Below are 57,671 nucleotides of genomic sequence, written 5' to 3'. Positions count from 1 at the left end.
CGAGGACGTTGGCGATGCGCAGCAACTCGACCAGCCGTGAGACCTCCTGCGCGGAATCAGCGATGCCCGCGCGCAGCTCGGGGCGGAGCTCAGTGGACAGGCGCTGCCGCACGTCCTCGGTCAGCGGTGACATCCGCAGATCCGGCAGCCCGGCCCCGTGTCCGCTCCGAACAGCTTCGGTGAGGACCACGGCTGCCAGTGGTGCGGTCGTGGTGACCGGCAATTTGCCGCTCAGTGCCGTGAAGAGGCTGGTCAGCGCGGCTGTTTCAGCCGGCGTCCGGTCCGACACGGGCCCGCTCAGCGCGTCGACGAGCTGACGCAACCGCTCCTCGTCCAGCGTGTCCGCGCAACCGTACGCCCACTCAGCTGCTGCCGCACGAACCTGCGGCAGCTGGACGACCCGGGAACACAGCCCGAGGACCGCGAGGGGACCTGCGGCGAAGTGCTCCCCGGGCAGCGCCGCTGCCTCCTTGAACAGCTCCGGGGCCTTACCCAGCCAGACCTGGGCAGCGATCTCGGCCCACGCATCGGTCACCGGCGCCGTGGGCCCTCGGCCTGTGCAGTCGTGCACGCGATATCGGTCGTCAAACCCGGCGAGGCCCGCCCCGTCTTCCGGCAGCACCCCGATGATCTGCTGCCGGGCCAGTTGCGGTCGCCGCGTGTACGTCGTGAAGGTCAGCTGGTGGTCGAACTCGCGCGGCAGCACTGCCCCCGCCAGTGCGATCCACCGGGCCACGTCCGCGCTGTCCCGCTCGACGACGACAATCTGCGGTGCGGCCGGATCCTCGCTCAGCCTGCGCAGATCGGCGAAGAAGCCCGCGAGCCACGGCGCGCGCGAGGCAGCGAACCCGATGAGGCCGTCCCGATCGAAGAACCCCGATGGGGCGAGCGATTCCAGCGGAGTCGGCACGCCGCCGTCCGGCGTGCGGTCGGCCCAGTGCGGGGAGTCCCAAGCGGTGATGGGAAGTGCATCGCCAGGCAGACCCACACGTGCGGGCAGATACACGGCATGGGCGTGGAAGTTGCCCCATCGGCCGCTGTAGTCGGTGCCCGTGTACACCGTACGGGCGAGGAGCCGGCTGCGATCGGAGAGCAGGCTGTAACTGAGGGCTCGGGGAAAACACGCGAGCTCGGCGTCCGTGGGGCGTGGCGGGGCGTCGCGCGGCGGTTCGTACCCGATGAGCTGCTCGGCTTCTCTGAGTAGTGACCGGGGAACGTCGGGGGTGACCGCGGTGAACCGGAAGCCGGAGCCGTCGGGGCCCGGTGGGGCCGAGGTGTAGTGCAGCTGCGCCAGGCTCATGAGCGGGCCCCTTTCCCTGCATGCTTTCCGGGCCTTTGCATGGGAATGAGGCCACGCAGCCCGAGAAGCCACAGGAGCGGATCCTCGGCGCGCAGCGGCTGCGGCCCCGACTTGGGGGCGTCGGCCGGGGCGTGTGAGGGTGGTGGCGCCCCGAGCGCTGACACTCCGAAGAGCGACAGCTTCGCGAAGTCACGTTCGAGCTGCCGGTACAGCGCACCGGAATCCCAGCCGTCCATCAGGGAACGCATCTCCTCGTGCACGGCCAACCGACCCTCCTCGTCGAAAGACGCTCCTTGGTGTGGTGCGTTCCGCAGGAGGGGCGAGTGCGGGCCGAGCAGGGGCCGCAGCGCGTCGGTCTTGGTGACGGCGACGGCAATCGGGGTGGAGACCTGGCCGCGCGATCCACCGCGGCCGTGTGCGCGCAGCTGGGCGGCGAGGTCCGCGGCTATCTGCTGGGGAGGCGTTTCGACGGCGGGCAGTGGCGGGCCGTCGCCGGGCGGCAACCGATCTCGTACGGAGCCGAGCTGGAGCGGGTCGACAAGGAGGATGACGCCATCGGCGGCACCGAGGTAGTGGGTATAACGGTCCATGGCTTCGGCGCTCTTCAGGTCCTCACCCGCGGCGTCGAAGAACACCAGCGCGGTGTGCCGGCTTCCTTCGCCCAGCCGCCCGCGGCGGGGCAGGCTCAGCCGGTACAGCAGAGGGTCGTTGAAACCCATGGCGGCCGGCCTGGTGGCATCGGGCAGACGCAATCGGTCGTACAGGTCCTCGGCCAACTCGCGGTCGCGGCGCTGGGTGTCGCTGCCCATCGCGGCGAGTGAGGCGCCGTAGGCGCGCCCCACCCGATTGCGCAGCTCATTGACCAGCACTGAGACGTAGGTGCTCTTGCCGGAGGCCTTGGCGCCGACCAGCGCGATGATGCGGCTGTCCTGGTCGCAGTAGTCGCTGGGAAGGTCGTTGTGACATCGGCGGCAGACGCGTACAGGAGTGGGCACCCCGCATCCGGGGCAGGCCGCTCGTGGACCCCCGCCGCGCAGGCCGGCGAGCCCGCGCGGAGCCGTGAAGACCGGGCCGCGCATGCGGAGCGCGGGCGGCACACTGGGTCCCATGAACTCTGCCCAGATGTCGTCGCGTTCGGCTTCACAGGGCTGGCCGCCGCGCACGCCGGCGGCTTTCATCAGACAGCGGTACGGCAGCTGCCTGGCCGCGGCGCGGTCGAAACAGTAGGGGCAGATCACGGTCGTCAATGTCAGCGCACCACCAGGGTTGTGGGGGACGGTTCTTCGAGGCGTATGGAGGCGGCTCGGCCGCCGAGGAGGAAGCCCCGCAGGGCGTACGGAGTGCGGCAGGCACCGGCGGCGATCTCGCGCTCGATCGTGCCGGCGCGGTGCAGTTCCTCACCGCTCAGCCGCAGCACTGTGGTGCCGTCGGCGGGGTGGCGCGGCCGGACCGGGCACCGTGCGTCGTCGTTTCGGGCGACGAGGACGAACTCCGGCAGATCCGTGGCGGGTTGGCCGGGCGGGGATGACAGCGTGACGCGGACAGTGGAGGGCTTCCTGCGCAATGGACGGCGAGCGCTTGAACGGACGCAGTAGGCGATGGCGATGTCCGCCGGCAGTACTGCCTCGGCACAGGCGGGCGAAACGACGGTCGCGTTCGCCGTGCGGGCGGTGGGTATCGCGCGGATGTGCGCCTCGGTCGGCCCAACCGGGATGTGCAGACCTTCGCGCAGGAATACGGTGCGGGTCACCCGGTGCTCGTCACAGTGATCGTCCTGCTCCCGCACCACGGTCACCTGTCGGACGTTCTTGGGCCACTCGAAGAATACCCGGGCGAGACCTTCGCCTATCCGCTCCACCGTCAGAGCGGTGGCCGGTGCGGGCGCCTCGACGCGGACGCCCGGTCCGGCCACGGCACGCTCGCCGAGGACCGCGACGGCGGTGACCCGGGCGATGGTGCCGGGTGGTGGTACGAGGCCCGCAGACGCCTGTTTCCAGGGGAGCGACGCAGGCAGTTTCGAGAGCGGTCCCGGCAGCTCCGTACCCGGCGCCGGTGCGTCGCCGGGCCACTCGACCAGGCGCACGTCGGCGCCCTCGCCGCCGGTCCAGGAGAACCGTACGCATCCGGCCTGGGCCATGGCGGTGAGTTGGAGCACCGGTGACGGCCAGGGATGGACGGTAACGCGGGCCCTGACACCGGGTGACTTGACCTCGCTACCGTCGACGGTGAGGTAGCGGCAGCTGACGCGTAGGTGGTGCTCACCGGTCCGCAGACCGTGCGCGGTGAAACCGCAGTGTGGGGCGTCCACCTCACTCGTACGGCCATCAGGTCCCGTGAGTTCCACACTCACACCGACGGCTTTGGGCGGCTGTGCCCAGGTGGCCTCGACGCGTGCCCTACCGTCTGCTGTTCGGAGGCCGGACACTTCCGGCGCGACGAGCAGCGCCCTCGACACGAGAGGAGGGCCGGCGATCACCCCATCACCCAGCGGGAACACCGCATAACGGACCTCATGGCCGACTGGAGGCTGATGGTCCAGCGCAGCGCCGTCCTCCGTCTGCCCGTTGATCTCGGTCAGGGACGCGGGACGCTGCTCGGTGCCGCGGGTGAGCCTGATGATCCGCCAGGACACGTGGCCCGTGTCTACAGGCCAGGCCAACGTCACTGATTCCGCGGTGAGATCGACACTCAAACCGCTGGGGCTGCCCCCGGCAGGGCGGCTCGTGTGGATGAGCCCTCGGATCGCGCGGGGGCAGTCGCCCGCGAGCCGGATGGCGTGCAGATAGCGGTCTCCCGCAGCTTCTGCCTCACCCTCACGCTCGAACTGACGCGCACTGTCGAGGACTGCGTCCGTTTCACGGACGCGGGCGGCGATGCACGCCAACCGGCGCTCCAGGTACGGGTCCTGGCCGCCGTCGGTCGGTAGCTCAGCCGCCAGCCGGGCGGCTCGGCGCAGCCGACCCCGCTCCCACGCGTCCTCAAGATCCTCGGCGGCCGTCCGCTGCCGCGGATCCAGGCGGAGCCGAACGCGGGCCGCATGGACCAGCGCCGCCGCCTCTCCCGGATCGATGCCGAGAGAGACCGCCGTGGCCGTCCGCCCACCCTGCGGGTGGTGCTGCAAAATCTCGATCAACTGATAGAGCAGTACCTGGCGCAAAGCCATCGGATTTCGGCCGTGCAGCTCCGCTAATCGCCGCAGAAGCACTTCCGCCCCGGCGCGGTCCGCTTGTAGGCGTCGCAGTTCCTCGGTGTCGACACGTCGCCAGCTGCGCGCCGCGCGCCGCACATACACCCCGTCGAGCACGCGCAGACTTCCGCCGTGAGGAATGAGCACCTCGCCGAAGTGCCGCAATCCCAGGGTGCGCTGATGTACGACCAGTTCCTGATAGCGAGGCACGAGCGGGGACAGCGGCAGTCCCGACAGTGCCGCAGGCAGCCCGAGCCGATGCCCGAACTCCAACCCCACCATGTGCCCCCGTGACCCCCGTGCCAACTTGAAGGGTCCATCCCAGCAGATCTTCGGGCGGGGTGAGAGCTTTTTCGCCACACTCGGCCCCACGGATCGGTGTCCTGCGGCTGGCCGTCCTTCTACGATCCATCAACTCGATCTCGCTGCGGCTGCTTCCGGACGAGGGGTGAGGGGCGGGACGGAGCGGCCTGCGCCCCTCAAAGAGGCCGGTCTGGCGGTACGGGGCGGTCCTGCACCGGGCCGGCCGCTGTAGGTGTGCCGCTCACCGGCAGGTGATAAGTGGGCCACCCCAGTCGGCGTGATCGGAGTTGTTCCCGTTGCCTCCGTCAGTGACCACGAGCCGCAGCTCGCTGCCGCCGGTGAGGTCCGCGGTGAGACGCTTCGCGGGTTGGCCGACCGTCATCAGCCCGCTGTCGGCGACCTTCGTGCCGTCCCGATAGATCTGGAAGACCACCGAGCCGTTCGCGCCCACCTCGTCGTCGATCCCCACGTCCACGCCGAGGGCGGAGCAGGTGCCGCCGAGGTGATAGGTGATCTCGCTGTTGGCGTGGGCCCCCAGACCTTCGGGGTAGCCGGCGCCCGCGATGGTGAGGGGACGTCCGTCGACGCTGCGGTTCTGCCCCACCGGCGCCCAGGCGTTCTGGCTGGAGGCCCACGGCCGGGCGCTTAGCGCTGTGGTGCGGGCGGGCCGCGGGTTGCCCTTGGGGCCCCGGGGCGCGGACGGCGAGGGCGTGGCCGACTTCGAGGGCCGGGAACTCGGTTGCTTCGACGCCTTGGTGTGACTGGCGGACGGTGTGCCCGAGGCGGAGCGGGAGGCGGTCGCCGACCTCCCGGGAGAAGCCGTCGGCGACTCGTCAGGAGTGGGAGCCGACGAGAGGCCGACCCGTCCGGGGCTGGTGCCCGAGGCGTGGTCGCGCGTCGGGCCGAGCAGCGGGCCGACGGATATGGCAACCCCGGCCACGACGGTCACGGCAACGGCGAGCATGGCGATGCGCGCCGGTGCCGGCCGGGAGCGCCGCGCCTTGCGCGGCCCGTCGGAGGGGCTCAGCCCCACGGGGCGTACGGAGGCGGAGCGTTCGCTGCCGACGGTGGACTCCTGACCGGTGTCAGCCGGATCGGATCCCTCCCCCGGATGCCGCCCGGCCAGCCAGGACGCGAAGTCATCGCGTAGTTCGGTCCTCCGGGAACCCTGGTGCCAGGCCGCGGCGACCTGCCGTACCGCCGCCATCAAGCTTCCCTGCCAGTCCGTATCGGGACCCGCTCCCGGGTCGGGGGAGTGCAGGACGCCGGAGATGGCCTCCGCCGCCAGATCCGCTGCGGCTTGGGAGGATCCGCAGAAGGCGCGTGCGTAGGCCAATACAGCGGCGTAGTACCGACGGTGGAACTCGTCGAGAGCTTCCTCGGCTAATCCGTCCGGAGCTGCCGCCCCACCCGGATCGGCCGCCGCCCGGCCACCGGTTCGGGCGGCCGCACGGATACGCACGACCAGTTCGGTATCGGACAGCTCTGTCCCGCCGAGGGGGGCGAATGGCTCTTGCATAAGTGGGCTGACTGACCCTTCAACGCTGACGATTCATAAAAATACCGCAAGGGGTACAGGGATCCGGCGGTCGGCCCGTCATGGGCGCCGATAGACGCGAAACACGGGTATTGATGCCGTGTTACTTGAGGTGCACACCACCTGTGAGACCGCCGAAGTCCCCCCGCAACCGCCGCCCCCTCAAACCATCACCACAATCCCCGTCACCACCAACCCCGCCCCGATCAGCCAGCGGCCGCTGAATTCGGTGAGTTCTTGGCCGTCGATCACGGGGCCCGGGACGAGGAGGCGGGCGGTGAACGTGGCGTTGGTGGGGTCGAGGGTGAGGTGGGCCTCCTGGAAGTCGAGCCAGCGGTGGGTGAGGGGGTACCACGCCTTGTAGACGCTCTCCTTGGCGCTGAAGATCAGGCGGTCCCAGCAGACCTCGGGCTGCGCTGCGGCCAGCCGAGCGAGCTGGGGGCGTTCCTCGGGGAGGGTGACCAGATCGACCACCCCGGGGTCGTTCACGGGGAGATGGGGCTCGGCGTCCAGGCCGATGGTGCGGACCTCCGCCGAGCGGGCCACCGCGGCGGCGCGATAGCCGTTGCAGTGCGTCATCGCGCCGACGACGCCGGCCGGCCACTGCGGCTCCCGTTTCGGGCCCGGAAGCAGGGGCGCGGGGGCGAACCCCAGCTCGGCCAGGGCGCTGCGGGCGCAGCCGCGTACGGTGCCGAACTCCTTCTGCCGCTTGGGGACGGCCTCGGCCACCAGCGCCCACTCCTCCGGGAACATCTGGGACAGCGGGGCGTCCTGGAAGGCCTCCGCGGTCACGACCGGGGGCGGCAGCAGTTTGTCGATCATGCGGGGGTCCCCGTGGTGTCGCCGGCCGCGGCCGGTACGGGGAGGATCTGGACCGGGCGGCCCGGGGCGCGGGAGCGGCGCTGCCACTCGCGCGGGTAGCCGAGCGACACCTCCTGATGCGGGACGCCGTCGCAGACCAGCAGCCGCGGGATGTGGAGATGGCCGTAGACCACGGCGGCCGCCCGGAACCGGACCGGCCAGTCGGCGGTCGCCTCCGTACCGCACCACAGCGCGAAATCCGGGTACCACAGCGGCTCGGTGGGCTCGCGCACCACCGGCCAGTGGTTGACGAGCACCGTCGGCAGGTCCTCGGGCACGGCGGCGAGCCGGGCCTCGGTGGCGGCCACCCGCGCCCGGCACCACGCCTCTCGCGTCGGATACGGGTCCGGGTGCAGGAAGTGCTCGTCGGTGCACACCACGCCGGCCTTCTCGGCCCGGGCGAGCGCCTCGTGAGTGGACGTCACCCCGGGCTGCCGGAAGCTGTAGTCGTAGAGGAGGAAGAGCGGTGCGATGACGACCGGGCCGCCGTCGCCCTCCCAGACCGGATAGGGGTCCTCGGGGGTCAGGACGCCCAACTCCCGGCAGATGCCGACCAGATGCTCATAGCGCGCCACACCGCGCAGCTGTACGGGGTCGTCGGCCGTCGTCCACAGCTCATGATTGCCGGGCACCCACACCACCTTGGCGAACCGGCTGCTGAGCAGGGCGAGCGCCCAGCGGATGTCGGAGACCCGCTCGCCGATGTCGCCGGCCACCAGCAGCCAGTCGTCGGCGGACTGCGGCTCCAGCCCCTCGACGATGTCGCGGTTCTCCTTGTAGCGGACGTGCAGATCACTGACGGCCACCAGGGCGCCGCGCCCGCCGCCCCGTGCGGGGCGTGCAGGGGGCGCGGTGGCGGGGCCGGCAGTGCCGGGCGTGGGGGTGCGGATCTCGTAAGTCACCCTCGAAGTAAAAACGGTGCCAGGGGGGAGAGTGAAGAGCGGGCGGGAAATGTAGGGGTTCGTGTCATCGGCCCGGCGGTGGGGGAGCGGGCCGGCCGCCGGTCCCGGGGGCGCCGCCACGGCGGATGCGGGTGGCCAGCCAGAGGTCGAAGCGGTCGTCGGGGTCGTCGAGGCGGCGGCCGGTGAGGTCCATGACCTTGTCCAGGCGATTGCGGACGGTGTGCCGGTGGACGCCGAGCCGCCGGCTGGTGGCGTCCCAGGCGCCGCCGGTCTCCAGCCAGGCCGCGAGCGTGGCGGCCAGCTCCTCCCCGTGGTCGGCGAGGTCGAGCGGGCCCAGGACGGTGTCGGCGTAACCGTGCAGCGTACGACGGTCGCCCAGGTCGAGCAGGAGCCGGCTGGCCTGGCTCTGCCGGGCCTGGGCGGGCTCCCCGCTCGCCCGGCTGAGGGCGAGCAGTCCGGCCGCCTGGTGCAGCGACACCCGGACAGCTTCGGGGCCGGCGGCCGGGCCGATACCGGCCGGACGGTGCGGGGCGAAGCGGGCGAGCACCTCGCGGACGTCCAGGTCCTCGCCGGCCACCGCCTCGATGACCGGGCCCGCCGCCCCGTCCACGACCCGGACCAGGCCGCCGGGCAGCGCCAGCGCCAGATCGGCGGCCATCTCCTGCGCGGCGCCCTCCGCGCTCCCCTCCTGCGACGGGTCCGGCCCCGTACGGCCTTCCGCGCCGCCCGGGGCCTCCACCACGACCCCCCGCACCCGCTCGGCGGTCAGTCCCACCGACTGCAGCACGTCCCGGGCCCGGTCGGCGGACGGGTCCTCGTCCGCCAGCAGCTCCGACAGCAGCGCCGACCTGCGGCGCCGCTCCGGCTCATCGCGCAGATGGCGGCGCTCCAGCTCCAGGGAGAGCAGGGAGACCAGGCCCGGGACGACCGACCGGGCGGCGTCGTCCAAGCGGCCGGTGAGCAGCAGCAGCCCGCGCAGCCGCCGGGCCCCCAGCGGCTGCACCTCCAGCTGCTGCCCGGCGGCCGTGCTGGCGGCGCTGCCGCGCAGCCCGTGCGCGGCGACCCGGGCGAGCAGCTCGTGCGCCTGCGCGGGCGGTGTACGGTGCGCCCGCTCGCCGGCCGCCAGCAGCCGCCCCAGCGGGTCGAGCACCGCCGCGCCCACGCCGGTGGCGGCCGTCCACTCCGCCAGCATCGGCCGCAGGCCACCGCCGGTCGCCGCGGCCGTCAGCCGCCGCTGGGTGGCGAAGGCCCGCTGCAGCAGTTCGCGCTGTTCCTGGGCCCGCGCGTCGAAGACCGCTTTGGTGACGGCGATGAACGGCACCCCGTCCGGCACCGTCAGCAGCGGCAGCCCGGCCTCCTCCGCCGCCCGCACCAGCGGCTCCGGCGCCTCCTGATACGGCAGCCCCTGCCCCAGCCCGAGCGCCAGACACGCCGCCCCGCCCTCGGCCACATCCCGGACGTACGCCCGGCACGCGGCCGGCTCCCTCGGCAGCAACAGCCCGATGGTCATGAGGAGTTCGCCGCCCTGCAGCCACTTCCCCGGCGCCGGCAGATCCGAGACCGTCGCCGCCTCGACCGTGCGGGCCAGCAGGTGCGGCGGCACGTCGTAGGTGACGGACAGATCGAGGTCGGGCCGGGCCAGGAGGTCGGAGAGATGCAGGGGCATGTACACAGTGTCCAGCACATTTGCCGGGAGTGGACGATCGGGCGAGCGGGAGGGCCGGTGAGCGCGCGTTTCCCAGGGCGCCGGACGGCCTCGGGAGCGCCTGTCGGGCCCGGTCCGCGGGGCCCGGCTCGGCAAAGAAGTGCCCGGCGCTCCGGGCCGTTATGGTCGAGAAGTGGGAGCGGGGGCTTCCTCGCTCCCCGACCCGACGAAGGGACGTGAACGCAGTATGCAGGCGGCGTTTCTGGTGGCCCCGGAGGGCACCGAAGAGGTGGAGCTGACCCAGCCCTGGCAGGCGGTGGTCGCCGCGGGCGGCGGCCCGACGCTGGTCTCCACCCACACGGGAAAGGTGCAGGCGTTTCATCACCTGGACAGGGCGGCCACCTTCCCCGTCGATCTGACGGTGGACGAGGCCACCGCGGCGGACTTCGACGGTCTGGTGCTGCCCGGCGGCGTGGCCAACCCGGATGCGCTGCGCCTGGACCCGCGGGCCGTGGCGTTCATCAAGTCGTTCTTCGACGCCGGAAAGCCGGTGGCCGCCATCTGCCATGCACCGTGGACGCTCGTCGAGGCCGATGTGGTGCGTGGCCGCACCCTGACCTCCTGGCCGAGCCTGCGGACCGACATCCGCAACGCGGGCGGCACCTGGGTCGACGAGCAGGTCAAGATCTGCAACGCCGGACCGAACACCCTGATCACCAGCCGCAGGCCCGCGGACCTGGAGGCCTTCTGCGCGGCGTTCGTCTCGGAGTTCTCGCACTAGGTCTGCGCCCGGCACTCCGCCCACTGAACGACGAACTGGCCATGAACTGACGACGAGCTGAGCGACGACCTGACGAAGAACTGAACGGCGAGCCGACAGGGCGCGCACCGGCGTAACGCGCAGCACGGTTCCCGCTGTTGCCCCGCCCCCTCGTGTCGAACGACCCCGGCCCCGCACCCCGCCACCTCCCAAGAGGCGGTGGACAATCCCGGGTGCAGAATCGGCCCTCGGCCCTGCTCACGTGCGCACATATACCGTCGGCGGGCGGGCGGTTGAGGCCGTCCGCCCGTTTTTCGGCGGCCTTATCGGCTGGAAAAAAATGGGCACGGGCCGGGGCGCGCAACGGCGGAGGGGGTCGGTTAAGTAACCCTTACCCTATTTACCTATCAAGCCTTTGTTGCGCCAATTTCACCTGTCGCCTCCTTCACCCCTTGGCTTTAATCAATCGAGGAGATTGACGCCGCCCTGTATGCGGGACCGCGTTGATTCACACGGGACGACCCGTCCCAGGTGCCCGCCCAACGGGTCGTCACATGGTCGTCACATGCCCTTCCCGCCCCCACTGGGACCTCCCATGCGTTGCGGACGGGGTCAGCCACGGCCTGCTCTGTCCATCCCTGGCAGGGCGGCACATTCGAAGGAGAAAGTTCATGGCAACCATCACCTCGTTAGTGGACACCACGACCACCACCAACCAGGGCAAACCCGGGGACACCGTCCAGATCAACGGAACCGGTATGTCCACCACCACGAGGGTGAACTTCGGTGCGGCGTCGGTCACCCCGGCAAGTGTCACCGCCACCCTGGTCACTTTCGTGGTGCCCAGTACGGCGCCGTGCTCCGGTCAGGTCTCCGTCAGCGTCACCAGCAGTGCCGGCGCCACCAGCAACGCGCTGCCGTTCTTCGTCATCGCCACGCCGACCACCACGGGGCTGAGCGTCACTTGCGTATCGGCCGCCACGGGCGGCTCGGTGACGCTGTTCGGCACCAACTTCCTCTCCGGAACACAGGTCGGGGTGGGCACCGTCGGCAACGTGGCCGTCACCCCCACCCAGTCGAGCCAGGTCACCTTCACCGCGCCGGCCAACCCGGGCCAGGTCGCTACGGTGTCGACCCAGCCGGTGACCATCACCACCGCCGGCGGAACCAGCGCCTCGGGCACCACCCTGATCGATTACTACCTCGCGCCGGCCATCACCTCGGTGCTGCCCACGTCGGGCACGGCGGGAGATCAGATCACCGTCAACGGGACCGCTTTCGTCGGCGTCGACGCGGTCACCTTCACCGACAGCACCGCCGCCACCGCTACCGTCGTCCCCACCCCGGTGAGCGGCACCCAACTCGTCGCCACCGTGCCCGGCGGGCTCGCCACCGGCGCCGGGACCATCACGGTCCACACCTGCGGCGGCAACTCCAACGCCCAGGCCTTCACCATCACCTGATCGTCGGGGACGACCGGCACCGACGGCACGACCACCACGTCGCCGCCCGTCCGCAGCGCGTGACGCGGACGGGCGGCGACGCCTCCGCCCCGGCCGACGACCGCGGGCCACGGGGCGGGACCGCCCCGGGCGGCACGAGAAGGAGAAGAGCATCATGGCCCCCGTTGTGACCGGCGTCAGCCCCAACCAAGGTGCTCCCGAAGGCAATACCGCCGTCACCATCACCGGCTCCGGCTTCACCGGCGCCACGCTGGTCAGGTTCGGCCCCACCCCCACCAACTTCGTCCTCGTCAGCGATACGCAGATCACGGCGAGGACGCCCGCAGGGACCGGCACGGTCACCGTCACCGTCACGGCACCGACCGGGACCAGCACCCAGAATGTGCTCTTCACCTACACCACCGTCGCAGCCCCCGTACTCACCACCCTCAGTCCCCCTTCGGGCCCCACCTCGGGCGGCAATGCCGTCACCCTCAATGGCATCAATCTTGCCGGCGTGACCTCGGTGAATTTCGGGGCCAACTCGGCGACCGTGTTGAGTAATACCGCTTCTCAGGTCGTGGTGATTGCCCCTGCGGGGTTGCCGTCGTCTGTCACGGTGACGGTGACGACGGTGGGTGGTACGAGTAATTCCCTTGTTTACACGTACGTTGCTGCTGCTGTTCCGGTCATCAGTGGTCTGAGTCCTGGTTCGGGTCCGGTATCGGGCGGAAATCTCGTCACGGTCAGCGGCAGCAATCTTTCCGGAGCGATCTCGGTGAAATTCGGAAACAACCCGGCGACCGTTCTCAGCAACACCGCTACGCAGATCGTCGTCAGCGCGCCCGCCGGGCCGCCGTCCGCCACCACGGTCACGGTCTCCACGGCCGGCGGCACCAGCAACCCCCTGCCGTACGTCTACGTCGCCGCGCCCACCATCAACGAGCTGTCCGCGCACCTCGGCCCGGACACCGGCGGCAACACCGTCGCCGTCTTCGGCAGCAATCTGACCCTCGCCGGCGCGGTGAGCTTCGGGGGGAATCCGGCCACCGTCCTCCATGTGGTCTCCGACAGCCAGTTGACCGTCACCGCTCCGGCCGGTGCGGGCACGGTCGTCGTCACCGTCACCACACCGGGCGGGACCAGCACGGCGGCCACCGGGAATCCGTACTACACGTATCTGGCGGCGCCCGTCCTGACCGGTCTCATCCCCTCCCATGGCCCCGATTTCGGGGGCGACGCGATCGTGCTGGGCGGCAGCAGCCTCACCTACACCGACGCGGTGACCTTCGGCGGCGTCCCGGCCTCGTTCTCGGCGATCTCCGACGCCCAGGTGGTTGCGACCTCCCCGGGCGGAGCGGCCGGCACGGTGAACGTCGTCGCGCACACCCCGGCCGGGAACAGCAACGCCCTGCCGTATGTCTACGACCCGTCCTGAGCCCCACTGCGGTGAGACGGCGGCAGGGCCCGTCTTCAGCAGGCGGGGGAAACCGGAGGCAGGGCGCCGCAATTGGCCGGGATGTTGCCGACGACCGGGCTGCCGGTCAGCGTCACCGTGCCGGCGTTGGTGAAGATGCCGCCGCCGGCGACGCTTGCGGTGTTCCCGGTGACGGTGCTGCCGGTGAGCGTCAGGGCACCGTCGGTGTAGAGGCCGCCGCCGTAGGACGCCTTGCTGCCGCTGACCGTGCTGCTGTTGAGGGTCACCGTGCCGCCGAGGTTGGCGATGCCCCCTCCCACCCCGAGGCCGGCGTCACCCCCGCTGACGGTGACGGTGGTCATGCTGAGCCGGCCGTTGGCACCCGGGACTTGAGACGGGCCGTCGACCTCGAAGATCCGGAAAGCCGGCGCGCCCGGGGCCCGGGTGATCTGGGTGAGAAAGCCGGTCATGGAGATCGCGGTGGTGATGTTCGGCAGCCCCGCCGGGTGTCCGGCGCCGCCCGAACTGTGGGCGCTGGTCAGGGTGTACGTACACAGGGCGGCGAGGGTCAGGTTGCCGCCTCCGGCAGCGTTGGCCGTGTTGATCGCATCGGCCAGCGCCGACTCACCGCACGGCACCTGGATCGGGAGCGCGGCGTGGGCGGCGGGAGCGGACAGCAAGGCCAGCGGAAGCACGGCTGTCGCCAGCAGCGATCGCACAACAAGGATGGCTCGCAAGACGTCCTCCTCGGACGGAGTTGAGCCACCTCACCAGCCGACGCCCGGGTCGGCGCCGGTTGGCGGAACCTCCGCCAGGCGACGCCGTGCTGATCGAAGCCGGGTCCGCTCACCAGTGGACCGGCTGCCGCCTCTCCCCAGCGGAGGGAGGGGCGGCCCACCTGGTAGGAGCACCAGTAACCCAGCCGAGGGGGCCCCGCACAAGGGAGGCTGACAGCCCTTCACCTTTTCAGCCGAGCGTGTGACAGGGGCGAGTGCCGCGATTCGACCGAGCCCCGATCGTGATTGCCGCGACGCTCTCCGGCCGCAGCGGCACTCCGCGGTCGCACCCGGCGCCCGTGCTACGGCCCCAGCACCACCGCCGACTCCGGGGGCAGCCGCACCACCCCGTCCGCCCCGGGGAGCCGGGCCGCGGGCCAGCCGGCCAGGGCCTGCAGCCGGGTCCCGCCCCGCGCCGCGTCGTCGACGGGGATGGCGGCCGTGGCGTCCCGCGCGAGATTGACCGCCACCCGGAGCGGGCCGCGCCGCAGCAGCAGCCAGCGGGCCTGCTCGTCGAAGCGGACGGCGGTGTGGCGCGGATCCGGATCGGTCAGCGGGGGCAGCTCATGGCGCAGCGCCAGCAGCGTGCGGTGCCAGGCCAGCAGCGCGGAATGCGGCTTCCGGGACGGCTGGGTCCAGTCCAGGACGCAGCGGTCGCGGGTCGCCGGGTCCTGCGGATCGGGCCAGTCCCCGGCCTCTCCGGCCCATTCGTGCGCCGCGAACTCGCGCCGGCGCCCGGCCCGTACCGCCTCCGCCAGCTCCGGGTCCGGGTGCGAGGTGAAGTACTGCCACGGGGTGGTCGCCCCCCACTCCTCGCCCATGAACAGCATCGGCGTGAACGGTGAGCACAGCACGAGGGTGGCGGCGCAGGCGAGCAGGCCGGGGGAGAGTCCGGCGGCCAGCCGGTCGCCGAGTGCGCGGTTGCCGACCTGGTCGTGCGTCTGCGCGTAGGCCAGCAGGCGGTACGCGGGCGTCACCCGCAGGTCGAGGGGCGCGCCGTGCGCCCGGCCGCGGAAGGCGGAATACGTCCCGTCGTGGAAGAAGCCACCGGTCAGCGTCTTGGCGAGGGCGGCGAGCGGGGCGCGCGCGAAGTCGGCGTAGTAGCCCTGGGATTCGCCGGTGAGCGCGGTGTGCAGGCTGTGGTGGAAGTCGTCGTTCCACTGGGCGTGCAGACCGTGCCCGTCGTGCTCCCGCGGCGCGGTGGTGCCCGGATCGTTGAGATCGGACTCGGCGACCAGGAACAGCGGGCGTCCCAGCTGCCCGGCCAGCCCGTCGACCGCGGCGGACAGTTGGGCCAGGAAGTGCGGGGCGTTGTCGTCGTGCAGCGCATGGATGGCGTCCAGCCGCAGTCCGTCGAGCCGGAAGTCCCGCAGCCAGGAGAGCGCGCTGCCCAGGAAGTAGCTGCGTACCTCGGCGGAGCTGGGGGCGTCGAGATTGACCGCCGCGCCCCAGGGGGTGTGATGGGTGTCGGTGAAGTACGGCCCGAACGCCGGGAGAGGGTTGCCGGACGGGCCGAGGTGGTTGAGCACCACATCGAGCAGCACCCCCAGACCGTGGCCGTGCGCGGCGTCCACGAACTGCTTGAGCCCGTCCGGCCCGCCGTAGGGCTCGTGCACCGCCCAGGGCGCGACGCCGTCGTACCCCCAGCCGTGGTGGCCGGGGAAGGGGCAGACCGGCATCAGGGAGATATGGGTGATGCCCAGGTCGGCGAGGTGGCGCAGTCGTTCGGCGGCGGCGCGGAAGGTGCCCTCGGGGGTGAAGGTGCCCAGGTGCAGCTCGTAGAGCACCGCGCCGGGCAGCGGGCGGCCGGGCCAGGGGTGCTGCCACCGGAACCGGTCGTGCTCGACGACCGCACCCGGCCCGCCGGGGCCGTCCGGCAGCCGGACGGCCCGCGGATCGGGGAGCGGCGGCCCGTCGTCGAGCCGGAAGGCGTACCGGTCGCCGTCGCGCGCCGGGGCCTCGGCGCGCCACCACCCCGCACGGCCGGGGTCGCGCTCCAGCACGACCGCCGGCTCCCCGGCCCGGTCCCCCGCCCACTGGAGAGCGACTCGTCCGGCCCTCGGCGCCCACACCTCGAACAGCACGGCCGTCCTCCTTCGTTCGCGGTCCCGACGAAGAAAGCATGCCCGCGCGCCGCCCGGCAGCCCCGTGTTGCGACACGGGCCCACCTCGCGCTCTCCCGCGTGCCGCTGTGGTGACCCGGCCCCCACCTGCACCGTCCCCGCGGCAACACCGCCTGGACAGCGGCTCGCGGTGGCCCGAGAATCGCGGTATGACTTCGCTCGAGTTCCCTGCGCGCCCGACGCGCCCGTCGGATGCGGACCGGGAACGCGCTCTTGATCTGCTGCGCGACGGCGCGGCGCAGGGACGGCTGTCCCAGGACACCTTTCTGCGGCGACTGGAACTCGTCCTCACCGCCCAGCAGCAGTCCGAACTCGATGTGGTCACCGCAGACTTGGCCGACCGCGGCAAGGTCCAGGGCACCGTCCTGCGGATGGTGGGCCGGGCCTCGGCGTTCCACATCCGGGTGCGCCGCGCCTGGCGCAGGGAGCGGCTGCCGAAGCTGCTGCTGCCCGAGCCGGGCCCGCTCCCGCTGCTCATCGGGCGGGCGCCCGGTGTGGGCCTGCGCCTCAACCACGACACGGTCTCCCGCGCGCACGCCGAACTCCGCAGCGCCGGCAAAGGCTGGCTGCTGCGCGACCTCGGTTCCACCAACGGGACCTGCGTCAACGGCCGGCGGGTGGTGGGTGAGGTGCCGGTCGGCCCCGGCGATCACATCACGTTCGGCCAGGTGGACTACGTCCTGACGGAGCGGTGAGCGGCGGCGCGGCCGGACCGCGCCGCTACCGCCCCGGCGCGCGGCCGCCCGCGACCCCTCACCCGCCCCCGCCCCGCCGCACCGGCCGGTCGCCCGACGGGTACGACATCCACACCCCTTCGCCGTGCGTCAGTCCGGGCAACCTCCGCTGGATCTCCTGGACGTGACGGGCCGGGACCGCGCCGCTGACCAGCCAGGAGTGCACGCCGCCGGAGGTCTCGGCGAGCTCGGCGCCCAGTGCCGCGAGCCGGGCGGTCACCGCGGCCAGCGCGGTCAGCGGGACCTCGGCCTCGAACGCGTGGTACGGCTCGTAGACCCGGGTGCCGGCCCGCTCCAGCGCCCGCCGCAGCACCGGGCCGGTGACCGTACGGAAGTCCCCGGCGGTGCTGACCGGGCCGATGAAGCCGGAACGGGTCAGCACCACCCGGCAGTCCGTCACCGCCAGCCCCTGCGGCCCGCACTGCAGGGTTGCCAGGGCGGTCTCCTCGATGGCCTGGTGGAAGCCGTGCGGCAGCGCGCCCAGTTCGGTCTCGTAGGTGAAGACCGGCCCCGAGCCGCGGGCGCCCGGCTCCACCCGGAGCCCGACCGTGGCCCAGGGACCGGTGTGGCCGAATCGGGCGATCTCCTGGCACGCCTCGCCGACCCCGGACGGCCGCTCCACGCACACCACCCGGCTCGGCGTGAACTCGGCCTCGATGCCGTACTCCTGGTGCAGGGTGGCCGCGAGGATCTCCTTCTGCACCTCGCCGTGCAGCAGCACCGAGGTCGCCCCGTCCGGCGCGGGGCGCGCCTGGAGCAGCGGGTCCTGGTCGGCGAGCGTCAGCAGCGCGCCGCGCAGTGCGGCGGCACGGGCCGGACGGCGGGCCCGGACCAGGGTTTCGAGGGTGGGGGAGCCGAACAGCGCCGGCCCGGCCGCGGTGTCGTCGGCCGGGCCGAGCCGGTCGCCGGTCCGGATGCCGGGCAGCCCGCGGAGCACCGCGATATTGCCCGCGGTGAGCGGCCCGGTGTCCCCGGGCGGCCGGCCGATGACCTCCAGCGAGGTGATCCGGCCGGTCACGGAGGCGGCCGCCCCGTCGGCCCCAGTCCGGTGCAGCGTGATCTGCTGCCGCGGCCGCAACTCGCCGTCGTAGAGCCGGACATGGGCCGTCCGCTCGCCGTGCGGCGGCTGGTGGACGGCGAAGACCGTCCCCCGCGGCTCGGTGCCCGTCCCGGCCGGCGCCGGCGGGAGCAGCCGGACGATGCCCTCGACGAGCGCCCCGACGCCCTGGCCGCCGAGCGCGGAGCCGAAGTACACCGGATGCAGCGAGCCGTCGGCGGTCCGGGCGGCCAGCGCCGCACGGAGCCGGTCCGCGGTCAGCGGCCCGTCCTCCTGCGCCTGCCCTCCGGGTGCCGCGCCGACCAGCTGCGCCAGGACCGACTCGTCGGCCTCGGCCACCGTTTCGGCGATCCGCGCACGGATCAGCGGGTCCTCCAGGTCGTACGGCACCGAGCCGGCCCGTGCGGTGCCGAGGCCGGTCACGGAGGTCATCGGGACGGGCACCGGCGCCAGCAGCCGCCGGATGTCCGCGAGCAGCGCCTCGTCCCGGGCGCCGGTCCGGTCGATCTTGTTGACGAACAGCAGGGTGGGCAGCCGCAGCCGCCGCAGCGTCTTCATCAGTACCCGGGTGCGGGCCTGGACGCCCTCCACTGCGGACAGCAGCAGCACGGCGCCGTCGAGGACCCCCAGGGCGCGTTCGACCTCGGCGATGAAATCGGCATGGCCGGGGGTGTCGATGAGGTTGATCCGGACCTCGCCGACGGTGAAGGAGGCGACGGCCGAGCGGATGGTGATGCCGCGCAGGCGCTCCAGCGCGCCGGTGTCCGTACAGGTGTCACCGGCGTCGACGCTGCCGAGCCGGCCGATGGCACCGGAGTCGAACAGCAGCCGCTCGGTGAGGCTGGTCTTACCCGCGTCGACGTGGGCGAGAATCCCGATGTTCAGGGTGTGCGAAGAAGGCATGGAAGGTGAAGTCCTCAAGAACTGTCGTCCGGTCGGGGCGATGAGTAGTTCCGAGGAATCCGCGCATTCCGTTGCTCCTGTTCAGGGAATTCGGTCGTACGGGGCCATGCTGCCAGCCGTGCGGGAGCCCGCAACCGAATTTCCCGGCGGCGGGGCGGAGGGCGGACCACGCCCCGAGCCCCCGCCCGACGAGGCGTCACTCCCGCACGAACAAGGCCACCGGTGACTCGGCCAGCAACTCGTTCAGCCCCACCACCGAGCCCTGCGGCAGCGTGCGGCCGGTCAGCTGCTCGCGCCAGGGGCCGCCGGGCGGGAGCCGCAGCAGGGTGTCCCACCAGCCGCCGGTCTCCACCAGTCGCAGCGACAGCCGGGTCACCACCGTCAGCACCCGCCGGCTGCGGCAGAACGCCACACAGTGCTCGGCCGCCGGGCCCTCCGCGTACACCGGGTCGTACGACGCCTCGGCGCCGAACCACTGCGGCCGGTCCCGCCGCAGGCGCAGGGCCGCAGCGGTCAGCCGGAGCTTCTCACCGGACAGATCGCGCGGTGCGGCCCCGCCGTCCAGCGCGTCGAGCAGCTCCGGCTGAAAACGGGCCGGGCGCCGGTTGTCCGGGTCGACCAGCGCCGGATGGACGAGTTCGGTGCCCTGGTAGAGGTCGGGCACGCCCGGCATGGTCAGCTGCAGCAGCGCCGCACCCAGCACATTCGCCCGGATGAACGGCGCGAGCTCCTCCGCCAGCGCGGCGAGCGGGGCGGCCGCGGGACCGCCGGGGCCGCTGCGTACGAACTCCTCGACGGCCTCCTCGTAGGCCGTGTCCGGCTCCGTCCACGAGGTGCGCAGCCCGGCCTCCCGCACCGCCTTGAGGACCGCGGGGACCACCCGGTCCGCCGCCGGTCCGTCGGCCGGTGTCCCGAGGCCGAACGCGGTCTGCCACGCCAGCCAGGACACCATCGGATCCCGCGGACCGGCACCGCCCACCAGGTCACCCCCGGCCTCGCACACCGCCCCGGGGATGGCGCCCAGGACGTCCCGCCACTGGTCCGGGCACTCCGACAGCACCGCGATCCGCGCCCGTACATCGGCGCTGCGTTTGGTGTCGTGCGTGGAGAGCACCGTGCCGGCTGCGGGCCGGTCCCGCTGCATCCGGGCGCAGTACGCGTGGAACGCCGCGGGGGTGAGCGCCGGGTCGCCGGGGTCGCCGCCGACCTCGCAGGCCGACAGCAGCACCGGATAGCGGTAGAAGGCGGTGTCCTCCACGGATTTGGCGTGCAGCGCGGAGGCGGTCTGGGCGAACCGGGCGGTGAAGTCGGCGCAGTCCGCGGTGGCGTCGTCCGGGCCGTCGGTGAGCCGGCCGAGGGCCAGCTCGTGGATCAGGTCCACCGCCCGGGCCTCTTCGGGCACCCGGAAGGCGGTGCGCGCCTGCGCGGCCGCCGGGCCCAGCAACGCCTCGTTGTGCGCGGCCTGCTCCGGCTCGGCGGCGTAGGGACGGTAGACCGGCAGCCGCACCAGCAGTTCGCGCAGGGCGTGCCGCAGCGCCCACGGTGCATGGTCGCCCGGCTCCGGCCGGCGCGCGCTGATCCGGGCCGCGGTCCGCACCAGCCGCTCGACCTCCGCGGACAGATCGTGGGTGACGACCTCGTACGCGGCCCGGCGCACCGTCTCCTCCCAGTCGCCGCCCTCGTCGGCCAGCGGGGTGACGAAGTCCCGGTAGTGGGAGAACAGCCGCCCCGAGCCCTGCGGGCAGACGAACAGCCCGTCGATGTGCCGCAGGGCGTCATAGCCCGTGGTGCCCGCGCAGGCCCAGCCCGCCGGCAGCTGCTCGTCGCCGGTGAGGATCTTCTCCACCACCGTCCAGCGGCCGCCGGTCCGCTCGTGCAGCCGCTCCAGATAGCCGCCGGGGTCCACCAGCCCGTCCGGGTGGTCGATGCGCAGCCCGTCGATGACGCCGTCGTGCAGCAGCCGCAGCACCGTGCCATGGGTGGCCTCGAAGACCTCGGGGTCCTCGGCGCGGACCCCGATCAGCTCCGAAATGGTGAAGAACCGGCGGTAGTTCAGCTCGCTGCGGGCCAGCCGCCACCAGGCGAGGCGGTACCACTGGGCGTCCAGGAGGCGGGCCGGCGGCAGCCCCTCCGTACCGGGGCGCAGCGGGAAGGTGTGCCCGTGGTAGCGCAGCACCTCGCCGTCGACGCGCAGGTGCCGGATCTCGTCGCCGAGCCGGCCGGCGAGCAGCGGCAGCAGCAGCCGGCCGCCGTGTCCCGCGTCCCAGTCGATGTCGAACCACCGGGCGTACGGGGACGCCGGGCCGTCCCGCAGCACCTGCCACAGCGGCCCGTTCAGGGACACCGGCTCCGGCACGGCCATATGGTTCGGCACGAGGTCGACGACCAGCCCGAGACCGTGCGACCGGGCCGTCGCCGCCAGCGCCCGCAGCCCCGCCTCACCGCCCAGCTCGGCCCGTACCGTCGCATGATCGACCACGTCGTAGCCGTGCGTGGACCCCGGCACCGACTCCAGCACCGGCGAGAGGTGCAGGTGGGAGACGCCGAGTGCGGCCAGATACGGCACCGCCCGCTCCGCGGCGGCGAACGGGAAGTCCGGCTGGAGCTGCAGCCGGTAGGTGGCGGTCGGCGACGGACTCGATGGCTGCGTCATGGGAACACCCGTACCCCGCTGACGGCCCGTTGTGTCATCTGCTTCCGGCATTGGTGTCGGGCGGCCCGGCGCGCCGGAGGACCCGCGGCCCCGGGCGCGCCGCCGGCCCGCGCTAGGGGCTGTCCGGCGGATCATGGCCGGGTCCGCGACTCCCCCAGCTACCGCTGGGAGGTGCCCCCAGGCACGGCGCCTCGCCGCGTTGCCGAACCGCCCGCATAGCTCCGCTATGAGGACGCTCCGGCGCCTTGCGATGCACCGCACCAGACGCCGCGGCCTATCCGACCCTGATCCGCCGGACAGCCCCTAAGCCGGCCGCTGGAGCACCAGCAGGCTCCGGCCGACGAGCGTCAGCCGGTCGCCCGCCTTGACCTTGGCGCCGCCGCCGTCCGCCACCGCCTGCGGCCGGTCGGTGTCCACGACGACCTGCCACTGCCGGCCCAGATGCTCCGGAACCATGAACTCCTGCTCCTGGTCGTCGGCGTGGAACATCAGCAGGAACGAGTCGTCGGTGACCGGCTCGCCCCGGGGGCCCGGCTCGGAGATGGAGTTGCCGTTGAGGAACACCGTCAGCGACTTGGCGTGCACCGACTGCCAGTCGCGCGGGCCCATCTCCTCGCCGTCCGCCGTGAACCACGCGATGTCGGACAGCTCGTCAGGGGTGCCCTCCATCGGATGGCCCTGGAAGAACCGCCGTCGCCGGAACACCGGATGGTCGCGCCGCAGCCACACCATCTGCCGGACGAACGCCAGCAGCGCCAGCTGCTCCGCGTCCTCGTCGGCCGCCTCGTCGGTCTCGTCGGCCTCGTCCGTCCCCTCGGCCCCGTCCGGCAGCCCGGTGCCCCCGCCCGGACCCCGCCGCTCCGGCCAGCGCACCCACGACAGCTCGTTGTCCTGGCAGTACGCGTTGTTGTTGCCGCCCTGGCTGCGCCCGAACTCGTCCCCGTGGCTGAGCATCGGCACGCCCTGCGACAGCATCAGCGTGGCCAGGAAGTTGCGCATCTGCCGGGCCCGCAGCCGCCGGACCCCGGGGTCGCCGGTCGGCCCCTCGGCACCGCAGTTCCAGGACCGGTTGAAGCGCTCGCCGTCGCGGTTGTCCTCGCCGTTGGCCTCGTTGTGCTTGTCGTTGTACGAGACGAGATCGTGCAGGGTGAAGCCGTCGTGGCAGGTCACGAAGTTCACCGAGGCCAGCGGCCGCCGCCCGTCCTCCTGGTAGAGGTCGGAGGAACCGGTCAGCCGGGACCCGAACTCCGCCAGGGTGCGCGGTTCGCCCCGCCACAGGTCCCGCACGGTGTCGCGGTACTTCCCGTTCCACTCGGTCCACAGCGGCGGGAAGTTGCCCACCTGATAGCCGCCCTCCCCGACGTCCCACGGCTCGGCGATCAGCTTCACCTGGCTGACCACCGGGTCCTGGTGCACCAGGTCGAAGAACGAGGACAGCCGGTCCACCTCGTGGAACTGCCGGGCCAGCGTCGCCGCCAGATCGAAGCGGAAGCCGTCCACCCGCATCTCCTGCACCCAGTAGCGCAGCGAGTCCATCACCAGCTGCAAGACATGCGGGCTGCGCATCAGCAGCGAATTGCCGGTGCCGGTGGTGTCCATGTAGTACTGCCGGTCGTCGCACAGCCGGTAGTACGAGGCGTTGTCCAGCCCCCGGAACGACAGCGTCGGGCCCAGATGGCTGCCCTCGGCGGTGTGGTTGTAGACCACATCGAGGATCACCTCGATTCCGGCCTGGTGCAGCGCCCGCACCGCCGTCTTGAACTCCAGCACCTGCTGCCCGCGGTCGCCCCAGGACGCGTAGGCGTTGTGCGGGGCGAAGAACCCGATGGTGTTGTAGCCCCAGTAGTTCGTCAGCCCCGCGTCCACCAGCCGGTGGTCCTGGACGAACTGGTGCACCGGCATCAGCTCCAGGGCGGTCACCCCGAGCTTCGTCAGATGGTCGATGATCGCCGGATGCGCCAGCGCGGCGTAGGTGCCGCGCAGCTCCTCGGGGAGCTCCGGATGGCGCATCGTCAGGCCCTTCACATGGGCCTCGTAGAGCACCGTCTCGTGGTACGCGGTGCGCGGCGGGCGGTCGTCGCCCCAGTCGAAGTACGGGTTGACCACGACCGACGCCATGGTGTGCGGCGCCGAGTCCAGGTCGTTGCGCACCTCGGGGCGCCCGAAGTGGTAGCCGTAGACGGCCTCGTCCCAGTCGATCCGGCCGCTCATGGCCCGGGCGTACGGGTCGAGCAGCAGCTTTGCCGAGTTGCAGCGCTGCCCCCGCTCCGGTTCGTAGGGGCCGTGCGCCCGGAAGCCGTAGCGCTGCCCGGGCATCACTCCCGGTAGGTAGGCGTGCCGTACGAAGGCGTCACTCTCGCGCAGCTCGACGGCGGTCTCCGAACCGTCGTCGTGCAGCAGACACAGTTCGATGCGCTTCGCGGCTTCGGAGAACACCGCGAAGTTGGTGCCCGCCCCGTCATAGGTGGCACCCAGCGGATACATCTGTCCCGGCCAGACCTGCATGGGGAGACTCTTCCACTTTCTCGGCGGGCGCTGCGGCGACTCCACGACACACCTCAGCGGAACAAGACGAAATCTTTCCTCAACTTTTCGCAACTTGTCGCACACGGAGGGCTTTTCGCGAGATCTCCGCTGAATGGTGGGCAACCCGTCGCGATGTCGGATCGTCCTATCAGTCGTCCTACTGGAGGACCGACGGGGGACCGACATGCGTGTCACGGAATGTGACAGCAGGGGGGAACTGTGCACCACCTGATGCACCGCCACCTCGGCAAGATCGTCGCGGGCGCCGCCCTCGCGCTCACGGGGACCGCCGCCATGGCCGCGATCACCTTGCCGTCCGACGCCGGCGCCGCCGACGGCAGGGGCAGCCGCCCCGCCGCGGCCGGCGCCCCCGCGCCGGGACGCGACGGGGGACCGCCGCCGCCCGGCGTCGTCGAAAAGGCCCCCGCCCAGGGGAAGCGCGGGACGGGACGGGACCCGCTCACCGACGACGAACTCCGGCGCGCCCAGGACCTGGCACTGCCGCGCACCCTGCGCGGTGTCGCCGCGGACGTCACCGGGAAGCCGGGGCCCGAGCGCCTCACCACCGACCTGGTCGAACTCACCCCCGCCGAGGCCGGGCTCGCCGATCCGCCGCGCCGGGCGAGGGTCTCGTTCTACGACTACCGCAGCGACAGCTACCTCACCACGACGGTCAATCTCACGACCTCGACGGTGGAGTCGGCCGACACCCAGCACGGCGTACAGCCGCCGCCCGGCCACGACGAGGCCGTCGAGGCGGCCCGGCTGCTGATCGCCGCCCCGCTGGGGGCCGGTCTGCGCCAGGACTACCGCGACGCCACCGGGCGCGACCTCACCGGCCCGGACCCGCTCTCCGTCACCGGCTTCGTCTACCGCGGCCGGGCGGAGGGCGCGGCGCCCGGTGCCCTGGGCGCGTGCGGGAAACACCGCTGCATCCGCCTCTTCACCAAGATCAAGAACGGCCGGTGGATCGACACCCGCCGCTTCGCCATCGACCTCAGCGCCCGCACCGTCGCCCGCCTGGGCTGACCGCGCCCTCCCCACCGCCACTCCTTCGCACAGGAGCCTTCGTCATGCCCGAAAGCCGCCCCACCGGTGCTCGCTCCCGCGGCACTCGCCGCCGCGCCACGGCACTCGCCGCGGTCCCCCTGCTGTTCGCCGCGACCGCCCTGCTGACCGGCCCGGCCGCCCAGGCGGCCCCCACGGCGCCCGCCGCACCCGCTCCCCGGTGCAGCCCCGCCTACCGCCTCACCCAGACGCTCGACGGCGGCACCGTCTGGCGCATGTGCTGGCACTACGAGGGCAACGCCGGCCTCGTCCTGGACGACATCTCGTACCAGCCCAAGGGCGAACGCGCCCCGATCAAGGTGCTCACCACCGCCAAGCTCGCCCAGATCCACGTCCCCTACGACGACGGCACCAACGAGTACGACGACCTCACCGGCCAGGGCTTCGCCCAGGGGCTGCAGAAGCTCGATCGCGCCGAATGCCCCGGCGGCACGATCAAGACCGTCCGGGTGCCCGGCGCCTATGACGCCGCACACCCCGACGTCAGCGGCCTGTGCGCCACCACCCGCGCCCGCGGCCACGCCTACCGCAAGGGCCCCTACCCCGGCGAGAACGCCCGGACCTACCAGCTCCAGGGCAAGGACCTGCTGGTCTACACCGTCAACAAGGTCGGCTGGTACGAGTACATCAGCGAGTGGCGGTTCTCCGGTGACGGCACGATGACCATGCAGGTCGGCGCCACCGGCACCGTCTCTCCCGGCGACTACGACGCCGGCGACGGCCGCGGCATGCCGATCGGCAAGGGCGCCAAGGACTACGCCACCAGCCACAGCCACAATGTCTTCTGGCGGCTGAACTTCGGTCTGGACGGCTCCGCCAGCAACAAGATCGAGCAGTTCGACTCCACCCTCACGACCCGGCCCGGCGGCCGCACGCCCACCATCCGCACCACCAGCACCCCCGTCACCAAGGAACTGGCCGGCGACTACGGGCCGCTGCGGTGGTGGCGCGTGGTGAGCGACACCGGAAAGAACAAGGACGGCCATCCGCGCTCGTACGAGATCGTCCCGGGCCGCTCCAGCAAATACACCGGCCGCAGTTACACCACTCACGACCTCTACGTCACCGACTACAACGCATGTGAGCAGTTCGCCAGCAACAACCTGGCCAACTGTGGGGCCCGGGCCGGCCGGAGCGTCGACACCTGGGTCAACGGCCAGCCGCTGAAACACCCCATCGCGTGGGTCAACATCGGCTTCCACCACATCGCCAGGGACGAGGACCAGGAGCCGATGCCCGTGCACTGGCAGGGCTTCCAGCTCGTGCCGCGTGATGTCACCGCTATGAATCCGCTCACTCCGCCCGCGTTGTCCGGCCACAACGGGCACTATGGATAAGGGGAGTTGCTAACCGACTCAACCCATCCTGCTGCACCGCCTCCCGCACCGCAGTAGTCTGCCTTGATCGTTGGCACGGGGGTTCGGAAGGCGGTGGCAGGTGAGCGGCGGGCTGGAGTTGCCCCCTGGTGACGAGAGTCATGAGGGCCATGAGGGCGGCTCCGTCGACGCACCGCCCGGCGCGGTGTCCCTGGCGCGACCGCTGGAGATCGGCGCGGAGCTGGACTGGGGCGCCGACGCCTGGAGCGAGGTGCGCACCAGGGCCCGCCGGGCCGGGCGCGCCTACATCTGGCTGAATCTCGTCGAGCAACGGCTGCGGGCCGTCGTCGCGGCCGTACTCCGGCCCATCTACGAGCCGGTGCACGGCGACGAATGGGTGATCGCCGCGGCCGGACCGGCCGGACAGGAGTGGGTGCAGCGCGCGGTCGCCGTGCGCGAGGTCAGCCGCCGCAAGGGCTACCTCCTCGACCCCGCCGACGACAACATCGTCAGCTTTCTGACCCTTCCGCAACTCCGCGAACTGATGGTCCAGCACTGGCCCTGCTTCGCGCCGTACTTCGACGACCGCCGCGACGTCGAGCTGGCCCTCGACGAACTGGAGGTCGCGCGCAACATCGTCTCCCGCAACCGCGCGCTGTCCGAGACGGTGCTCGCCCAGGCCGAGCGCGCCTCCGCCCGCCTCCTGGACATACTCGGCTCCGGTGTCGGCACCCGTATCTCCGGGCGGCTGCCGATCGACGCGGTGGAGGACCTGGTCGGTGACCGCTATGCCGATGTCATCGGGGTGCACTCCGACCGGGTGCGCCTGCAGCGCCAGCTGCCCGCCGAGGACCTCTTCGGCGGCGCCCGCCGGCTCGACGCCGTCGGCATAGGGCTGAACATCCTGGTCCAGAACTACTCGGGCCGACGGCTGGTCCGGCTCGCCGAATCCGGCTGCCGGGTCCGCCTGCTGTTCCTCAACCCGGCCAGCAGTGCGGTCCGCCGCCGGGAGCGCGAAATCGGCCTGAAGAAGGGCGAGATGAGCCGCTCGATCGAGATGAACATCCTCCATATGCGCCGGGTGCGCGCTCGGCTGCGCGACCCCGGTGCCTTCGAGATCCAGGTCTTCGACGAGACCCCGCGCTTCACCGCCTACCTGGTCGACGGTGACGGGCCGGACGGTGTGGCCGTCGTCCAGCCCTACCTCCGCAAGAGCCGCGGGATGGAGTCGCCCGTCCTCGTCCTGCGCGGCGGCGGCCGCGAGATCGTCCGCCAGGACGCCCGGGAGGGCCGCGACGGCGACCACGGCCTCTTCGAGACCTACCGGGAGGAATTTGAGAGCATGTGGGCGGATTCGCGGCCGGTGTCCTGACCGGCCGACGGTGGCGAAAGGCGAAGCGGAGGGGAGAACGGCCGGGGAACGGCGATGTCTATGACGTTCCGGTGATTCCCCCGTCCACCCGCAGTTCGATCCCGTTGACGTAATCGGCGAGCGGGCTCGCCAGGTAGGCGACCGCGGCCGCGATGTCCTGCGGACGGCCCAGCCGCCCGCTCGGGTTCGGCGCGTACTCCGCGACGATGTCCGCCTCGTCCCGGCCGGCCCCCTCCTCCCCGCCGGCCGCCGCGCGCTCCTCGAACATCCGGTACATGGAGGGGGTGACGATCACCCCCGGACTCACACAGTTCGCCGTGACGCCGGTACCGGCGAGGTGGCGGGCCAGGCTGGTGGTCATATTCACCACGGCGGCCTTGGCCGCGGAGTACGTCACCATGTTGGGCAGCGGTGTCCGCACGGCACGGCTGCCGATGGTGATCACCCGGCCCCAGCCGTGGGCGCGCAGCGAGGGCAGCAGTGTTTGGCTGACCCGTACCGTCGGCAGCACGTTCCCCTCGAAGGCGGCCCGCCAGTCGGACGGCTGGGAGCTCTCCCAGTCGTGTTCGGCGAACGGGCCGGCGTTGTTGACGAGGATGCGGGCCCCGAAGTCCCGTGCGGTGAGGGCGACCTGCTCGGCGACGCCCGGTTCCGTCAGATCGCCGAGCACCACCTCGGCCCGTACACGGCGGGCCGCGACCTGCTCGGCGACCGCCGCCGCGGCCCCCGCGTTGCGCCCGTGCACGAGGACATTGCACCCCTCGTCCGCCAGCGTCTCGGCGATCGTCGCGCCGATGCCCGAACTGCTGCCCGTCACCAGCGCGCCCTGTCCTGCCAGCCGTAGGTCCATGGCGGTCAGCCTAGGGGCTGGGGGGTCGGTTGGGGGCTGGTGTGGTGAGGCGGGAGGGGGTGGGCCGGAAGGGGGTGGGCAGGCCGCGGCGGCCGGGGCCGGGGGCCGGGCCGGGGGCCGGTCCGCGGTTTCGGCGGGGAGGGACGATTCGGGTCGGGGCCGGCGGGGAGGGACGGTCAGGATCGGCGTCGGGCGGGAGGGACGGTTCGGGTCGGCGGTCGGCCGGGCCGGAGCTGCGGCGCGGGGTCGGGGGCCGCTGCGGGCGACGGGTGGCCGGTCGATTGTCAGTGGTGCGTGCGAGAGTGACCGGGCACGGGGGAAGTACCACCGAAGGAGGCCGCATGAGCTGGCATCAGGAGCTGCTGGTCAGCTTCGACCTGGAGACCACAGGCACCGACGTCGAGCAGGACCGCATCGTCACCGCCGCCCTGATCCGGCTGGAGGGGGACGGCCGGGCCGCCGAGAAGCTGACCTGGCTGCTCGATCCGGGGGTGCCGATTCCCGAGGAAGCCGCGGCCATTCACGGCATTTCGACCACATATGTCCAAGAACACGGGCGTCCGCCGGCGGACGCCATAGCGGAAATCACCGAGGCGCTGGCCGAGGCCCTGCGCGCGGACATCCCGCTGGTGGTGATGAACGCCCGCTATGACCTCTCGCTGCTGGACCGCGAGTGCCGGCGCCACGGCCTGCCGACCCTGACCGAACGGCTCGGACATCCCCCCGCGCCGGTCATCGACCCCCTCGTCCTGGACAAGCACGTGGACCGCTACCGCAAGGGGAAGCGCGCCCTGCAGGCGCTCTGCGGTCACTACGGTGTCCCGCTCGACGGGGCCCACGAAGCGGGTGCCGACGCCGCCGCGGCGGCCGGGGTCGCCCGGCGCATCGGGGAGAAGTATCCGGCCGTCGCCCTCCCGTCGCCCCGGGCGCTGCACGCCCTTCAGGAGCAGGCGGCCGCCGAACAAGCCGCCTCGTTCCAGGAGTATTTGCGGCGCTCCGGAGACCCGCGGGCGATAGTCGAGCCGGCCTGGCCGCTGATCCCGTACCAGGCCGGCGTCTGAGCGCTGCCGCTGCTGCTCCGCCATGCGCCCCGGCCGGAGCGCCCGACTTCCCGGGCCACCCGGCTTCCCCGACTCAGAAGGGGTACCACCGCACCGTCGCGTCCTTGTCGCGCAACGAGGCGATCCGGCGCCGGAATTCCGTGAGTGCCGCGGGGTTCCCTGGCGCGTGCTGGGACACCCAGGCGCAGCTCGCCGTCTCCCGCGCCCCGCGGAGCACGGCGCAGCCCTCCCAGTCCCGTACGTCCCAGCCGTAGGCGGACACAAAGCTGTCGTACGCCTCCGGGGACAGGCCGTAGCGGTCCCGGCTCAGTGCCATCACGACCAGGTCGTGTTCCCGCAGATCGCAGGAGAAGGTCTCCAGGTCGACCAGCACCGGTCCGTCGGGCCCGATGTGCACATTGCGGGGCAGCGCATCGCCATGGATGGGACCCCGGGGCAGCCGCGGCTCCAGCGCCGAGGCGGCGGCCGCGAACGCGTCCCGCCGCCCGCGCAGATACTCCGCGTCCGCGGCCGACACGGCATCGCCGGCCAGCCGCAGCCAGCGCTCGACGCCACCGAGCAGTGCGCGCCGGGGGAGTGCGAACGGCGGCTCCGGCAGCGAGTGGACCAGCTTCAGCAGCGCGGCCAGGTCGTCGGGCGAGGCGGGGCGGACGGCCGCCGGCAGCCGCTGCCAGTAGGTGACGGGATGCCCGTCGACCAGGGTGGCCACCGGCTCCGCGGCCCGTACGGCCGGCACGCCCTCGGCCGCCAGCCACTGCGCCACGCCCAGTTCCCGCTCGGCCCGCTCCAGGAGTTCGGCGCTACGGCCCACCCGCACGACCGGCCCGTGGTCACCCAGGGCGAAGACGGCGTTCTCACCGAGCGCGAGCAGCTCGGCGTCCGCCGCCGCATCGGGCCGCCCGGCCGCGGCCAGTACGTCCCGGGCGCGCGCCTCCGTGAAGGCGACGGAGCTCGGTGCGGTCATCGGATGCCTCCTGCGGTGCGGGAACGCGACCAGTGTCGCAGGTCCTGTCGGCGGTTCCGGAGGCCTAGCGGCGGTTCCGGAGGCTTCCCGGGCGGGCGGATCCCCCGGCAATCCGGCCGGTGAGCCGGTCGGCGATCCGGTCAGCAATCCACCGGGAATCCGGTCGGCAGCTCACCCGGTAAATCCGGTCGCGCAATCCGGCCGGTAATCCGCCCCGCCTCCGGCGCGACATCCCCCGACGCAGCTGGGAAACCGGCACGTTCGGCGGCCGGCTCTACGACGCCCCCTTCCTCCAGGAGCCGCGGGTGCTGATCGCGAACCGTACGCAGCTGCTACCGCTCCGGCGCCCGGATCCCGCCTCGGCGATGGCCTGCATCGACTTCCTCCTCCAGCCGCGGAACATGGTCCGACTCGACCTGGGGGAGCGGCTGTTGCCGACCGGACGGCAGGAGCTCAGGGACCCGGCGCTACGGGCGGCCCGATACGACTGGGCGACGGGAACCGCCTTGGTTACGGACGCCTCGCTCCGCACCGGTCGCCCGGACCCCAACTCCGCGCTCCCCAGGCGCCGTTCGCATCACTTTCAACTATGTCCATTGCATTCATGTAAACGGAGTTGAGTCGCCCGGCTTCAACTCCCCGATGCTTTTGACCACTTCTGAAACCTTTCCCTTTTCGGGCAGGTTGTTGCTTATCTCACACGACCGGGCTGGCCTTGAAATCGGACTGATCAATCAGACAGGGTTTCGAGCCAGTCCGACGCAGATCTTCCGGTCTCCTCGGGCTATTGCGCAACGCTTTCCCCCCACACCACGAACGAGGAGAACCCTCGCAATGGCTCACAAGCGTTCCAGCAAGAAGCGGCTCATCACGGCGATAAGTGCCGCGGTTGCCGCTACTGGTATCGCAACCGTCACCGCGGTCACCGCGGGGGCGTCCCCTGCCGCCGAAGGAAAGATCTACGGAGCCGAGGCCAAGGGCGCCGTCAACGGCAGCTACATCGTCATGCTGAAGAAGTCGATCCGTACTGCGGAGAGCGGCGACCTTGCCGCCAAGTACGGCGGCAAGGTCAAGCGGAACTTTTCCTCCGCCATCGACGGCTTCTCCACGTCCGGGCTGAGCGACGAGGAGGCCAAGCGCCTTGCCGCCGACCCGGCCGTCGACAAGGTCGTACAGAACAAGAAGTTCCACATCGACGGCAGCCAGGCCAACCCGCCGTCGTGGGGCCTGGACCGCATCGACCAGGCGGACGCCAAGGGCGACAAGAAGTACAACTACCCCGACAGCGCGGGTGCGGGCGTCACCGCGTACGTCATCGACACCGGCATCCACATCAGCCACAAGGACTTCGGCGGCCGTGCGTCGTACGGCTTCAACGCCATCGACAAGAGCGACAAGGCCGAGGACGACAACGGGCACGGCACGCATGTCGCGGGCACCATCGCCGGTACCGAGCACGGTGTCGCCAAGAAGGCCAAGGTCGTCGGCGTCAAGGTCCTCGACGGTCAGGGCTCCGGCACCACCGAGCAGGTCGTCGCGGGCATCGACTGGGTCACCAAGAACCACAAGGGCCCGTCGGTCGCCAACATGTCGCTCGGCGGCGGCGTGGACGAGGCGCTGGACGCGGCCGTGAAGAAGGCCATCGACGCCGGTGTCACCTTCGGTGTCGCGGCCGGCAACGAGTCCTCCGACGCGGGCCAGAGCTCTCCGGCGCGGGTGAAGGAAGCCATCACCGTGGCCTCCAGCACCAAGGACGACCAGCAGTCCGACTTCTCCAACTTCGGCAGCGCGGTGGACCTTTACGCGCCCGGTTCCGACATCACCTCGGACTGGAACACCGGCGACGACGCCACGAAGACCATCTCCGGTACCTCCATGGCGACTCCGCATGTCGTCGGCGCCGCCGCGGTCTACCTGGCCGGTCACCAGGACGCCAAGCCGGCGGACGTGGAGAAGGCCCTGACCGACGGCGCCACCGCCGGGAAGATCACGAACCCGGCCAAGGGCACGCCCAACAAGCTGCTGAAGGTCGTCGAGTAACCACCTCGCCGCCTCAGCTCCACGCGCCGGCCGTCGCGCCCGCCCCCACGGGGCGCGACGGCCGGCGTTGTCGTGTTCGGGGGCGGGGCCTCGGGCAGCGAGCACGGCCTCGCGTAGACACTGTCTACCCCCTCTGCTAAACAGTACCCATGAACGACCAACACGGCCAAGAAGCAGGCCTGCGCGCCCGGTTGGTCCAGGTCGGGGTCGACCTGGTGACCAAGGAAGGCATACAGACGCTGACGCTGCGGGAGATCGCGCGCCGGGCGGGCGTCTCGCATGGTGCCCCGCGGCGCTACTTCCCGACCCATCTGGAGCTGCTGTCCGCCATCGCGCGGGAGGGGTTCGCCGACCTGGCCCGTACGGTCGCCGAGGAGACGGGCGACCACCGGGCCGACCCTCGCGCGCAGCTCATGGCGCTGAGCCGCAGCTATCTCGACTTCGCGCTGAACCACCGCGGCATGTTCGAGCTGATGTTCCGTCATGACCTGCTGGAGAGCAATGAGCTCGGCCTGCGGGAGACCAGCCTGCCGCTCTTCAGGACGCTCGTCGACCTCGTCGCCCGTGCCCTGCCCGGCTCCGGTGCGGAGCCGGCGGTCGTCGCGGGCGCCCTGTGGGCAAACCTGCACGGCATCGCCCAGCTGTGGATCTGGGGCAGTCTCCCGCTCGCCACCGGAACCGACGAGGTCGAGCCGCTGCTCCGGGCCGCGCTGGACGCACACCTCGGGACGGCGGACCGGTGACCACCCGACGCCATCGGCGCCTGATCCTCACCGGCAGCATCACCGGCGCCGTACTCGTCGCCCTGGACGGCACCGTGCTGACCATTGCCCAGCCCACCCTCCAACGGGATCTGCACGCCTCGTTCGTACAGGTCCAGTGGACCAGCACCGGCTATCTGATCGCGGTTGCGAGCCTGCTCGTCTTCGCCGGCCGTCTCGGTGACCGGTACGGCCACCAACGGCTCTTCGCCCTGGGCACCCTGGGCTTCGCCGCCACCTCGGCGGGGATCGGCCTGGCCCCCGGCATCGGCTGGGTGATCGGCCTGCGGGTGGCCCAGGGGATCTGTGGCGCGCTGCTGCAACCGGCGACTCTGGGAATGCTGCGCGCCACGTACCCCGAGGACCAGTTGGGTATGCCGATCGCCCTGCGCACCAGCGCCATCGGGCTGTCGGCCGCCGCCGGCCCCGTCCTCGGCGGCGCGCTGGTCGCCCACCTGGGCTGGCGAGCCGTCTTCTTCCTGACGGTGCTGCCCGCGCTGGTGACCGGAGCGATGGCGCTGGTCGTACGGGTTCCGGACGGACGCGGTCCGGCCGTACGGGTCCCGGCCATTCGTCTCCCGGCCGGAGGTGTCCCGGCGGCGGCACCGGCGCCCCGGCGGGTCCCGGCGGCCGCCGCGCCCGGCGCCTCACTCGCCGCCCGCCTCGACCTCCTCGGTGCCTGCCTGCTCGCGGTGGCCCTGCTGTGCCTGGTGTACACCCTCGTCGCCCTGCCGGAAAGCGGCTGGACAGCGGTCACTGGGGCCGGAGCGGTCACGGCCGTGGCGGCCTTCGGCGCGTTCCTCCGGCAGGAACGACGTACCGCAAGTCCGCTGGTGCCCCTCGGCTTTCTGGGCTCACCGCCCGTTGCCGCGGCCCTGGCCGTGCTGCTCTCCGCCTCGGCTGCCCTGTTCGGCACGCTGTTCGTCGGCACCTACTTCCTTCAGGACGTCCTCGCGCTGGACCCACTGCAGAGCGCGCTGCGGGTGCTGCCGCTGGCCGTGATGATGGTGCTGAGCGCGCCGGCCGCGGCGGTGCTCCAGCGCCGGCACGGCGCCCGCCGGACGACCGTGGTGGCGATGACCCTCCTCACCCTCGGCATCCTGCTCCTCTCCCTGCTCGACCGGTCCTCGGCGGCACCGGCCATCGGCGCTGCATTCCTCCTGCTGGGCGCCGGTTTCGGCACGGTGATGGTCACCGCGACGGCGGTCATCGTGCACCAGGCATCGGCGGACCATGCCGGGGTGGCCGGCGGACTCCAACAGACCGCGATGAACATCGGCCCGACGCTGGGCGTCGCCCTGGCCACCATGCTGATGACCCTCACCGCACCGACGGCGGCCGGCAAGGTCCCGTCCGTCGGCGGCTTGCACGGGACCGCCGACGCGCTCACCTCCGCCATGGGCAGCACGCTGCCGGCCCTCGCCTGCGTAGCCGCCCTCGGAGCCCTGGCCGCAGGCGCACTGCCGCACCGCTCCAAAACCACCGGGGAACCGCAGCCGCCGACAACCCCTGCCGGGTACGGCCAGCAGCCCTCCGCAGTGACGACGACGGCGGAGAGTGAATGAACTTCGGACGCGGTCGACCTAGCCCCGCCGGGGGACCCGATCCATTGCCCTCCCTCCACCCCCAACCCAACGTCGTCGCCGCTGAGTTATCCACAGGAGGAAGCCTCCGGAACCATCCGTCGCGTCATGTCACTACCGTCGGTGACATGCACGGAGGACTGCCGTTCATCGGCATCAGCACCATTGTCTACGGCGTGATCGGACTGGTCATGGTCGTAGCCGGCGCGATCCGCAAGACAGGGGGAGATCGAGTTGCACACCATCACCGTCATCGTGCCCGCTCACAACGAGGAGGAGGGGCTGCCGGCCACGCTGGAGTCCCTCGCACGGCAAACCGTCCGGCCTGACCGGATCCTGGTCGTGGACGACGCTTCCACGGACCGTACGGGCGAGGTGGCGGCCGCACACGGCGTGACCGTACTGCGCCCGCCGCACAATCTGGGCAGCAAGGCCAAGGCGCAGAATTTCGCCCTGCCGCAGTGCACCACCGACCTCGTACTGGCCGTCGATGCGGACACCGTCCTCGCGCCGGACTACATCGAGACCGTCGTTCCCGTCTTCGAGGACCCCGGTGTCGCCGTCGCGGCAGGAACGGTCCGCACCCGCCACACCCGTACGCTCTGGGAGCGCGGACGCTCCACCGAGTATCTCTTCGGCTTCCACTGGCACCGCCCAATCCAGGCCTGCGCCAACAGCCCCATGGTCTGCTCGGGTTGCTGCTCCGTCTTCCGGCGCGACGATCTGATGGCCTTCGGCGGCTTCCCTGAACGAACCATCGTGGAAGATATGGATTTCACGTGGTCCCAGCAGATCGCGGGCAGACGTGCGGTCTACGTCTCCGACGCCGTAGCCCTCGCCGCCGACCCGGAAGACCTCACCTACCTCCGCAAACAGGTCTGGCGCTGGATGGCCGGCTTCTGCCAGAACGTCCGGCTACACCTCGGTGGCCTGATCGTCCACAAACCCCTGCTGGCGGTCTGGGTCCTGCTGGCCCTCCTGGAGATCCTCACCGCACCGCTGTGGTGGGCGACCCCGTTCGTCCTCGCCGCAACCACCGACCAGCCACCCGCACTCGCCTTCCTCTGGTGGGTCGGCGCCGAACTCCTGCTCACGACACCACCCCTCATCTACGCCGCCCGCCGCCGCAAACTCCCGCTGCCGGGAGTGCTGTTGAACATCCCCTGTGTCTACGCAACCAAGGCCGTCAACCTCGTCTACGCCTGGAAGGCCCTCATCGTGGAACTACTCCTGGTACCGCTTCATCTGGCCCGGGGCCTGACGGTCTACGAGAAGGGACGGGCCGACCACCGACCGATGCGGTCGGCTTCGGTGGGGGTGGGGTGAGCTGAGCCGAGCCATGGTGGGGACGCCGTTCCGCCACGTCGCCGGAGCGGCGTCCTGATCGTCTCTCTTACGGGCCCGCCGACACGGACATGGACCGGGGGGACGTGCGTCTCGGGGCGGAGGCGCCCCGGGCTCGAACGGCAGGCTGCTGAGGTAGGGGACTGCCGCACCCGTAGACCAGCGCAGGAAATGGGTGAAGACGATCTCGCTGGGCCGAGACCCGGCCATCCATTCACCGATCCCGCGGAGACTACCCACACGATGACGACGTTTCTGCTCAAGGCCCGACTCACAGCCTGATGCAGCTGGTGGGCCGAGGAACTGCCCAGCAGGGCCGGACTTCGGCCGCACCGCGTAACGGGCTGCTGGTCCTGCGGGGACAGGCGAAATTTGCCGAAGCATTTTCGGCAGCGTCCGATGCGTGTTGCCGGTCCCCGGCAGGCCAGTTCCAGGCCCGGGGGCACGGGAACCGACCACCCAAATATGCTTGTCCGTCGTTCCGTTCCGGCACTACCGTGCCGCAGTGGATCTCTTCTCACGCTCTTGGACGGCATTGCGCACGGCGGTCGCCGATATCCCGGATGAGGACTTCGAGCGGCCGTCCGGCTGTACCGGCTGGCTCGTGCGGGACCTGGTGTGCCACCTGGTCATCGATGCTCAGGACGTCCTGATCACCTTGGTCACGCCCGCCGAAACCGAACCGACCGTGGACGCGGTCACCTACTGGGAGCTCGTCGAACCCCCAACCGGAGAGGACCCGCTCGATGCGCTGATTCCCCGGCTGGCCGCCGCATACGGCGAGCCGCGGTGGCTCAAGTTCCACCTCGACGACGTCGGTTCTGCCGCGGGCCGCGCCGCCGAACTTGCCGATCCCGCCGTCCGCGTCAGCACTCGCAACGAGGTGCTGACCGTCGGCGATTACCTGTCCGCGTACGTACTCGAATGGACCTTGCATCACCTCGACCTGATCGCGCATCTGCCGTCGGCCGCCGAGCCCCCCGCCGAGACCCTCGCGGCGGCACGCGCATCGCTGGAGAAGATCGCCGGGACCCCGTTTCCCGCCCCGCTCTCCGACACGGACGCGCTGCTGATCGGCACCGGACGCCGCACGCCGAGCGATGAAGAGAAGGCCGTGCTGGGCGATGTCGCCGCGAAGCTCCCGCTCATCATCGGCTGAGAGTCGAAAAGGGCATAAGTCATCAAAGGGCGACGAGGCACGCGCTGGGTTACGTCGCGCTTGGAGCGCACCTGGCACGATGAGTGCCCATGAGTGATCAAGAAAGCCCTGCCACCCAAGCTCTGCGCCTGGTCACCACCCTCTTTCCCCACGCGCTGGGTGCCATGTTGGGAGGCTCGGCTGCCCAGGGGCGTGCCACCCCGATGAGCGATCTCGACGTGGCCGTCCTCCTGCCGGACTCGGATACCAGCCGTCGTGAGGTGATACGCCACGAAGGCCGCCTGGCCGAGCTGTTCCTGAACACCCTCGCGGACGTGCCGGAATTCTTTGAGTGGGACAGAGCCCGTCGTCGTGGCACGGTCCTGTTCATCTATGACCAGGGGCTGCCCTTGATGGACCCGCACGGCCATCTGTCCCGTACGCGTGAAAAGGCCCGAGCGGCACTCGCGTCCGGGCCACCCCCGCTCACCCCAGCGGAGCGGGAACGGTCCCGCTACGGCCTCACCTGCTTCGTGGATGACTTGGTCGACACCCCGCCGACCAATCGGTACGAACAGCTCGCCCTCGCCGACTTCACTCTGCGCGAGGCGACACACCTTCTTACGGCCTACCACAACGCTTGGACGGGCATCGGTAAGTGGCTGCCCCGCAGGTTGCTGAGCGCAGACCCGGCACGAGGCAAGGCCCTGTTGGACGGCCACCAGGCGGTGGCCGAACGCGCCGACCCCGTCCCGTTGGCAGCCGCTGCTGAGCAGGTCCTCGACCTGCTGGGCGGACCGCTGCGGGAAGGCTACGCACAGCCTTGGCGCACCTGATTCGCCAGGGGGTCTGACCTATCCCACCTCACCCATGGCTCTCTATGGCGGGTCCCCACGACAGCGAGCGGGGCTCCGGTCGTGGGGGAAGCGCCCAGGCTGCAATTCATCAGTGATGTCGGGGCAGTTGGAGAGCGGGCAGACCGGCGACGGTAGTCCGTTTCTTGATCACACATCTAGCCAGGCCACCAGCCGTGAGACACGCTCTCAGGGCCTCCAGCCTGAGTCTGTTCGTGGGACCGAAAATCCCGAGCGACCCGGTCGTTGTGGCGGCATCCTGGCTGCCGTGAGTCGCTGGAAGCTTTACGACGACTGGGATGCCGATCTCGCCGGCCTCACCATCGAGCAGTTACGTGAGCGCCGAGCTTTTGCTGCCCAGCGTGCTCAGGACGCCGTAGCGCGGCGCATGGGCCGTAACCCCAGGGCCGCCCGTGATTGGCGCAAGAATCTGAGCGCTGTCGAGGACGAACTTCTGAGGCGGGAGAGCGAGGGAGGGTAGCCCCCAAGTCTCTGATGAGGAGTCAGCGAGTACGTGCCGGGGCGAAGGGGATTCCTGACGCCATGCCGCGACTGCCGACCATGAGGGACTCGCCGAGGAAGCTCACGCCGAGGTCGGCGAGCGGGGACGGAGGCTCTAGTGTCCTCGCTTGTGACTGAAACTTCTGAACCGTCCTTGCACCTCCGTGTGACAGCGGATGCCTACGATGCCGTTGCCGTCCGCTACGCCGAACTCGTCCGCGACGAGCCCGCCCTTCCGCTGGATCGTGCGGTGCTCGCTGCGTTTGCCGAGCTCGTGCGGAGCACCGATCCCGGACCCGTGGCCGAGCTGGGATGCGGCCCTGGGCGTATGACCGCGCACCTGCGGGACCTGGGGCTGGACGTCTTCGGCGTCGACCTGTCGCCGGTGATGATCGATCTCGCCCGCGAGGCATACCCGGACCTGCGGTTCGACGTCGGTTCCATGGACGCCCTGGACCTGGCCGACGGCAAGCTGCAAGGTGTCGTGTCCTGGTATTCGGTCATTCACACCCCACCGCAGGACCTGCCCTCGTACTTCGCCGAGTTCCGGCGGGTACTCGCGCTGGACGGCCACCTCTTGCTCGCCTTCTTCGAGTCAGAAGGTGAGCCCATTACGGCGTTCGACCACAAAGTGACGACGGCCTACCGGTGGCCGATCGACGACCTCGCGGGGCTGGCCGGCGAAGTGGGATTCATCGAAGTCGGCCGGATGCTGCGTGAGCCGCGCGAGGGGGAACGGTTCCGCCGGGGCCATCTGCTGATGCGTATGGGGGAGTAACACCATCACCCCCTGGCGCCCGCGCTGCCCCAACTCACGGCGGCGAACTGGGATTTGTGGCTGGGAACAGTAGGAGTGCGGCGCCCTTATCGAACGCTCGATCCTTATGCTGGCGACATGATCGATGTACCTCTTTCAGCGCTGGAAGTCGCTATGGTCCAAACGGGCAGACGAGCCGTGGAGACCCTGCGCGACACCGCCGCCTTCGCGCACAGACTGGAACGGCTGGGCTACCACCGGGTCTGGTACGCCGAGCATCACCACTCGCCCGCCATCGGGGCGTTTCCGCCGGTCGTGCTGATCGCGCACGCTGCGGCCTCGACCTCGGCCATCCGTCTCGGTTCGGGCGGTGTGCTGGCGCCCAACCATGCCCCCCTCACGCTGGCGGAGCAGTTCGGAACGCTGGCCGGCCTGCACGGGGGCCGTATCGACCTGGGTATCGGCCGTGGTCCTGGCACCTTCGACGAGGCCACGGCACGGGCTCTGCGCCGCGGGGCCGGCCCGACGACGGACGCGGAGTACCACGAAGACGTGGCTGCGATCCTGTCCTTTCTGGTCGACGAAGTCGCGCTCGACCCGCTGCCGGAGCCATGGCTGTTGGCCTCCAGCACCGCAGGTGCCGCTCTCGCCGCACGACTTGGCCTGCCGATCGCCCTCGCGCACCACATCCGGCCGGACAACACCCTTGCGGCGGTGGAACGGTACCGGGCCGACTTCACCCCGTCCCGTTGGTGCGAGCGGCCTCGGGTGCTGGTGTGCGTGCAGGCGGTGTGTGCCGAGACGGAAGAAGAAGCCGCGTGGCGAGTCGGGCCGATGGAGGTCGTCAAGGCAGGGCTCCTCAAAGGCCTGAGTGAGATCCCCTTCCCCACGCCCGCGGCCGCGGCCACCCACCCCTTCACGGCCGAGGAGCGACGGGCGCTGGCCGGCTTCCGTGCACAGCAAGCCGTCGGGACACCCGAGACCGTCGTCCGACGGCTTGCGCAACTGGCCGGCGAGACCGGAGCGGACGAACTGATGCTGACCACACCCGTCTACGAGCTCGGCGACCGCATTCGCTCCTATGAACTCATCAAGAAGTACGCCGATGCCACGACGTTGTCGTAGGAACCATGCCCCGGGGGGAGGGCCATGGTGCCGGGCCGGGGCGGCGGCAGACCATCAGCCGGCCACCGGCCACCGGCCACCGGCCACCGGCCACCGGCCACCGGCCACCGGCCACCGGCCACCGGCCACCGGCCACCGGCCACCGGCCACCGGCCACCGGCCCCCGACTACCGCCCGCAGGCCGTAACCGGCACCGGAGGCGGAGCCGGGATCCCACCGTTCAGCTCGGCCAACGACTCGTCCAACGCCTCAATGAGGTAGTCCTCCTGATAGGCCGTCAGCAATGGATGGCACGGAAGGTTGAGATGCTGCTCGAACCAGCTGCGTTCGGCGACCGGGCACTCGCCGCGCAGATGGCCCCGGTGGCGCCATTGCGGCAGCAGATGCTGGGGGAAGTAGCGGAGCTGGATCTCCACGCCTCTGCGGTCCAGGCTCAGTACGAGCCGGTCGCGCAGTTCCTGGTGGTCGGTGAAGCAGGTGTAGAGGTGGTAGGCGTGTGTGCTGTGCGCGGGTGTCGACTGCGGGGTCATGAAGGGGTAGCGGGCGAGTACCTCGTCCAGGCGGCCGGCGAGTGCGCGTCGTCTGGCGGTGGTGGCCGGGAGCCGGGTGAGCTGGGTCTGGCCGAGGGCCGCGACCATGTCCGGCATCGTCGCGGCGCCGCCGGGCCGTCGTGCGGGGCCGCGCTGGAGGGGGACGGTGTGCGGGGTCCACAGCGCGGGGTTCGGCGCCGCCGTGTGGTCCGGCCGCAGGTGTGCGCTGCGCGCGTCGGTGCCGTCGGCGCGCAGCCGGTACAGACGCTCGGCCCAGTCGTCCCGGTCGCAGGTGATCAGACCGCCCTTGCCGAGCAGGCTGTTGTTCCGGGAGTTGCGGAGACTGAAGGTGGCGATGTCCGCCAGCGACCCGGCGCTGCGTCCGCGGTAGCGGGTGCCCAGCGCATGGGCGCAGTCCTCCAGCACCAGAAAGCCGTGGCGGCGTGCCAGCGCCATGATCGTGTCCATCTCGGCGGGGCAGCCGCCGTAGTGCACCAGCAGCAGGGCCTTGGTACGCGGGGTGATCAGCGACTCCAGCACGGCCGGGTCGAGGGTGAGGGTGGTGGGGTCGATATCGCAGAACCGGACCTGTACGTCGTAGTCGAACAGCGGCTGGACGGTGGCCTGATGGGTCTGCGGGGTGGCGATCACCTCGTCGCCGGGGGTCAGTCCGAGCATCCGGACGGCCAGTTGCAGGGCGACCGTTCCGCTGGTCACCGAGATGGCATGCGTGCTGCCCACTGACTCGGCGAAGGAGCGCTCGAACCGTTCCCGTCGCACGCCCGTCGGCAGCGGGGTGCTCTCGTGGATGAGCTCGGCCAGTACGGCTGCCTCGGTGTCGGCGGGCAGCACGCCCCGCTTGCCCCAGGGCACGACGTAACTCTTGTCCAGCATCAGGTCCCCCCAGATGGTCGCCGGCGCACCGGTGGGTGCTCTAGCTCTACCCATGACAGTGCAGGAGCGGGGCGGGGTGAAGAGCAGACGGTGGTCAGCAAGGTCAGTTCGGTCAGTTTCGCTGTCGGCAGCCGGACCGGTCCGTCCGGGTGGGGCCAACAGCCCGGGATTTGAGTGACCTTCGAGGCCGATCGCGATGCGGTGGCCGAGGATGGCGCGCACGGAGGCGTCCGGAGCGGCCGCGGGATGACCCGAAAGACACGCCTAGGTGGGGCGGCGCGCTTCATGCGACAGGGCGTCGCCGTCGTACGGACGGATGCGGATGGATACGGACGGATGCTGACTGAAGCGCGAGGTGGCGACGGTGACCGAACTCAACGCGGCAATACTCTTCGCAGATCTCTCCCTGATCCTTCTGATGGCCCGGGTGGCCGGCCGGATCGCTCACCGGCTCGGCCAGCCGGCAGTCATCGGTGAGATCGTCGGGGGGCTCTTACTGGGCCCCACGCTGTTCCACGGGGCGCTCGCGCACACGCTGTTCCCCACGGACATCCGGCCCTATCTGAGTGCACTGGCCAATCTCGGGCTGGTGCTCTTCATGTTCGTGGTGGGGTACGAGGTCGACTTCGGCAGGCTCCGGGGCTCCGGACGGATCGCCGTCGGAACCGTCCTCGGCTCCGCCGTCGTGCCGTTCGCCCTCGGCGCGCTGCTCGCGCTCCACCTGCTCCGGGAGCGGCACCCCGCAAGCCGGGCCGGCTTCATCCTGTTCATCGCGGTGGCCGTGTCGGTCACCGCTTTTCCGGTGCTGGCGCGCATCCTCTCCGACCGGCGGATGAGCGGCACCTGGCTGGGGATGATCGCACTGTCGTCGGCGGCGGTGTGCGATCTCGTCGCGTGGACGGCGCTCGCCGCCGTCCAGGTAATCGCCGGGACCGCGGGGCAAAGTCCCTGGTGGGTACTGCTGATCGTGCCCTACGCCCTGGTGCTGATCACCCGTGGCAGACCGCTGCTGGAGCGGGCGCTGAGCGGTGGGGGCCCCGAGGGTCCGGCGTCGGCGGGAAGTCTCGCCGTCGTGCTCATCGGCTTGCTGGTGTCGGCCGCGGTGACGCAGGCGCTCGGGCTCCATTTCGTGCTCGGGGCCTTTCTGTTCGGCCTCGTCATGCCCCGTGGGGAAGGCACCGGCTTGAAGGACGTACTCCTGCCTCGTGTGCAGTTCACGACGACACTGCTGCTGCCGGTCTACTTCATCGTCGCCGGGCTGAACGTCGATCTCTCCCGGATCGGTGCGTCTGGGCTGTGGGACCTCGCTCTCATCCTGGCCGTCGCGGTCACCGGGAAGTTCGCCGGCACCTGGCTCGGCGCCAGATCCCAGGGGCTGCCGGCGCGCCGCTCCGCGGTGCTGGCCACATTGATGAACACCCGCGGGCTGACCGAACTCATCGCGCTGAGCGTGGGGTTGCAGATCGGTCTGCTGGACGGCGGGCTCTACTCGGAGATGGTCGTGATGGCCGTCGTCACGACGGTGATGACCGGACCACTGCTGCGGTGCTTCGCCAGGCCGGGGGACCGGGAGCCGGTACGGCAGGAATAGGCGGAGCCCGCGACCGTGACCGGAGGGCGCTCCGGCTCTTGGCCCGCGTCGTTCGCCTGGCTGGGGGCGGTATCCAGCGGTCGTATAGCTGCTGTCGAGTGCCGCGCCGTAGCTTCCTGCCGAGCACCGTCAGACACTGCCGAAGGAGACGGGCGTATGACGAAGGGTGCACAGGCCGGTGCGACGGCCGAGCCGTTGCTGCAGATGGCTGCCGATTTCTACAAGTGGCGCACAGTCCTGTTCGCGGTCGAACTGGGCCTGTTCACCGCGCTGCTGCACACTCCGATGACACCGGCCGGGGTGTGCGACCGGTTCGGGATCGGCCGGCGCGGCGCGGCCGACTTCCTGGATTCCCTGGTGTCTGTCGGGCTGCTGGAACGGGCGGACGAGGATGGGGCCTACCGCACCGCGCCGCTGGCCGCACGGTTCCTCGACGGCGAGAAGGCCGCCTACCTGGGCCGGTTCCTCCAGCAGGCCGACGCCCGCTGGGCGCGGGTGGGAGAGGGGCTGCTCACCGGCGAGCCGCAGAACGGGGCGCGCCCGGGAGCCGGGATGTTCGTCCGCCAGCACCGCAGCCGTCAGGAGTGGCGCGCCTACTACGGCGGTATGGACGCACTCAACGGCCCCAGCGGCCGGGCGCTGGTGGACGCCTTCGACTGGGGAACGGTCAAGCGGGTCACGGACGTCGGCGGAGCGCGCGGCAACGTGCTCGCCGAGCTGGTTCGGGCGCACCCGCACCTGGAGGCGACGGTCTTCGACCTGCCTGCGGTGGAGCCCGTCTTCACCGAGCACATGGCGGAACTCGGCCTCACCGGGCGGGTGGCGTTCCGGCCGGGGGACTTCTTCCGCGATGCGCTGCCGGAGTCCGAGGTCGTGGTGTTCGGGCATGTCCTGCACGACTGGGACGTCGAGCAGCGGCGGCAGCTCGCCCGGCGGGCCTTCGAGGCGGTGGCGCCGGGCGGTTACGCGCTCGCCTACGACACGATGATCGATGAGGAGCGCCGCACGAAGACCAACTCCCTGCTCGTGAGCCTCAATATGATGCTCTGCACCCCGGGCGGCAGTGAGTACACGCCGTCGGAGGCCGCCGGGTGGTTCGAGGACGCCGGCTTCGCGGAGGTCAGCCACCGCCCGCTGGCCGGGGACGACACTCTGCTCGTGGCCCACCGGACCAGGTGAGCCGACCGGCCTGTCGCTCTCGCCAGGCGCCCGCCGCGGCCGAACTGCATGGGAGGAGGTGCGGTTGTGTCATCCGACGCATCCGATTCCGACGCATCCGATTCCGAAGCAACCGATTCCGAGGCATCCGCATCCGGGGCGCCCGTCCCCGACCTGTCCGTCCCCGACCCGCTCGTCCCCGGCCCGCCCGTCCCCGACCTGGCCGACCCCGGGGCATGGGACCCGCGGACCCGTCACGCACAGGAGGCGTACACCCGGCGGCGGCTGGCGGTGTACGACGCCGTGGTGCTGGGGCTGTTCTGCTCGGTGGTGTGGCGCTGTCCGCGCGGCGACATGCTGCGGCTCTACCGGCGCGCCACCGGTGCCCGCCACCTCGACATCGGACCGGGTACCGGCTACTTCCTGGACCGTTGCGGCTTCACCGGTCCGCCGCCCGAGATCACCCTGCTCGACCTGAGCCAGGAGTGCCTGGAGATGTCGGCGCACCGGCTGGCCCGCTACCGTCCCCGGACCTGCCGGGCCAACCTGCTCGAACCGCTGCCGCTGCCGGACGGTGCCTTCGACTCGGTCGCCATGAGTCTGGTGCTGCACACCGTTCCCGGCGGCTGGGACGCCAAGGGAAAGTCCTTCGCGGAGATGGCCCGGGTGCTGCGGCCGGGCGGCACGCTGTTCGGGTCGACCGTGCTCGCCGAGGGGGTGCGGATGAACGCGCTGACCCGGCGGCTGCTCGTGGAGCAGCACCGGCGCGGCAACTTCCAGAACCAGGGCGACAGTCCGGACGGTCTGGCCCGGGCGCTCGCTGCACACTTTCCGTTCTCGCGGGTCGTGGTGCGGGGGAACGTCGCCCTGTTCCGGGCCACTGCCTGAAACGCGGCACACAGCAGGACCCGGGCCGAGGGACGCCACCGCGTCGCGTCCCTCGGCTCCGTGCGTGGTTCAGCGCCCGCCGGCGGTGTGGATGATCTCGCCGTTGATGTTGCCGTTGGCCCCCGAGCCGAGGAAGAGGATCAGCTTCGCGATGTCCTCGGGCTCGCTGATCCGTCCGCTGGGAGTGCGCTCGATCTCCTTCTCCACCATCTCCCGGGTGTCCGGGTCCTCCAGGAGCTGCTCCATGAACTCCGTCCTGGTCGCGCCGGGTGCCACGACGTTGACCAGCACGCCGTGCTGACTCCACATCAGGCCCTTGGCGAAGCCGTGCAGCGCCGCCTTGGAACTGCTGTAGATCTCCGAGCGCCACATGCCGTACTGCGCGGTGATCGAGGAGAGCAGGACCACCCGCCCCCACCCGTTGGCCCGCATGTCCTTGACGACCCGCTGGGCCGTCAGCATGTGGCCTTCGGTGTTGGCCCGAAAGCGCCGCGTCCACTTCTCCGGGTCGAGGTCCTCGAAGGCGTCGTCCTCGCCCGGGTCGCCCCAGGTGAACCAGAGGGCGTTGGCCACCAGGACGTCTATGCCGCCGAACGCGTCACGCACCGTGTCGACGGCGGAGACGATCGAGGCCGGGTCGCGCAGCTCGTAAGGCACGGCCATCGCCCGGTCCGGTCCGCCCAGTTCCTCGACGAGCTTGTGGGCGGCGTCCGCCGAGGAGTTGTAGGTGATCGCGACCCGGGCGCCCTCCTGGGCGTAGAGAAGGGCGGTCGCGCGGCCGATGCCCCTCGTGCCCCCCGTGATCAGCACCCGCTTGTCCGTGAGTCCCAGATCCATTCGGTAACCCCTCGACCGGTCGGCGCTTTCCGCCGACGACGAACGCGGGCCGCGACCGGCCCGCCGGTGTTGAATAGTTGTCAGACTACTAGTCCACCCGGCGACTATCAAGGCTGATCCACCCGGTGAGGCCACCGCAGTCACCAGGCGATTTTCGTGGCGGGCCGGTTGTACACAAAAAGACTCGACCCATTTGCGACGCGCTACTCAGCGATGCTCTAGCGGAATTCGATGTCGTGACGTTAAACAGGTCCCTGGCTTTCTAGCGGGACACACCCGAGAGTCTGGTTGAACATCAACCGAGGCTGGGAGGGTGCCGGCTGCACTCACCTTCGATCGCGCCAGGGTCCGATCGCGACAGGTGTCGCGATCGGTCACGAATCCGTTTCGTCACCGGCTGATCCAACAAGGGGGAGCTTGTATGCATGTCAAGGTGCTAGGGGAGTTCGAGGTCCTTCGGTCCGGGGTGCGAGTGACGCCCGCCGCCCCCAAGCTGCGCCGCGTGTTCGCGCTCCTCGCGGTGGAGGCGAACCGGGCGGTGCATACCGACCAACTCATCGAGGAACTGTGGGACGACCGGCCGCCCCTGAGTGCCGTCACCACCCTCCAGACCTACATTTACCAGTTGCGCAAGCACCTGAACTGGTCGGAAGCGGCCACCGGCGATGCCTGTGGGACTGGCGTGAAAGTGACGCTTCGCACGACGCCCGGTGGGTACATGCTGACCCTTCCGGACGATGCCCTCGACGCCGTGGAGTTCGAGAAGCTGGCCGCACTGGGACGTGAACAGCTGATGGCCGGGAATTTCGAGCGGGCTTCCCTCGTCCTTCGGCAGGCGCTCGATCTGTGGACCTCCCGGGCATTCGGAGCGGTGAGCCCAGGGCCGTTGCTGCACGCGCATATGGTGCGCCTAGAAGAATTGCGAAAGCTTGCGCTCGGTCACCGATTAGAGGCCGACTTACAACTCGGCCGTCATATAGACCTGATAGGTGAACTCACCACCTTGGTCGCCCAACAACCCACGCACGAGGGATTTCAGGCGAAACTCATGCTCGGGCTCTACCGGGCGGGACGGCGCGCGGAGGCGCTCCAGGCGTACCAGCGGGCCCGTACGGCGCTCGCCGCCGAACTCGGGCTGGAGCCGTCCGCGGAGCTGCGGCGCCTCCACCAGGCCATGCTGACCGCGGACCCCTGCCTCGACGCGCCGGCCGACGCCGCCGGCACGATGGTGGTCACCGCCACCCACCAGCAGCCCAACCAACTCCCTCTGGAGACCGACCACTTGGTCGGACGGGAGGAAGCGCTCGAAGCGGTACGGCGGACGCTGACCGACACCGGGCGCCGGCCCACCTCGGTCGTCGCCCTGGCCGTCGGCCCGCCCGGCTCCGGCAAGTCGGTGTTCGCCGTCCACGCCGCACACCGGGTACGGGAGGCGTACCCCGACGGCGTGCTCTTCGCCCGGCTCCAGCGGGACGACGGTTCGCTCGTACCGACCGACGAGGTCCTCGCCGACTTCCTGCGCGCTCTGGGCCTGAGCCGGGCCCTTCGGGGGGCGTCCGCACAGGAGATGCAGGCGGCCTTCCGCACCTGGACGGCGCAGCGCAGGCTGCTGGTGGTCCTGGACGACGTCGTCGAAACCCACCAGCTGGACGCCCTGTTGCCGGGTACCGGATCGGCCATGATCGCCTCCAGCCGCCGGCTGCTGTCCCATCCCGCGGTGGTGATCACCACGCGCACCGCCCCGCTGGCGGACGAGATCTGCCGGTGCCTGCTCAGCGACGTGCTCGGCGACGACCGGCTCCAGGCGGACCTCGCGGGCCTGGGGGAGCTGGTCAAGCTCTCGGGGGGTCTGCCCCTGGCGCTGCGCGCGGCCGCCAGCCTCCTCCAGCGGCGCCCGCACTGGCCGATCAGCAAGCTGTTGAACCTGGCCGACGGTGACGTGCGGCGGATCCCCCCGGCCAGCCGGGACGCGCCGCGCATCGCCGACAGTGTGGGGCGCTCCTTCCGCCTGCTGTCCAGTGCCGAACAGGCCGCCTTCCGCCTGGTGGCCGCGAGCACCGCGTCCGGGGTGTCGGTCGCCGGGGCGGCCGCGCTGCTCGGCGTGGACGAGTCCGAGGCCGAACTGCTGCTGGAGGACCTGGTGGAGTTCCAGCTCGCGGAGGCCGAGGACATCGGAGGGATGTTCCTCTACTCGATCAGGGGCCCGTTCCGCACCGTGGCGTCCAGCCTGACCAACCGGCCCGAGGACGCCGCCTATGCGGCGCCGCCGGACGGCGGGGCCCGCGTGCTGCCCACGCTCGAACTGGCCCGGGCCGCGGCCCGCTCGGCCTGACCGCGCACCGACGGAGGGTGCCCCCACCGGCCCTCCGCCGGTGCCACGACCACCACTCCAGCGGCCTTCGACCCGGGCCTGGAACGTTCTCATCCGGACGCACACAGCCTCGGAAGGGGAGACGCACATGCGCGCAGGGACGCAGGTTCTGGTCATCGGAGGCGGCCCCGCCGGATCGACGGCCGCCGGTCTGCTCGCACGTCAGGGCGTGCAGGTCACCCTGCTGGAGCGGGAGACCTTCCCGCGGTACCACATCGGTGAGTCGATCCTGCCGTCCTGCCGTCCGATCTTCGAACTGCTCGGGGTCTGGGACAAGGTCGAGGCGTTCGGGTTCCAGCCGAAGGGCGGCGCCTACTTCAGCTGGGGCCCGGACGAGTGGGAGGTCCGGTTCGCGGAGCTGGGCGCGGACGGTGCCAACGCCTGGCAGGTCACCCGGGCCGACTTCGACAAGCTGCTGCTCGACCACAGCCGTGAGCTGGGCGTGGACGTGCACGAGGGCGTCACGGTCAAGGAGATCGAGTTCGACGGCGACCGGCCGGTGGCGGCGCGGTGGGCCGGGGACGGCAAGACCGGGCGCCTCACCTTCGACTACCTGATCGACGCGTCGGGGCGGCGCGGCGTCATGGCGACCAAGTACCTCGGGGCACGGAAGTTCCACAGCGTCTTCCGCAACGTCGCCACCTGGTCGTACTGGAAGAACGCCAAGTCCCTGGACCGGGGCCCGGCCGGCTCGATCACGGTGGCCTCGGTCCCCGACGGATGGTTCTGGGCGATCCCCCTGCACGACGGCACCACCAGCGTCGGACTGGTCACCGGCCGCGACACCTTCAACCGCCGCCGCCGCGAGCAGGGCGGCATCGAGGCCGTCTACGACGACGCGCTGCGCCAGTGCCCCCTCGTACAGGAACTGCTGGCCGACGCCGAGCGGGTGAGCGACTTCAAGACCGAGCAGGACTACTCCTACACCAGTGAGACCTTCCACGGCCCCGGCTACCTGCTCTGCGGGGACGCCGCGTGCTTCCTCGACCCGCTGCTCTCCACCGGGGTGCACCTGGCCACCTACAGCGCCATGCTCGCCGCCGCGTCGATCGGCTCGGTGCTGCGCGGCGAGGTCGAGGAGAGCGAGGCATGGGCCTTCTTCGACGGGGTCTACCGGTCCTCCTACGAGCGGCTGCTGGTCCTGGTGTCGGTCTTCTACGAGAGCTACCGCGGCAAGGAGTTCCACTTCTACAACGCCCAGCGGCTGTCGGCCGAGGACCGCGACGCCCTCGACCTCCAGGCGTCCTTCGACCACATCATCACCGGGATCGCCGACCTGAAGGACGCCGAGGACGTCTACCGGCGGGTGCGCCAGCACCTCGGCGGGGCGGAGAGCGGCGACCCCAACCCGCTGGCCAACCTCAACAAGGAACACGAACTGAAGGTCGCCCCGGTCAGCCCGGACCGGGCCGTCAGCGGCCTCTACCTGTCCTACCGGCCGCAGTTGTCGCTGCGACGCGCCTGAGCGGCCCCGCCGCGCGCCGCAGCGGGCGCGGCCCCCGCGGGCGGACGCCCCCGCGAGCCCCGCATGCCCACGGCCGGCCCGCGGAAGGCGTCGCCCACCGCCCATCCGACCGAGCGGCGACCGCCGCGAGCGGTGCCCAGGAGGTACAGACGTGGATCAGAACCTGGCCGGACAACGCGTACTGGTCACCGGAGGAACCCGGGGGATCGGGCGCTGCACGGTCCTCGCCCTCGTCCGGGCCGGCGCCCGGGTGGTCACCTGCCACCGCACCCCGGACGACGACGCCGAGAGCCTGCGCCGCGAGCTGAAGGACCTCGGCGGTGCCGCTGAGGTGGTGCGGTGCGACGTGACCGACGCGCACGACGTGGCGCGGCTGGCCGACGTCTGCCGGGACGTCCTGGGCGGGCTCGACACGCTGGTCAACAATGTGGGCGTGGACGGCCCGGTGCCCTTCGAGGACATCGACGAGGCCGAGTGGCGGCGGATGTTCGACCACAACGTGACGGCGCCGTACCTGGTCACCCGGGCCGCACTCGGGCTGCTCGCCGACGGGGGCTCGATCGTCAACGTCGGCTCCTCCGTCGCCCTGCGGGGCCGGTCCAACGGCGTGCACTACACCGCCTCGAAGGCCGCCCTGATCGGGTTCACCCGCGCGCTGTGCAAGGAGGTGGGCCCGCGCGGCATCCGCGTCAACACCGTGGCCCCGGGCCTCACCGAAACCGAGCCGGGGGCCGGTCTGCCGCCGGCCGCCGTGGAGCGCATCGTCGGCATGACGGCGCTCGGCCGGATCTGCCGCCCCGAGGACGTCGCCGGCGCGGTCCTCTTCCTGGCCGGTGACACCTCGCGCTACATCACCGGCGTCACCCTCAACGTCGACGGAGGCATCTGATGCCGTACGCGGCCATCACCTACCGGGTCAAGCCCGGCCACGAGGACGAGATCGCCGAACTGTTCGCCGGCTTCCAGCGCGTGGACACCCCGGACTTCCGCGACGCGCAGGGCGCGCCCGCCGGCCGGCTGCTGGGCACCGCGGTCTTCCTCCGCGACGACGTGCTGGTGCGGGTCATCCACTACGAGGGCGACTTCCAGGCCATCGCCCGCCACATGGCCGCCCAGCGCGGCGTCCACCTCATCGAGGAGCGACTGTCGCCCTTCCTCGCCCACCCCCGCGACACGTCCACCACCGAGGGTTTCACCGGCTACTTCCGCGACGCGACCATGCGATGCATCGCGCAGCTGACCGTGGACACCCACCCGAACGGGGAGCCGGCGGCATGACGGGGCCGGTGGCCGTGATCGGCCTGGGCGGCATGGGCGGCGGCATGGCCCGGGCGCTGCTCGGCGCCGGGTACGCGGTGACGGTGTTCAACCGCACCCGGGAGCGGGCCGCACCGCTGGAGCAGGCGGGCGCGGTCGTCGCGTCCACCGCCGTGGAGGCCGCCGCCGGGGCCGACACGGTGCTGCTCAGCCTGGCGGACGAACCGGCTGTGGAGGAGGTGCTGTTCGGCGACCTGGTCTGGCGGCTGCGCCCCGGAACCGTGCTGATCGACACGACCACGGTCTCCCCGTCCTACGCGCGCACCACCGCCACCCGGCTCGCCGCCTCCGGTGTGCGGCGCCTGGAGACCTGCGTCATGGGCAACCCGGACATGGCGGCCGAGGGAAAGCTGCGGATCTTCGTCTCGGGAGACCGGGCGGCCCTGGACACGGTGGACGAGGTGCTGTCCGCGCTCTCCCAGGAAGTCCGGTACCTGGGCGGGCCGGGCCGGGCGAGCGCCCTGAAGCTGGCCCTCAACCTCCTCCTCGGCATTCAGACGGCGGGGCTGGCGGAGGCCGCCGCCTTCGCCGAGGCGGCCGGCCTGGACCGCGAACTGCTGCTGGACGTCGTGCTCCACAGCGGCTGGCGCTCACCCGTCCTGGGGTTCCGCGCCGAGTTCATGCGGCGCCGGGTCTACCGGCCGGCCGCGTTCCGTACCGCCCTGATGCACAAGGACCTGGAACTCGCCCTCGACCAGGCCGCCGCCTACCAGATGGAACTGCCGCTCGGTCACGAGGCCGTCACCCGCTTCGGGTCGGCCCTCGCGGCCGGCCACGGCGACGACGACGCCGCCGCCGTCGTGGAAGTCCCGCCCCCGTCGAAGGAGAACCACCGATGACGACCCGGCACCGCACCGACGCGCCGCAGTGGGAGGCGGTCACCGGACTCGGGATGGGGTTCGCGACGGCCAAGATCGTGCTCTCCGCGCTGGAGCTGGGCGTGTTCACCGTCCTCGCCGACGGCCCGCGCACCCCGGAGCAGCTGTGCAAGGAGCTGGCGCTGCACGGCCGCGGACTCGACGACTTCCTCGCCGCCCTGACCGCGTTCGGCCTGCTGGAGCGGGCCGGCGACGGCTACCGCAACGCCCCGGTCGCCCAACAGCACCTGGTGCGCGGCCCGCACTACGACGCGGGCTTCCTGGAGGGCGCCAACGCCGTCCTCTACCCCGCCTGGGGAGGACTGACCTCCGCGCTGCGCACCGGGGCGCCGCAGAACACCGGCGACTTCGAGGAGATGCTGGCCGACCCCGAACGGCGCCGGATGTACCACGGCATGATGGACTCGCTCAGCGCCCCGCTGGCGCCCGGCATCGCCGAGGCGCTGGACTGGAGCCGGCACCCCTCCGTCACCGACGTCGGCGGGGCCCGCGGCAACCTCGTGTCGCTGCTGCTGCGCGCGCATCCGCACCTGCGCGGGGTGGTCTTCGACCGCCCCCAGAACGGCCCCGACGTCGCCGAGCACGCCGCGCGGCAGGGCGTCGGCGACCGCGTCTCCTTCGTCGGCGGCGACTTCTTCACCGACCCCCTGCCGCCCAGCGACGTGCTGGTCATCGGGCACGTGCTGGCCGACTTCTCGCTGGAACAGCGCACCGCGCTGGTGCGCTCGGCGTACCGGGCACTGCGCCCCGGCGGCGCCCTGGTGGTCTACGACCCGATGCCGGACCCCGCGGACCCGGACCCGCTGTCCCTCGTCGGCAGTCTCCACATGCTGGTGATGTCGCCGGCCGGCGCCGGCTATCCGCCGCACCAGTGCGCCGGCTGGCTCACGGAGGCGGGCTTCGGTGACGTCTCCGTACGGCCGGCCGGCCTCGGCAACACGCTGGTGGTGGGCCACCGGACCGCCGGGAGGTGAGGGGCACGTGGACGTCTCGATCGGACTGCCGACGACCGTGCCCGGAGTCACCGGCGCGGGGCTGCTGGAATGCGCCCGCCGCGCCGACCGGGCCGACTTCACCAGCCTGTGCGTCGTGGACCGGCTCGTCCACGACGGCTACGAGCCGCTCGCCGTCCTCGCCGCCGCCGCGGCCGTGACCACCCGCATCCGGCTGGCCAGCACCGTGTTGCTGGGCTCCTGCCGGGGGCGTGCGGCCCCGCTCGCCAAGCAGCTGGCGACGGTGGACCGGCTCAGCGGCGGCCGCCTGGTGGTGGGCCTGGCGGTGGGCGACCGGGAGGACGACTTCGTCGCCGCCGGCGTCCCGTTCCAGGAGCGCGGGCGGCGCATGGACACCCTCGTACGGGAACTGCGGGCGGTGTGGGCGGGGGAGGGGCCGGCCGCCGGTGTCGGCCCCCGGCCGGTGCGTCCGGAAGGGCCGCCGCTGCTGTTCGGCGGGCACTCCCCGGCGGCGATGCGCAGGGCCGCCCGGTACGGCTCCGGCTGGATCTCCGGCGGCAGTTCGGGCACCGCCTATCGCGAACTGGTCGGCCGGGCCCGGCAGGCGTGGGCGGACGAGGGGCGGACGCAGCCCCCTCGGGTGGTGTCGCTGTGCTACGTCTCCCTCGGCCCGGAAGGGCGGCGGCACGCGGAGGAGTACCTGCACTCCTACTACGCGTACATCGGCACCAAGGCCCGGCAGGCGGCCTCGCGGGCCGTCACCGACGGGCGCCGGCTGCGCGACGTTCTGGCCGAGTATGCGGACGCCGGGTGCGACGAGATTGTCCTGTTCCCCTGCTCCGCCGACCCGGAGCAGGTGGACCTGGTGGCCGGGGCGGTGTGGTGAACGGGCCCGCCGTCCTCGCCGCGGGGGTGTGCGTGACCAGCGGTCTGGTGGCCGGGGTGCTGTTCGCCGTGGCGCTGAGCGTGCTGCCGGCGCTCAACGCCATGCCGCCGGACCGCTACGTCCACGCGCATCAGCTGCTCGGACGCCACTGGGACCCGACGATGCCGGTGGTCGTCCTCGGTTCGTTCGCCGCCGACACCGCCCTCGCGGCGACCCCGGCCGGCGGGCGGGGATGGCCGGTGTTCGCCGCCGCCGCGGTGCTCCTGCTGCTGGTGTCGGTGGTGTCGCACTTCGGGAACGTGCCGATCAACCGCCGGGTGAAGGGGGTCGCCCCCGAGGCGATCCCTCCGGACTGGCGGGACCCCCGCCCGCTGTGGCGGCGCTGGCACCTGGTGCGTACGGTGCTGGCCGTCGTGGCCGCAGCCCTCAACGCCGCTGGGCTCGCTCTGCTCTGACGGACCGCCGGTCCCTGCTCTGACGGGCCGCCGGTCCCTGCTCTGACGGGCCGCCGGTCCCTGCTCTGACGGGCCGCCGGCCGTGCCACCCGCGACCCGGGGGCACGGCCGGCGGCCCCTCGTGCTGCTCAGGCCGGGGCCAGCCATCCGCCCTCGCCACCGGTCGGGGCGGCGGCGAGGACGGACGGCGTCGTTCACCGGCCCGCCGTCACTCCGGCCGGACCGCCGTCACCAGCGTCACGTCCTGGCCCAGCGCGTCGTGCCGGACCTCGCCGAACCCCGCCTCCCGCAGCCAGCCGGTGAGCTCGTCGACCCGGTAGTTCGCCCCGTGCGGCGTCATCAGCTGCATATTGAGGCTGCGGACCAGGTTCCGCAGGCAGCTCTCGTCGCCGGGGACGATCATCGGGTCCCAGATGAGGAAGGCGCCCCCGGGCCGCACGGCCGGAAAGACCCGGGCGATGAGGGCCCGGCGCTGGTCGTCGGTCCAGTCGACCAGACAGTGCCCGATCATGACCACCTCGGCCTCGGGCAGGGCGTCCGTGAAGAAATCGGCCCCGTGGAACCGCACCTTTCCCGTCGTGCCCAGGGTGCGCATGTGGGCGTCGAACTCCGGCCTGAGCTGCGGCAGATCCAGCACGGTCGCGTCCAGGTGCGGGTGCGCCGCGACCAGCCCGGCCGCCACGTTCCCCCGGCAGCCGCCCAGCTCCAGCACCGCACCGCGCGCGGCCCAGTCGAAGGCCTTGGCCAGCGCCGGGATCAGCGGCCGGCTGGCGTCCTCCGCCATGCGCACGAAGGCGGACCGCTTGGCGTCGTCGTCGTACAGCTCCGCGAACATGTCGGGCCGGGAGTACGTCGCGGCCTGCGGCTCGCCGGTACGCAGCGCGGCGGCGAGCCGCCCCCACGCCGGGTACATCACCTCGTCGGCGACGTGCAGGAAGCCGCCCAGGAAGCCCGGTTCGCCGCGGACCAGGAACTGCGCCGCCGCCTCGCCGTTGCGGTAGCGGTCCCCCTCGCGGGCCAGCACCCCCGCCTCGGCCAGCGCGGCGAGGAAGTCGCCCGTGCCGCGGGCGTGCAGCCCGAGCCGTTCCCCGATGGTCCCCTCCGTGGCGGGCCCGCCGGCCAGCAGCTCGAAGAGCCCGAGCTCCAGGCCGGTCAGCACGAGCTTCGCCCGCTGGAAGGACATCGCCGTCTCCAGCAGCGAGCCGGCCCCGAACGCCTGGCTCATCGCGCCTCCCCGGCCGGCTCGGCGAACCCGGCGGCCCGCGCCAGCGCGCTGCCCAGTTCGGTGTCGGGATCGTCCACCGCCTCCGCGGCCCGCCACGCCACGCAGGCGTCCGGCCGCACCAGCACCGCGCCGCCGTCCGTCACCCCGTACGCCGGCGCCCAGGGCCGGTCGAGCGGGCGCAGGTCACCGGTCTCTGCCACCACGTGGTGGCGCAGCGGCACGCCGAGCTGCTTGGCCGCGCGTTCCGCGGCCTCGGCCCACCGTCCGCCGCGCGCCCCGGTCAGCAGCACATAGCTGTCCCAGAACAGGTCGATGGTGGAGATCCGTTCGCCGTCCCGGTCGAGCCACACGTGCGGCGCGCGGGTACCGGGCCGGCCGGTCAGGTCGAGCCGGGGGGACAGGGCGGGCGCGCTCGCATCGCCGCCGGGGACGGCCGTGGAGTGGTAGCGGTAGCCGAGGGTGATGATGATGTCGTCGACCATGGCGGCCCGGGTCGCGTCGTCGGCGTACCCGTGGCGGATGCGGTTGCGGATCATGGCCTGCTCGGCCATCGCCTCGCCGACCCGGTGCCGTTCGGCTTCGTAGGTGTCCAGCAGGTCCGGGCCCGCCCACCCGTGCAGCACGCCGGCCAGCTTCCACGCCAGGTTGTGCGCGTCGTGGATACCGGTGTTGGCGCCGAACCCGCCGGCCGGCGGATGGACGTGTGCCGCGTCGCCGGCGAGGAACACCCGCTGGACGCGGAAGTGTTCGGCCACCAGCTGCGCGCCCTGCCACGGCACCTTCCACACGATCTCGACGTCGAGGTCGTCGCGCCCGGCCGCGGTCCGGATGATGTCCACACAGCGGTCGTCGGTGAAGTCCTCCGGGGTCTCGCCCTGGTCCGGGAAGTACAGCGGGGTCGCCAGCCACGGATCGCAGCCGTGCAGCCGGGACAGGCTCATCAGCGAGCCGCGGGCAGCCGTCGCGTAACAGAGGATGAACTTGCGCCCCTTCAGCAGCCCCTCCAGCTCCGGCGCGCGGAAGTAGATGCTCAGCGCGTTGAAGACGGTGCCGCGCCCGGAGCGCTCCACCCCCAGCTGCCGGCGGACGAAGCTGCTGGCGCCGTCGGCCGCCACGACGTACTGCGCGCGGATCGTGTACGAGGCACCGTCCGGGCCGCGCACCACGGCCGTGACGCCGTCCTCGTCCTGCGTCAGCGACGTCAGCCGGGTGCCGAACCGCACGCCGCAGCCGGCCTCCGTGGCCTTGGCGACGAGCACCTTCTCGTAGCGGTCCTGCCCGCAGCCCATCACCCGTTCCGGGCTGACCAGCGGGCCGTCCAGCGACGGCGCTTCCAGGGTGACCGCCTCATCGATCCGCGCGA

At 71.5% G+C, this 57,671-nt stretch carries 46 protein-coding genes and 1 pseudogene (2 of these 47 only partly in view); 29 read left to right on the top strand and 18 right to left on the bottom strand.

Features of this window, described 5'->3' with window-relative positions; translation table 11 throughout:
* The 7 genes from CPH93_RS07050 to CPH93_RS07020 all read right to left on the bottom strand — a co-directional run.
* A protein-coding gene (locus CPH93_RS07050) for a GTPase-associated protein 1-related protein (RefSeq protein WP_096212307.1) crosses the window boundary here: on the bottom strand, window positions 1-1,300 show its 5' portion. Its footprint begins 1,169 nt before the window's first position; only the first 1,300 of its 2,469 coding nucleotides appear in the window; it begins with the start codon at window positions 1,298-1,300; its stop codon lies off the left edge, out of view.
* Window positions 1,297-2,538: a TRAFAC clade GTPase domain-containing protein gene (locus CPH93_RS07045; RefSeq protein WP_231977212.1), complete on the bottom strand. Its 1,242-nt coding sequence runs from the start codon at window positions 2,536-2,538 to the stop codon at window positions 1,297-1,299. The genes CPH93_RS07050 and CPH93_RS07045 overlap by 4 nt, the downstream gene beginning before the upstream one ends.
* Window positions 2,539-2,549: 11 nt before the next feature.
* Window positions 2,550-4,769, bottom strand: coding sequence for a hypothetical protein (locus CPH93_RS07040; protein WP_096212305.1), 2,220 nt, complete (start codon window positions 4,767-4,769; stop codon window positions 2,550-2,552).
* 262 nt (window positions 4,770-5,031) lie between these two features.
* On the bottom strand, window positions 5,032-6,309 hold the full coding sequence (locus CPH93_RS07035; RefSeq protein ID WP_096212304.1) for an NPCBM/NEW2 domain-containing protein: 1,278 nt from the start codon (window positions 6,307-6,309) through the stop codon (window positions 5,032-5,034).
* 180 nt (window positions 6,310-6,489) lie between these two features.
* Window positions 6,490-7,149, bottom strand: coding sequence for a 4'-phosphopantetheinyl transferase family protein (locus CPH93_RS07030; RefSeq protein WP_096212303.1), 660 nt, complete (start codon window positions 7,147-7,149; stop codon window positions 6,490-6,492).
* The gene (locus tag CPH93_RS07025) at window positions 7,146-8,090 is read right to left on the bottom strand and encodes a metallophosphoesterase family protein (RefSeq protein ID WP_093489312.1); all 945 of its coding nucleotides are present in this window, start codon (window positions 8,088-8,090) and stop codon (window positions 7,146-7,148) included. Before CPH93_RS07025 ends, CPH93_RS07030 begins: the two co-directional genes overlap by 4 nt.
* A 64-nt stretch (window positions 8,091-8,154) precedes the next feature.
* A complete protein-coding gene (locus CPH93_RS07020) occupies window positions 8,155-9,756 on the bottom strand; it encodes a PucR family transcriptional regulator (RefSeq protein WP_096215338.1) in 1,602 nt (533 codons plus the stop codon).
* A gap of 226 nt (window positions 9,757-9,982) precedes the next feature.
* Here CPH93_RS07020 and CPH93_RS07015 point away from each other — a divergent pair, with 226 nt between their 5' ends.
* From CPH93_RS07015 to CPH93_RS07005, 3 genes are all read left to right on the top strand, one after another.
* Window positions 9,983-10,516, top strand: a complete 534-nt coding sequence (locus CPH93_RS07015; protein WP_093485981.1) for a type 1 glutamine amidotransferase domain-containing protein — start codon at window positions 9,983-9,985, stop codon at window positions 10,514-10,516.
* A 650-nt stretch (window positions 10,517-11,166) separates the two neighbouring features.
* Window positions 11,167-11,958, top strand: coding sequence for an IPT/TIG domain-containing protein (locus CPH93_RS07010; RefSeq protein ID WP_159394971.1), 792 nt, complete (start codon window positions 11,167-11,169; stop codon window positions 11,956-11,958).
* A gap of 154 nt (window positions 11,959-12,112) precedes the next feature.
* A complete protein-coding gene (locus tag CPH93_RS07005; protein WP_096212301.1) occupies window positions 12,113-13,375 on the top strand; it encodes an IPT/TIG domain-containing protein in 1,263 nt (420 codons plus the stop codon).
* Between the two features lie 35 nt (window positions 13,376-13,410).
* On the opposite strand, the gene CPH93_RS07000 is transcribed toward CPH93_RS07005, so the two are convergent.
* Both CPH93_RS07000 and treZ read right to left on the bottom strand, forming a co-directional pair.
* Window positions 13,411-14,091, bottom strand: a complete 681-nt coding sequence (locus CPH93_RS07000; protein ID WP_231977211.1) for a hypothetical protein — start codon at window positions 14,089-14,091, stop codon at window positions 13,411-13,413.
* A 341-nt stretch (window positions 14,092-14,432) separates the two neighbouring features.
* Window positions 14,433-16,214 carry a malto-oligosyltrehalose trehalohydrolase gene (gene treZ, locus CPH93_RS06995; RefSeq protein ID WP_096212300.1) on the bottom strand — a complete coding sequence of 594 codons (1,782 nt, stop codon included), beginning with the start codon at window positions 16,212-16,214 and terminating at the stop codon, window positions 14,433-14,435.
* Between the two features lie 188 nt (window positions 16,215-16,402).
* Here treZ and CPH93_RS06990 point away from each other — a divergent pair, with 188 nt between their 5' ends.
* Complete coding sequence (locus CPH93_RS06990; protein WP_096212299.1) at window positions 16,403-16,948, top strand: DUF1707 and FHA domain-containing protein; 546 nt, start codon at window positions 16,403-16,405, stop codon at window positions 16,946-16,948.
* 58 nt (window positions 16,949-17,006) lie between these two features.
* Here the strand turns inward: CPH93_RS06990 and otr(A) are convergent, their stop codons facing one another.
* From otr(A) to glgX, 3 genes are all read right to left on the bottom strand, one after another.
* Window positions 17,007-18,947: a tetracycline resistance ribosomal protection protein Otr(A) gene (otr(A), locus tag CPH93_RS06985; RefSeq protein WP_096212298.1), complete on the bottom strand. Its 1,941-nt coding sequence runs from the start codon at window positions 18,945-18,947 to the stop codon at window positions 17,007-17,009.
* Between the two features lie 196 nt (window positions 18,948-19,143).
* The gene (gene treY, locus CPH93_RS06980; protein ID WP_096212297.1) at window positions 19,144-21,600 is read right to left on the bottom strand and encodes a malto-oligosyltrehalose synthase; all 2,457 of its coding nucleotides are present in this window, start codon (window positions 21,598-21,600) and stop codon (window positions 19,144-19,146) included.
* A 303-nt stretch (window positions 21,601-21,903) separates the two neighbouring features.
* Window positions 21,904-24,105, bottom strand: a complete 2,202-nt coding sequence (gene glgX, locus CPH93_RS06970; protein ID WP_096212296.1) for a glycogen debranching protein GlgX — start codon at window positions 24,103-24,105, stop codon at window positions 21,904-21,906.
* Window positions 24,106-24,345: 240 nt separating this feature from the next.
* Between glgX and CPH93_RS06965 the strand changes: the two genes are divergently transcribed.
* The 3 genes from CPH93_RS06965 to CPH93_RS06955 all read left to right on the top strand — a co-directional run bounded on the left by CPH93_RS06965 (window position 24,346) and on the right by CPH93_RS06955 (window position 27,882).
* The gene (locus CPH93_RS06965; protein ID WP_096212295.1) at window positions 24,346-25,155 is read left to right on the top strand and encodes a Tat pathway signal sequence domain protein; all 810 of its coding nucleotides are present in this window, start codon (window positions 24,346-24,348) and stop codon (window positions 25,153-25,155) included.
* Between the two features lie 44 nt (window positions 25,156-25,199).
* On the top strand, window positions 25,200-26,531 hold the full coding sequence (locus CPH93_RS06960; RefSeq protein WP_096212294.1) for a copper amine oxidase: 1,332 nt from the start codon (window positions 25,200-25,202) through the stop codon (window positions 26,529-26,531).
* Between the two features lie 100 nt (window positions 26,532-26,631).
* A complete protein-coding gene (locus CPH93_RS06955) occupies window positions 26,632-27,882 on the top strand; it encodes an SAV2148 family HEPN domain-containing protein (protein ID WP_093486001.1) in 1,251 nt (416 codons plus the stop codon).
* A gap of 58 nt (window positions 27,883-27,940) precedes the next feature.
* On the opposite strand, the gene CPH93_RS06950 is transcribed toward CPH93_RS06955, so the two are convergent.
* The gene (locus CPH93_RS06950) at window positions 27,941-28,732 is read right to left on the bottom strand and encodes an SDR family NAD(P)-dependent oxidoreductase (RefSeq protein WP_096212293.1); all 792 of its coding nucleotides are present in this window, start codon (window positions 28,730-28,732) and stop codon (window positions 27,941-27,943) included.
* 341 nt (window positions 28,733-29,073) lie between these two features.
* Between CPH93_RS06950 and CPH93_RS06945 the strand changes: the two genes are divergently transcribed.
* Complete coding sequence (locus CPH93_RS06945; RefSeq protein ID WP_096212292.1) at window positions 29,074-29,793, top strand: 3'-5' exonuclease; 720 nt, start codon at window positions 29,074-29,076, stop codon at window positions 29,791-29,793.
* 73 nt (window positions 29,794-29,866) lie between these two features.
* Here CPH93_RS06945 and CPH93_RS06940 read toward each other — a convergent pair whose 3' ends face one another.
* Complete coding sequence (locus tag CPH93_RS06940; protein WP_093486006.1) at window positions 29,867-30,757, bottom strand: aminoglycoside phosphotransferase family protein; 891 nt, start codon at window positions 30,755-30,757, stop codon at window positions 29,867-29,869.
* A 368-nt stretch (window positions 30,758-31,125) separates the two neighbouring features.
* Here CPH93_RS06940 and CPH93_RS36680 point away from each other — a divergent pair.
* The 10 genes and pseudogenes from CPH93_RS36680 to CPH93_RS06890 all read left to right on the top strand — a co-directional run.
* Window positions 31,126-31,266, top strand: a pseudogene (locus CPH93_RS36680) (sugar ABC transporter substrate-binding protein); the annotation flags it as partial.
* Window positions 31,267-31,591: 325 nt separating this feature from the next.
* Complete coding sequence (locus tag CPH93_RS06930; protein ID WP_093486010.1) at window positions 31,592-32,797, top strand: S8 family peptidase; 1,206 nt, start codon at window positions 31,592-31,594, stop codon at window positions 32,795-32,797.
* 149 nt (window positions 32,798-32,946) lie between these two features.
* A complete protein-coding gene (locus CPH93_RS06925) occupies window positions 32,947-33,540 on the top strand; it encodes a TetR/AcrR family transcriptional regulator (protein ID WP_096212291.1) in 594 nt (197 codons plus the stop codon).
* Window positions 33,537-35,123 (top strand): MFS transporter, encoded by a 1,587-nt coding sequence (locus tag CPH93_RS06920; protein ID WP_096212290.1) that lies wholly within the window; start codon window positions 33,537-33,539, stop codon window positions 35,121-35,123. The genes CPH93_RS06925 and CPH93_RS06920 overlap by 4 nt, the downstream gene beginning before the upstream one ends.
* 252 nt (window positions 35,124-35,375) lie before the next feature.
* The gene (locus CPH93_RS06915; protein ID WP_096212289.1) at window positions 35,376-36,467 is read left to right on the top strand and encodes a glycosyltransferase family 2 protein; all 1,092 of its coding nucleotides are present in this window, start codon (window positions 35,376-35,378) and stop codon (window positions 36,465-36,467) included.
* 523 nt (window positions 36,468-36,990) lie between these two features.
* On the top strand, window positions 36,991-37,644 hold the full coding sequence (locus tag CPH93_RS06910; protein WP_096215336.1) for a maleylpyruvate isomerase N-terminal domain-containing protein: 654 nt from the start codon (window positions 36,991-36,993) through the stop codon (window positions 37,642-37,644).
* A gap of 89 nt (window positions 37,645-37,733) precedes the next feature.
* Window positions 37,734-38,459 carry a nucleotidyltransferase domain-containing protein gene (locus CPH93_RS06905; protein ID WP_096212288.1) on the top strand — a complete coding sequence of 242 codons (726 nt, stop codon included), beginning with the start codon at window positions 37,734-37,736 and terminating at the stop codon, window positions 38,457-38,459.
* Window positions 38,460-38,745: 286 nt separating this feature from the next.
* Window positions 38,746-38,958, top strand: coding sequence for a hypothetical protein (locus CPH93_RS35705; protein WP_159394970.1), 213 nt, complete (start codon window positions 38,746-38,748; stop codon window positions 38,956-38,958).
* 138 nt (window positions 38,959-39,096) lie between these two features.
* Window positions 39,097-39,756, top strand: coding sequence for a class I SAM-dependent methyltransferase (locus CPH93_RS06895; protein WP_096212287.1), 660 nt, complete (start codon window positions 39,097-39,099; stop codon window positions 39,754-39,756).
* 117 nt (window positions 39,757-39,873) lie between these two features.
* Window positions 39,874-40,860, top strand: a complete 987-nt coding sequence (locus tag CPH93_RS06890) for an LLM class flavin-dependent oxidoreductase (protein ID WP_096212286.1) — start codon at window positions 39,874-39,876, stop codon at window positions 40,858-40,860.
* Window positions 40,861-41,027: 167 nt separating this feature from the next.
* Here the strand turns inward: CPH93_RS06890 and CPH93_RS06880 are convergent, their stop codons facing one another.
* On the bottom strand, window positions 41,028-42,284 hold the full coding sequence (locus CPH93_RS06880) for a DegT/DnrJ/EryC1/StrS family aminotransferase (protein WP_096212285.1): 1,257 nt from the start codon (window positions 42,282-42,284) through the stop codon (window positions 41,028-41,030).
* Window positions 42,285-42,648: 364 nt separating this feature from the next.
* Between CPH93_RS06880 and CPH93_RS06875 the strand changes: the two genes are divergently transcribed.
* The 3 genes from CPH93_RS06875 to CPH93_RS06865 all read left to right on the top strand — a co-directional run bounded on the left by CPH93_RS06875 (window position 42,649) and on the right by CPH93_RS06865 (window position 45,921).
* Entirely contained in the window at window positions 42,649-43,875 is a 1,227-nt protein-coding gene (locus tag CPH93_RS06875; RefSeq protein WP_096215335.1) for a cation:proton antiporter domain-containing protein, read from the top strand.
* A 156-nt stretch (window positions 43,876-44,031) separates the two neighbouring features.
* Window positions 44,032-45,054: a methyltransferase gene (locus tag CPH93_RS06870; protein WP_093486030.1), complete on the top strand. Its 1,023-nt coding sequence runs from the start codon at window positions 44,032-44,034 to the stop codon at window positions 45,052-45,054.
* Window positions 45,055-45,120: 66 nt separating this feature from the next.
* Complete coding sequence (locus tag CPH93_RS06865) at window positions 45,121-45,921, top strand: class I SAM-dependent methyltransferase (RefSeq protein WP_159032267.1); 801 nt, start codon at window positions 45,121-45,123, stop codon at window positions 45,919-45,921.
* 69 nt (window positions 45,922-45,990) lie between these two features.
* Here CPH93_RS06865 and CPH93_RS06860 read toward each other — a convergent pair whose 3' ends face one another.
* Window positions 45,991-46,758 carry an SDR family NAD(P)-dependent oxidoreductase gene (locus tag CPH93_RS06860; protein ID WP_093486034.1) on the bottom strand — a complete coding sequence of 256 codons (768 nt, stop codon included), beginning with the start codon at window positions 46,756-46,758 and terminating at the stop codon, window positions 45,991-45,993.
* Between the two features lie 421 nt (window positions 46,759-47,179).
* Here CPH93_RS06860 and CPH93_RS06855 point away from each other — a divergent pair, with 421 nt between their 5' ends.
* The 8 genes from CPH93_RS06855 (at window position 47,180) to CPH93_RS06820 (ending at window position 55,083) form a co-directional block, all read left to right on the top strand.
* Entirely contained in the window at window positions 47,180-49,090 is a 1,911-nt protein-coding gene (locus CPH93_RS06855) for an AfsR/SARP family transcriptional regulator (protein WP_093486036.1), read from the top strand.
* Between the two features lie 127 nt (window positions 49,091-49,217).
* A complete protein-coding gene (locus tag CPH93_RS06850) occupies window positions 49,218-50,594 on the top strand; it encodes an NAD(P)/FAD-dependent oxidoreductase (protein ID WP_093486038.1) in 1,377 nt (458 codons plus the stop codon).
* Between the two features lie 151 nt (window positions 50,595-50,745).
* A complete protein-coding gene (locus CPH93_RS06845) occupies window positions 50,746-51,483 on the top strand; it encodes an SDR family NAD(P)-dependent oxidoreductase (RefSeq protein ID WP_096212284.1) in 738 nt (245 codons plus the stop codon).
* Entirely contained in the window at window positions 51,483-51,872 is a 390-nt protein-coding gene (locus CPH93_RS06840; protein WP_093486042.1) for a SchA/CurD-like domain-containing protein, read from the top strand. Before CPH93_RS06845 ends, CPH93_RS06840 begins: the two co-directional genes overlap by 1 nt.
* Window positions 51,869-52,750, top strand: coding sequence for an NAD(P)-dependent oxidoreductase (locus CPH93_RS06835; protein WP_173909738.1), 882 nt, complete (start codon window positions 51,869-51,871; stop codon window positions 52,748-52,750). The genes CPH93_RS06840 and CPH93_RS06835 overlap by 4 nt, the downstream gene beginning before the upstream one ends.
* Window positions 52,747-53,763 carry a methyltransferase gene (locus tag CPH93_RS06830; protein ID WP_093649207.1) on the top strand — a complete coding sequence of 339 codons (1,017 nt, stop codon included), beginning with the start codon at window positions 52,747-52,749 and terminating at the stop codon, window positions 53,761-53,763. Before CPH93_RS06835 ends, CPH93_RS06830 begins: the two co-directional genes overlap by 4 nt.
* A gap of 7 nt (window positions 53,764-53,770) precedes the next feature.
* Complete coding sequence (locus CPH93_RS06825; RefSeq protein WP_096212283.1) at window positions 53,771-54,628, top strand: LLM class flavin-dependent oxidoreductase; 858 nt, start codon at window positions 53,771-53,773, stop codon at window positions 54,626-54,628.
* Window positions 54,622-55,083, top strand: coding sequence for a DUF1772 domain-containing protein (locus CPH93_RS06820; protein WP_093649209.1), 462 nt, complete (start codon window positions 54,622-54,624; stop codon window positions 55,081-55,083). Before CPH93_RS06825 ends, CPH93_RS06820 begins: the two co-directional genes overlap by 7 nt.
* A gap of 208 nt (window positions 55,084-55,291) precedes the next feature.
* Here CPH93_RS06820 and CPH93_RS06815 read toward each other — a convergent pair whose 3' ends face one another.
* Both CPH93_RS06815 and CPH93_RS06810 read right to left on the bottom strand, forming a co-directional pair.
* Window positions 55,292-56,308 (bottom strand): methyltransferase, encoded by a 1,017-nt coding sequence (locus CPH93_RS06815; RefSeq protein WP_096212282.1) that lies wholly within the window; start codon window positions 56,306-56,308, stop codon window positions 55,292-55,294.
* Window positions 56,305-57,671 carry the 3' portion of an FAD-dependent monooxygenase gene (locus tag CPH93_RS06810; protein ID WP_093486052.1) on the bottom strand. Its footprint extends 262 nt past the window's final position, so 1,367 of the gene's 1,629 nt are visible here — the last part of the coding sequence; its start codon lies off the right edge, out of view; the stop codon is at window positions 56,305-56,307. The genes CPH93_RS06815 and CPH93_RS06810 overlap by 4 nt, the downstream gene beginning before the upstream one ends.

It is taken from the genome of Streptomyces sp. 2323.1 (assembly GCF_900221035.1).
GTDB classification, from domain to species: domain Bacteria; phylum Actinomycetota; class Actinomycetes; order Streptomycetales; family Streptomycetaceae; genus Streptomyces; species Streptomyces sioyaensis.
This window is presented reverse-complemented; position numbering and strand designations above follow the sequence as displayed.

Coding starts and splice junctions, on each gene's coding strand:
- CPH93_RS07010 (WP_159394971.1), top strand. CDS start 11,167: ATGGCAACCATCACCTCGTTAGTGGACACCACGACCACCACCAACCAG.
- CPH93_RS06950 (WP_096212293.1), bottom strand. CDS start 28,732: ATGGACCTACGGCTGGCAGGACAGGGCGCGCTGGTGACGGGCAGCAGT.
- glgX (WP_096212296.1), bottom strand. CDS start 24,105: ATGCAGGTCTGGCCGGGACAGATGTATCCGCTGGGTGCCACCTATGAC.
- CPH93_RS06855 (WP_093486036.1), top strand. CDS start 47,180: ATGCATGTCAAGGTGCTAGGGGAGTTCGAGGTCCTTCGGTCCGGGGTG.
- CPH93_RS06990 (WP_096212299.1), top strand. CDS start 16,403: ATGACTTCGCTCGAGTTCCCTGCGCGCCCGACGCGCCCGTCGGATGCG.
- CPH93_RS07005 (WP_096212301.1), top strand. CDS start 12,113: ATGGCCCCCGTTGTGACCGGCGTCAGCCCCAACCAAGGTGCTCCCGAA.
- CPH93_RS06860 (WP_093486034.1), bottom strand. CDS start 46,758: ATGGATCTGGGACTCACGGACAAGCGGGTGCTGATCACGGGGGGCACG.
- CPH93_RS07040 (WP_096212305.1), bottom strand. CDS start 4,769: ATGGTGGGGTTGGAGTTCGGGCATCGGCTCGGGCTGCCTGCGGCACTG.
- CPH93_RS06940 (WP_093486006.1), bottom strand. CDS start 30,757: ATGACCGCACCGAGCTCCGTCGCCTTCACGGAGGCGCGCGCCCGGGAC.
- CPH93_RS07035 (WP_096212304.1), bottom strand. CDS start 6,309: ATGCAAGAGCCATTCGCCCCCCTCGGCGGGACAGAGCTGTCCGATACC.
- CPH93_RS07030 (WP_096212303.1), bottom strand. CDS start 7,149: ATGATCGACAAACTGCTGCCGCCCCCGGTCGTGACCGCGGAGGCCTTC.
- CPH93_RS06840 (WP_093486042.1), top strand. CDS start 51,483: ATGCCGTACGCGGCCATCACCTACCGGGTCAAGCCCGGCCACGAGGAC.
- CPH93_RS06850 (WP_093486038.1), top strand. CDS start 49,218: ATGCGCGCAGGGACGCAGGTTCTGGTCATCGGAGGCGGCCCCGCCGGA.
- CPH93_RS06835 (WP_173909738.1), top strand. CDS start 51,869: ATGACGGGGCCGGTGGCCGTGATCGGCCTGGGCGGCATGGGCGGCGGC.
- CPH93_RS06830 (WP_093649207.1), top strand. CDS start 52,747: ATGACGACCCGGCACCGCACCGACGCGCCGCAGTGGGAGGCGGTCACC.
- CPH93_RS06880 (WP_096212285.1), bottom strand. CDS start 42,284: ATGCTGGACAAGAGTTACGTCGTGCCCTGGGGCAAGCGGGGCGTGCTG.
- CPH93_RS06890 (WP_096212286.1), top strand. CDS start 39,874: ATGATCGATGTACCTCTTTCAGCGCTGGAAGTCGCTATGGTCCAAACG.
- CPH93_RS06905 (WP_096212288.1), top strand. CDS start 37,734: ATGAGTGATCAAGAAAGCCCTGCCACCCAAGCTCTGCGCCTGGTCACC.
- CPH93_RS06815 (WP_096212282.1), bottom strand. CDS start 56,308: ATGAGCCAGGCGTTCGGGGCCGGCTCGCTGCTGGAGACGGCGATGTCC.
- CPH93_RS07020 (WP_096215338.1), bottom strand. CDS start 9,756: ATGCCCCTGCATCTCTCCGACCTCCTGGCCCGGCCCGACCTCGATCTG.
- CPH93_RS06960 (WP_096212294.1), top strand. CDS start 25,200: ATGCCCGAAAGCCGCCCCACCGGTGCTCGCTCCCGCGGCACTCGCCGC.
- CPH93_RS07015 (WP_093485981.1), top strand. CDS start 9,983: ATGCAGGCGGCGTTTCTGGTGGCCCCGGAGGGCACCGAAGAGGTGGAG.
- treY (WP_096212297.1), bottom strand. CDS start 21,600: ATGACGCAGCCATCGAGTCCGTCGCCGACCGCCACCTACCGGCTGCAG.
- CPH93_RS06925 (WP_096212291.1), top strand. CDS start 32,947: ATGAACGACCAACACGGCCAAGAAGCAGGCCTGCGCGCCCGGTTGGTC.
- CPH93_RS06945 (WP_096212292.1), top strand. CDS start 29,074: ATGAGCTGGCATCAGGAGCTGCTGGTCAGCTTCGACCTGGAGACCACA.
- CPH93_RS06870 (WP_093486030.1), top strand. CDS start 44,032: ATGACGAAGGGTGCACAGGCCGGTGCGACGGCCGAGCCGTTGCTGCAG.
- CPH93_RS06930 (WP_093486010.1), top strand. CDS start 31,592: ATGGCTCACAAGCGTTCCAGCAAGAAGCGGCTCATCACGGCGATAAGT.